Origin of the sequence: Enterococcus sp. HMSC076E04 (assembly GCF_001814285.1) — a bacterium.
Lineage (GTDB): Bacteria > Bacillota > Bacilli > Lactobacillales > Enterococcaceae > Enterococcus_B > Enterococcus_B lactis.
Genome location: NZ_KV815628.1, coordinates 2,590 through 60,260, shown reverse-complemented (window position 1 = coordinate 60,260; position 57,671 = coordinate 2,590). Strand labels below are relative to the sequence as shown.

Below are 57,671 nucleotides of genomic sequence, written 5' to 3'. Positions count from 1 at the left end.
ATACCACACCACGAAAAAGTTCGAAAGCCCGAATATACGCAGTTTACAACCGTTTTATCTTTTTTTATGCATTTTTTGCTAGAAAAATTGAACAACCAGGTATTTCACAAAAATAGGAGTGTGACATCGACCTGCCACACTCCTTTCCCGTCATTTTAACGATTCCTCTCTACTCTGTTCAGACTAACATGGCGTTTCCCTAATACCTTCTATAAAGTCTGACTTTTCATATTATGCTTGTTTCCGATCTGACGCACATATTTGCCGATTTCATGAAAATCACTTCCAGTAACTGATCCTTTTGCTAAAACTAAACTGTCTTCTATTAGTTTTGTTTCCAGATCATTGCATAATTCCTGAAGTGAATCGAACCATTGAAGCCGATCATCTATTTTCTGTCCTTCTTCAAAAAGCAATTTAAAATGTTCCCCATAACCATAAATATGCGTGGCAGCCGATTGGTTTAACTCCTCTTGTACAAAGCGGTGGATTTGCTTTGTTGAATCGCCTAAATCAGCGATTTGTCCAAGTATCAAGACTTTATTTCCTTTATAAAATGGTTGTATCCCATCAAAGTAATTGATTGCATTTTTCATGGAAGGCAATGAAGCGTTATGCGTATCATCAATAAAGGTGAAGTCTGTCCCTGTTTCTGATGTATAAATCGTACGTTCCAATATCTTAGGTAGTGGTTTGAATGTCTCAAATTTTTTTATATATGGAGAGATCTCTTTTTTCAGTTCTTTTGCTACAATCAACGCAGCCAATGAATTAGCGATCATCCCTTCTGAAGAAACTGCAAGTTTCAATAAAATATCTTCTCCGAAAAAAGAAACTAGGACTTCGCAATATTCTCTTTTTTGTGAGATTTGTTTCACAAAAACAGCTCTTGAAGCATCATGTAATGAATAGACCACTATTTTGCTGGTTCTTTTCTCAGCAGCGCTTACTAAAATTGAAAATTCTTCTTTTCCTATATCTCCATTGATGATGGCGATTCCATCTTGTTTCAGGCCTTCGAAAATTTTTGCTTTATGCACTGCTACTCCTTTTGTATTTTTTAAAGAACTAAGATGTGCTTCTCCAATTGAAGTCACAATAGCAATATCTGGTTGTATCAAATTAGACATCGACCCTGTATCATATGAATTCAAAGCATTGACAGAAACTTCAAGATTCAAGACATCAGGATTAGAAAGTAATTTACTCATGTATAAAGGAACAGCAAACCGAACGTTGTGGTTTCCCCTGTTTTCCAAAACTTTCTCTTCTTGAAGCAAATGAGTGATCATCATTCGCGTAGAAGTCTTCCCTGCTGACCCGGTAATCGCAACAACCGGATTTACAAAACAGGACCGCAATTTCGCGGATAATTCCAATAAAAATTTCCAACTGTCTTCTACGATGAACTGTGGTGTCGTCACTGACGGATCCATGATTGGTTTTTCAGTAACGATCACACCAAACCAATTTTCTTTTCCGATGATTTGTTCATTTCCATCTCGCCATCTCACGACCTTTCGATTGACGTAACTCCTTCTTTCTGGCGAAACACAAACAAACATCGTATCAGAATAATCCATGTTTCGTTTTAAGTGGCCTGAGAAATATTCAACATCTTGGATATTTCTATCTAAATCTCCATATTTCTTTAAATAATGGCCATCCATATCAACTAATAATGAATGTATAGAAGTCATAACTCTCCTCCTGTTTTTCTTGTTTTTTCTATATGGTTTACCACCTGCCTCTTCTTGGCCTTGCTTGGTTTACATATCTGGAGGCATTCGGTTCGATCCTTTTCGGAGAATCATCTTGATCCACTTCCCAAGGATACAACCCATCTTCATTTTTCTTATATTGACTTAAATCTGATTCTTTCAGATTATTTTTATGATCATTTTTCCGACGTATTTTAAGACCTAAATAGAAAACACCAAATGCAGCTAATGCAGCAAAGCGAATGAATCCAACCATTCTTCTCACTCCTTCTTTTGATCATACATTCGATAGTTAATCAATCCTGATAAAAAGTGCTCTGCATCATCAATCCTCATACGAAAACGATCATGACGTGCAAAAAAGCCATATTTTATTGTTTCTGGTTCTTTGAAGAATTGAGCAAATTCAGGGAACATGACCCCAGTAGTAATCTCATGTCTCACCCTTTTTTTCATTACTGTATTTATTCTTTCTTTTACCTTATAGAAGTCAGTTTCTTCAGCAAAAATCGTTTTTCTCCACGTGCTGAACTCCAATTTTCTCATCATTTTTGAAGCAGCGACAAGCAATTCCAGCATCGTAGGATAAGCAGTATCTCTTTTATCAATAAAGTCGATATTATCTAACGCATTTTTTATACCGAAGCGATAATATTCTTCTGTCTGGCTATGTTTCAGCATTTCATTGGTCGCATAACTTAACCAATGATCATGATACTTTTGATAGTCGTTCGCTACGAACTGGTCCATCAAACCTTGACATATAGCAAAAACTTCTTTATTGCCTAAAATCTCATATGCTCGAAGCAAAGAGAATAAAATTTCACCATCATAATAAATGATCCGAAATTTTTCTTTCGTTTCTAGTTGTGCATTAAGTACATGAATCGTTCGATGCTCATTTGTTAAAAATTTAGCGGAAACAGTTTCTATCAGACGATTTAGGATTGGAACGTATTGTTCATCACCTGTTTGTTGGATGTATTTTGAAAAAGCTAAGATTGCTGTAGCCTGTGCTCCTAGCTTATATTCAATCTCTGTGTTTAAATAATCCTTGATTAAAAAATAACCGTCAGTCTCCGAAGTCAGATTTTCAATCCCCCAAGATAAACCTTTTTCAACATCTAAGAGCATTTTTTCATCTGAAAAGTATTCTGCTGCTTCGGCTAACGCATATAAAGACGAAAAGTGTCTCACGGAATTGTAACCTTTAAGCAGTTGATTATAACAAGGATAATATCCGTAAATAAATTTCCCTGTAGCAGTTAGCTGGTTTTGTAGATACATACTTCCTTTTTCGATCACTAAATCTGTTATTTCTGATAAATTTTCATATGAAACTTCCCGTAAGTAATTTCCATTACCGTAATCTTTCAAAGGATAAATATGACCGTCTTCAAAATAAAAAGATTTTGTTTTAAAATAATAGAACGCAGAACGCTCCAAGTAGCTGAGATCTGTCTCTTCACGACCATACTTGCGTTTCACATAACTGCGGTAATTTTGAGCGTCGATTCTTAAATCAGGAAGATTCTTCCCAACTTTATGTGTTTTACTAGGTTTGATGATCGCATTTGCTACCAGTTCTTCTTTTAAAAAACTTCTTTTTCTCAACCCATCGATTCTCACATTGAAATCAATGTAATTATTTCTTCTGATTTTTTTTAAGCGCTGTATAAACTGTTCATAGTTGGTTTTTTCTTCTTCAATAGCAATATCAATTCTTAAATAAGTCGTCTGATCCAGCTTATTGACATGGTAAGCTGTCAAAAAATTCCGCCAAATCATATCAAAATTACTGCCGTAGAATTCAAAGATCTTTCCTCTATTCGTAAAATCTCCTGTAGAGACGATCAACAATTGTTTTGATACATTTGTTTCAATTGTTTCTATCATTTCTTTGATTGCTGGCAAATAGCTTTCTTTTGTCTTAACTAGCACTCAATCACCTCATATTAAAAAGAAGTTGCGGCAAACAAAATCTGAACATCCGTTTTTATCAAAAAATCATAGATACGGAACTGCTTGCCGCAACGGCTTCTTTCTTAATTATTCATTGTTATCTGTTTTTTTATTTTTTTTTGATTTTCCAAATTCCTAAACCAGATAGTGTAGACAGAGCTGCTCCTAACCAAGAAAGTGAACTATGAAGTGTCTCAGCAGTTTTTGGCAAGGATTTCGGTGTAGAACCACCTGTAGTACTTGGTTTTGGTGTATTTGAATGACCATGTCTTATTGGCATCTGGCCTGGATCTCGATCATGAGAATGTATGTCTCCCATTGGATGATTAACATCAGCGTCAGCATCGGCGTCAGCATCAGCATCGGCGTCAGCGTCGGCGTCAGCATCGGCATCCGCGTCAGCATCTGCATCTGCATCCGCGTCAGCATCCGCATCCGCGTCAGCATCCGCATCAGCATCCGCGTCAGCGTCAGCGTCAGCATCCGCATCCGCGTCAGCATCCGCGTCAGCATCGGCATCTGCGTCAGCATCGGCATCCGCATCAGCGTCCGCATCAGCATCGGCATCGGCATCGGCATCCGCGTCAGCATCAGCATCGGCATCGGCATCGGCATCCGCATCGGCATCAGCATCAGCGTCCGCATCAGCATCCGCGTCAGCATCGGCATCGGCATCGGCATCGGCATCCGCGTCAGCATCCGCGTCGGCATCAGCATCGGCGTCCGCATCCGCGTCCGCATCCGCATCAGCATCGGCATCGGCATCGGCATCTGCGTCAGCGTCGGCATCCGCGTCAGCGTCAGCGTCGGCATCGGCATCGGCATCCGCGTCGGCGTCAGCATCAGCATCCGCATCAGCGTCAGCATCCGCATCAGCGTCAGCATCGGCATCCGCGTCGGCATCGGCATCCGCGTCGGCATCAGCATCAGCATCCGCGTCAGCATCTCCTTCATCATCATCTGGAATAATTGCTGCTGTTGGCGCACTTGCTACACCATTTTCATCATAAGCAATCAATTGGATCTGTTCTAAGGGCACAACATCTTCTGCCGAGACTGGAATAGCAAAATTACCATTTTCATCTGCTTGTCCCTCTGCAATCATATTTCCTTCGTCATCATAAATACGAACTGTGGCATTGGGATCTGCCATCCCAGTCACCTCATAACCATCAGTAGAATTACCTGTAACTTCTACGTTATAAGGAGCAGTGACTTCTTCAGCTGCATAAAACACTGGAGAATAGCCATCAACATTCGAAGCAATAGAGATCGATAGAATGTCTGATTTAAGAATGGTACCGATAAATCCTGCTTCATAAGGAACAGTCATGTCGACACCTGCATTTGTTAAGTCTGCATAAGTAGGATCTTGGATCGTTGTCGGTATAGTAACAGTCGTTTCACCCAAAATACTTGCATCAGCAAGATTACCAAGGAAAGAAGAACCGACATTCACCAATGCCAAAGCGGTATTAAACGTAAGATTGAACGCTGGCTTGACTGTAACTGCTAAAGCAGTATTGATTGTTCCGGCCGCTGCATCTCCAAGAAGCCCTCCAATTGAAGTTGCCTCGATTGCTTGAACTGCATTATTGATTCCGTTCAATATATTACTTAAATTTTCTCGTATCACGGTTTCCAAGGCACCGTCTAGCTCTCCGTAGATGTATTCATCCCCTTGCATTTGAAGCTGCAATTCTACTTCAGCAGAAGTCAGTGTACTTAGATTATTCAATAAAGCAAGTTGTTCATAAACTTCCGAAAGGTTCACTGTAGCTAAAGGATTCAAATTAATCAAATCTTCTACTGCTCCTACCAAAGTAGTCACCGCTCCATCTACAATATTTAATAGAGGTGCTAAACTATTTACTGGAAGCAAAATATCTGTGTAGAAAGTACCAGTTCCATTCGGAGTGACCAATCCTTGCATTTCTTCTGGAATAGCTAAGACAGCACGACGCGTTCCATTAATCACGCTAACATCAATACCACTATTCGCTGATATAACAAAATCAACATCCCGACTCGCCCCCTGAAGAAGAAATGGGGCAGCAGCTGTAGTCCCACTAGTATTCGTTGTACTTAAATTGTTAAACAGTTGCCCACTGATTACATCTGCATGTACTTGTTGAGAACCAATAGTAAATAATGGCGTAGCCATTGAGATTGGTGTGATCCCTAACATCACACCAGCTGCAATGGATGTACCGGCAAGCAAGATTTTTTTCGATCTACTTTTTGCCCGTGCCTTCTGGTTCATACTTTTTTTATAATCCTTTTTCATTTTTTCCTCCTGTCACCCTTCTATCGTTCATCCCCAAATTTTTGATCGTTATAAAAAAGAAAAGATTACAACACCCCTTAGCTATCATTTTTTAATCAAAAAGATATCTTTTTGTGCAGATTTTGTTTTCAACTTAAGTCAGAGGAAGTTTAACAACATCTCAATGATAAATCTATTATTAAGTTTTAATCTTTTTTTAAATAACTATCCGGTTTTCACGAAAATAAAGTACAAAATAATCGATTTTATATTTTTAGTATAAAATTATGCTTTTTTTATGAGATGAATTATAATGAAATTAAGTATAAAAGAATAAAAAATATTTTTATCTTTTTTGAAGTAAATTTATTCAAAAATAAATAAAATAACACAAAAATCAATATTTCGTTTATCAAACTAAAGGTATAGCTTTTCATATAACAAACTTTTTTTATTATAAATTGTTTTTTCTGCATACATTTTTTGTTAAAAATAACATTATTTTTTAATATCAAGATAACTTAAGTACTAATTATTGATTGGAGGAACTAAAATTCATGGATTTTTATTCATTATTGGAAAAGACCACACGTTTACAGATTACTATTCTTGATACCATCTATCATTCCAATAAAATTTGGTCTATCGAACAATTAGCTGAATTCACTGCTTGTGACAAACGTTCTGTACAAAATTATTGTGAACAAGTACGCACCCTCTCCATTAGCGATCAGTTCAGAAAGGAAGGACGTAATTATTTATTTTTAGGTACCAATTCGGATTTTCAAGAATTGATTCTTTCCATTTTGAAGCGCTCGCCTATTTTTCATCTATTGAAAAATTTATGCCTTGACTCGAAAGTAACGATTGCGGAATTCTCTGAAGATAATAATATCAGTGAATCCATCCTTCGGCGGCACATTACTCGCATCAATCAGATACTAAAAAAATATCAACTGCAGATCAAAACAAAAAAAGGCGAGATGTATTTCAAAGGAAGTGAGATGCAAATTCGTTATTTGATTTATTTGATACTATGGCCATCCTATCGCAGTGTTGAATGGCCTTTTGCTTCAATAGAGTTTCATCAATTATTTTCAGAAGTGGAGGATTCTTTTGCTATCGTTCATCAAAAACCAAATAAGATAAAAATGATCGAATGGTCCTTTATACTAGCTGTTACTTATCTTCGTTCTCAACAAGGACACGTTATTCCAGCAAAAGAGTTACCTAATTTTTCACTCGACCTTTGGAATGGCTTTGAAAAAATGGCTGAAGAGTTAACAACGAATTATAAACGTATGCGTTTCAGTCTGACAGATAGCATGTTCTTGTTTCTTTAGATGCAATCTCGGGCTGCTTTTTATTTGAAAGAGGACTATCTGCAAACTGCTTTGCGTATCCATACAAAAATTGCGACTCCTGTAAAACAACTGCAGACTAGTTTTTATTCTTATATTCACTCCAATCGATTCAAGTCTGCCCAAATCCATTCAAAAAAGTCGCTGTTGAACAGCACACTGCTCGCAAATGGGATGCATGGATTGCTATTTCCTCAATTTTCGATCGTCAAACATGAAATTACCTCTTTTATCGAGATGAGTTATCCGGCATTCCACCGAGAAATCAACCGATTGACGGAACAATTTAAAAACGAATCTGAGGAACTTGATTGGTTGCATTCTTGGAATTTAGCAGAAGCGTTCATGTTGATCATTTCTCCTACTTACTTTAATAAAGAAATCAAAATCAAATTTGAGAGTGACCTTCCGATTGGTTTGGAGTTAGCATATATGGAAATTCTTCAAGAACAGCTGAGTATGTATTTAAATGTTGTGTTTACTAACGACCTTTTATTTAAGCCGGAATTGATCATCCGAACAACTGATACTTCTTTAAAAACCGTTACTTATGAAGAAGATGTACCTTGCTTGACAATTAGTTATGAAATGTCTAGTGAACAAATCTATTTACTTAGTCAAGAAATCAAAAAACTTCTTGAATAGACAAAAAGACACGACTCCCTAAGAAGTCGTGTCTTTATCCAACAAATTATTATAATTTAGTCACTTCAGCAGCTTGAGGACCGCGCGCACCTTCAACAATCGTAAATTCTACTTCTTGGCCTTCTTCTAGGCTCTTGAAGCCGTCTCCTTGAATTGCTGAGAAATGAACAAATACGTCATCTCCGCCATCTACTGTAATAAACCCAAATCCTTTTTCATTGTTGAACCATTTAACTGTTCCGTGTTCCATAAATGTATAGCCTCCAAAAAAGTTCTTGCAAGTAACCTTGCAAGAACATTATACCCAATTTAGAAAACGCTCGCAAGCTTTCGCTCGTTTATTTTCCAAATTATTTTTAAGACTGATATGATGGAGAAAATAGTTATTTTGCTGCTTCGAAACGTTTGTTTACTTCGTCCCAATTAATAACATTCCAAAATGCTGCAATGTAGTCTGGACGTACATTTTTATATTTCAAATAGTAAGCATGTTCCCAAACATCTAAACCTAGAATTGGTGTCTTACCTTCCATCAATGGAGAATCTTGATTTGCAGTAGAGGTAATAGCTAATTTCCCATTTTCCAGTACAAGCCAAGCCCAACCAGAACCAAAACGTCCAGCTGCTGCTTTTTTGAATTCTTCTTTAAAAGAAGAAAAATCGCCAAAAGCTTCATTAATTGCTTCTTTTATTGCCCCAGTAGGTTCACCACCCGCATTCGGTGCCATGATTTCCCAGAAAAATGAATGGTTAGCATGTCCACCACCATTGTTGCGTACAGCTGTTTTGATATCTGTTGGAACAGCATCCATATCAGATAATAATTCTTCTATTGTTTTTTCGCCTAATTCTGGATATTTTTCGATTGCTGCATTTAAATTCGTTACGTAAGTATTGTGATGCTTGTCATGATGCAGGTGCATCGTTTCTTCATCAATATAAGGTTCCAATGCGTCATATGCATAAGGTAAATCTGGTAATGTGTAAGTCATAAAAATTCCTCCTCAATGTTTTCTTTATAATGTCTACATTACAAAGAATAACAAAGAGAAGGAAATTCTTCAATAGTTATGCCTAGTCGTCTTTTTCTCCTTGGCCTACTTCTTCTTCAAAAACCTCAGTTTCTTTGAAAATGAACAACTTGCTGAAAATGTAATTAGCTAGGATAACAATAATTTGAGTGATAATTTTTGCCACATATTCATTGCTGTTCATGACATTGATTAATAACACCATTGCTCCCATGTCCAACCCGTAAGAAAGGATGCGGTAAAAGAAGAACTTACCACATTCAATAAGTGCATGTGTAAAATTCGGTGATTTTGAATGGAATACCCAAAGTTTGTTCGTCACAAAAGCAAACAATACAGAACAAAACCATGAAATAGAATTGGACAGAGCCATACTTAAATCAAAATATTGGCGTGCGAGGGCAAAACTAACAAAGTTCACAATCGTAGCCAAACCACCAAAAAAGAGATAAACCAGTATCTCCCAATATCCCTTTGCTTCTAAATATCCTTTTATTTGTCGATACTGCTTCATGAGCCAACCTACCTTATTAGAAATTCTTATTTATCATACTCTATTTTTCAGTAACTTTCATCTTTATTTAAAAAAATTAATTTTTTTGGTCTTTTACATGTGTCTCTGCTTGGATCGTTACATGTGTAATCCCATACTTTAATTTTAATAAAGAAGTTATACGCGGATAAGCCTTTTCAATCTCGCTTAGCAGCTGATCTTCAAAATCAATATGTCCGTCGAAAATAATAATCTTTTCGCTATACTGCCAAATATGGACATGATGAACATCTTTTACCCCTTCGATTGCTTTGATTTCTTGCTCCATTTTTTCATAGTCGATTGTAGGTGCACTTTGTATCAAAATAGCCGCAGCTTTTTTAATCACTATTATTGCTTCTAACAATATATATATCGAAATGATCAATGTAATAACTGGATCAATCCAATAGATACCGAAAAATCGAATCAAAACTGCTCCGATAATCACACTTATCGAGGACAGTGTATCGCTTAACAAATGCAGATAACTAGATTTTATATTCAAACTTTCGTCTGCTTCTTGTCTCAACAATAACGTCGAAAACAAATTCGCGAGCAATCCGATAACTGCTACTATCAGCATCAAATGACTATTTATCTTTTCAGGGGAATTGAACCGTTTGAATGCTTCAGCAGCTAAAAACAAGGATAATATGATCAGTATGAATGAGTTGATGAACGCACTCAATATTTCTAAACGTTGGTAGCCATACGTATGCTTTTCATTTGCTTCTTTTTGGGCCATTTTTTGTGCTCCATAAGAAAAAATGATTGCTAATGTATCACTAAGGTTATGAAAAGCATCTGAAACAAGAGATAAACTTCCCGACGCAATCCCTCCAATAAATTCTGATAAAGTGATCACCGCATTCAGCACCACTACCCCAAATAGCTTTTTTGATGATCTCTGTGGCTGTGTATGCACGATTCGTTCCTCCATTTTATTTGTATTGGTTAATCTTAAATCAAGAATAACATTTTTTTGATATTTCACCAATCATTCAGATGTTTCCTTAAAGCACTTGTATTTCACTTGATACTTCGCTAGAATTGCAAGTGATGACACTACTAGATGAGGAGTACTTATGACAACAAAACAATTAATTATCAGTTCCTTTATACGATTCAAAGACCTTAAGGAGGCGAGAAACGTTCCATTTTGGAAAGCTATTGTCTATCTTCTGGTTTTGAGTGTAATTATGGCTCTGCCAATCTCTTTCCAAGTTTTTCAAGTCTTAAATAACATTCAATTGGATGGACAAAAGATTGCTACCCGCATTCCTGATTTTACAGTCCAAAGCGGACAGCTTCAAACAAAAGAAAAAGAAGGTTTCATTTACCAAACAAACTCCATTATCTTTACATTTGATCCAGAGGGAAAACGTACAGAACAAGACATCTCTACTGATTTGATGGGAAATTTCGTTAGTGTCGGGATGTTAAAAGACAAACTTATCATTGCTCTTCCCAATACAGTCACTACCTCTGCTTTATTGAATAATAATCAGTTAGAACTTCCCTACACCAATGAATCTTTAAAAAATTTAACAGGTAAGCAGCTTCGATCCTTCTTAAGTGAAGCATCTATACCGATTTGGGTAAAAGCCCTGACCTTTCTATTTTCGATTTATCCTAGTTTCTTGAATCTGCTGATCACTTTACTATTTGCCAATGTCGCTGCTTTTCTCTATGCACGCTTTCGACTAACAAAAGCTACTTTCCTTGATTGCTTGAAGACATTGATTTATTCAATCTCGTTACCGACTATCATTGCAACACTCTTGATGATCTTTCTCCCTTCTTTTGACACTAGTGCATTTATTGCTTTTGCAGGTATCTTTATTTTTGCTCAAGCTGTCAAAGGATGGTCAAAAATATCGATCAGTTAGAAATACAGACAACTTATTATTTCAACTTCAATAAACTCTTTTAGAGGTTGTGGCAGAAGCTACTTCTGGAACACCGTTTATTCGGAAAAAGAGTTGTGACACATCTTTTGTCACAACTCTTTTTTATTTATACAATATTAATTTCTAAAAAAGCATGGCACTTCAAAGTTCTTCTTATATGCGCTACACTTAAAGTAAAGAAAGGCGGGTAATTAACTATGTCAGAAAGAATCATTTACGCAGATCGTCCATTTCGTGACGAATTTATCGAAGAAATCCATACTATAGCGCCTGGTTATGTCTTCAAGACAGAATTACAACCAGAAGATCTACCAAATGTAGAAATCAGTTTGGGTTGGAACTCAAACTATCAAGAAAAACTATTAGCCTCTTCTAACTTGAAATGGGTACAGTCTATCTCAGCGGGAGTTGATCAACTCCCACTTGAAGCATTTTCAAAAAAACATATCTTACTTTCAAATGGAAGTGGTATCCACAGTGAATCGATCACCGAGCACGTATTAGGAATCATTCTAGGTTATTCTCGCGGTCTTTTCCAAGCACAAAGGGCACAGAGTGAAATGAAATGGTTAGGTTCCTCAATCCATTACCAACCTATCCAAGGGAAAAAAATATTAATCATTGGAACTGGCCATATTGGAAAAATGATTGCAAAGAAAGTCAAAGCATTGGATATGATTTGCTATGGAATCAATACATCCGGTCATCCAGCAGAAGGAATGGAAAAAACTTTTTCTTTAAAGCAACTTCAGGAAGTTCTTCCTGAAGTAGATTTCGTCGTCAATATCTTACCTCTAACGGAGGAAACAACTGGACTCTTTGATCAACACATATTTGAACACTTTGATTCAAAAGCTGTATTTATCAATGTCGGTCGTGGCGCTTCTGTTAAAACGCAAGATTTGATACAAGCATTAAACAAGCAGCAACTTTCCTTTGCAGCATTAGACGTTTTTGAGGAGGAGCCTCTACCACAAAATCATCCTCTTTGGAAAATGGACAATGTACTGATCACGTCCCATATTGCAGGTTTGACACCTGATTTTCAAAAGAAATTAATGTCTATTTTTTTAACTAATCTAAAAAGCTACCTTGCTACTCATGACCTTCAAACCAATCAAGTCAAATTGTCTGCAGGATATTGATAGCTGAATCAGCCTATTTTAAGCAAGAGGGTGTGACAACTTGTCACACCCTCTTGCTTCTATTGTTTTTTAAAGTGATAGGTTGGTTCTTCTAGTTTTGGATCATAATCTACAAGTAAATCATATCCTTTAAAAAACCATTCATCTGCATCCTCAATAAAAAACAGTGTCCCATCTATTTCCACTTTCTTGACAGGATGTTCAGGCTGTTCCACTGACATCCCAATCGAAAAACCATCATGAACTTCTGTTTTGCCGTAGACTTTTCCAAAAAAACGTATTCCGTAAGTTTCTGGCAGATCGATTTCTGATTCAAACCATTTTTGTGCTTTTGGCGTTACTGTTAATTCCATCCTAACAACCTGCTTTCTATTGATTCATCTTATCGTCTAAAATATCCACATCGCCTGTCTCACCAATCACTAGCAGATTATCGTTTTCACGAACGTATTCATCTGCTGCAGGTGAAGCGATCACCGTTTGATCTACTCTGCGAATTGCAACTACTGTTAAGTCAAAACGTTGTCTAAAATTTAATTCAGATAATGTTTTATTGAAAAATCTAGGATTGGATACTCGGATTTCTGCTAAAGAATATTTATCTGATAACTCTAGGTAATCTAAAATATTCTTTGATACTAAATTATGCGCAATCCGTATTCCCATGTCTCGCTCGGGATGGACGACGCGATCAGCTCCGATCTTTTCAAGTACTCTGGCATGATACTCATTTTGGGCTTTTGCTAAAATATTTGGTACGCCCATTTCCTTTACCATCAGAGTAACTAAGATACTGGCTTGAATATCTTCTCCAATAGCGACAATTACATGATCGAAATTTCTTATGCCTAATGATCGAAGTGTCATTTCATCCTGTGCATTTGCCACAACAGCATGAGTGGCTATATTCATATATTCATTGACCCGATCTTCATTACTATCAATAGCCAGTACTTCTTGACCAGCTTCGATCAGTGTTCGGCAGATACTTCCGCCAAATCGTCCAAGACCTACAATTGCAAAATTTTGTTTCACCGTTTTCCTCCTTTAGTATCTTCTTTTCTCAGTATAACAAAGCCTTTACAAAAACAAAAGCAAGCATTCTTTTGCGGAAAAAGAGGTTGTAAAAGAGACGTTCAACCTTGAGCGACGACAAAATCGCGCCTTATTACCGATAGCAGTCTCTTGAATACCGTTTATTCGGAAAAAGGGACTGCGACACGACTTTTGTCACAGTCCCAAACTTTCCCCACTATCTTTCTTGTATAGTTTGTTTCACTATAATTTTTCGCCAGTCACACTCTCTACAATTCCTTTGGCAATCATGTCGATATTATTTCGGATATTTGCTACATCATTTGTATTCGTTATGAAGCCTGACTCAGCTAAACGGTAAGGTATCCCTCTTGATTGCAATACATTCATGTTTAGTAAGTCGGCTCGCAGATTGATCCCTCCTGTGTTTTGTACCGATCCCCAAAGACCTACATAATTTCGTATGACATTGGCGATTGCATAATTTTGTGCAGTCAATGAGTTCCCATTACGATGAGCGATTACATGACCGCCCGTGCTAACCCCAATGACGCCACTGTCTAAATGAAATTCTGATACAGAAGAAAATGAACTGCTAATCGTATATGCACCTTGCATACGTTGAGAATCTTGATACATATCTGCAACTGTATTATAAAAAGTGATCCGATTCCTCGTTAAACGAGCAGCCCATCTTTGTAAATGAGGCATCAATTCTCCTCTAGTAAAATCACGCTCATTGACACCATTATAAGAAGCTCCAGGATCATTGACTCCATGTCCCATCACAAATAGATGATTAATAGATGTCTGATAAGGATTCGTCGTTGGTCCAGGGGCTGCTGCACCTTTTTTGACAATTACGACTTGGATTGCTTCCATTTGTAAACTTAAGCCAGTTGTTCCAGCATATTGATCATTTTTTGCCCAATCTAACCAGCCAAGACTTGCCGAGTGAACACGATAATAAATATCATAAATATGATTTAATTGACCAGTTAAGCGAATACGGATTGCTTCCATTCTCAATTTTTGATTTGTTGTTCCCGAAATATTGTTGTTACTAACGTAATTTTGCCAGCCAATTGAACGAACATGGCTACTATATTCTATATTTCCTGAAAATGATGTATTCGAAATATTTAAACGAATTGCTTCCATTCTAAGTCCTTTGCCAACTGTACCTGCGGTTAATCCATTCGTTTGGCTATTTTGCCAGCCAATTGATTGATTGTGTGTTTGATAATTTAAAGTCGGAATTGTAATTTTTCCTTGATCATAATAGGCAATACCAATTGGAGGAGCTGTTTGTCCTTTAGGTACTAACTTAACTTGCATTGCTTCCATCGCAAAACCAAATCCTGAACTACCTGCCTCTTCGCCATTTTTGGTCCACCCTAACCAACCAAAATAAGCAGAATGAACGCGATAATAAATATCATAAAACCTACTTAGTTCTCCTGTTAAGCGAATACGTATAACCTCTGTTCTTAGCTTCTGATTAGTAGTTCCTGATATTTCACCGCTCTTAACATACCCCTGCCATCCAACACTTTGAATATGACTATTATACTCAATAGAACCAGGTATCTTATTACCAGAGATGCTTATTCTTATTGCTTCTATTCTTAAACCTTGGCCAACAGTACCTGCTGTTGCACCATTTGTTTGATAGGACTGCCATCCAATGGATTGACTATGTGTTTGATAATTTACATTTGGCAAATCTAAGGTATTTTTATCATAATAAGCTGTGCTAATTACTGGACCATCCATATTTTTACCCATTAATTGTATTTGAATTGCTTCCATGGCATAAGAAAAATCAGTACTACCTGCCTCACCACCATTTTTTGTCCATCCTAACCAGCCAAAATTTGCTGAATGAACACGATAATAAACATCATAATATTGACTTAACTGACCTGTTAAACGAATACGTATAGCTTCCATACGAAGTGAATTTCCCGTTGTACCAGAGTTACCACCATTTCTAATATATGATTGCCATCCTTGTCCTTGAATATGACTGCTATATTCAATGTCACCATTTAATGAACTGTTGTTCACTTGAATTCTAATAGCCTCTATCCTTTTTTTCTGTCCAGTTGTTCCAGCAACTTCTCCATTAGCAGTTGGTGTTTGCCAACCAATATCTTGTACATGTGTTTGATAGGTGATCGTAGGAGTCGCAGCTAACGCACTTCGTCTATAAATTGGTGAACGACCTGTGGTTTCGTCAGAAGTTTGTGCTGTTTCTTTTGTCTGAGATTCATTTTTTTCAGCTTCTACAATGACCGTGAATTCACCGAGGACTTTTTCAGCGTTCTTCAACTCTACCTTAGCTTCCCAGCTTCTTTTGCTGTTACTTTACCGTTCTCATCTACTTCTATTACTGATGGGTCAGAAGATTCCCATAACGGATCCGATATGATACTTCCATCGGGGACACTCGTGTACTCAAGTTGTTTTGTTTCTCCTTTCTTCAATACTATAGATGATGAATCAGGTACGATAGAATCAGCCTCTTTTTGTTCTGGTTCCATATATTCGACCATCACTTTTACTGTCAATGTTTTTTCTGCTGCCTCTTCTAATACTGCGTCGTCTGAAAAATCTACTTCATAGATATAGCTTAATGGAGTCTGTTCGCTTGAATAAAAGTGACTCCCATCATACTGCCATTTTTCTGTTTCTAAAGTCGTTTGTTCTTTCTCTGGTTTCAGCGTCTCATCATTTATTTCCCATTTATTATCCATTTTGTTTGCAATACTTGTAACCGTTTGATTTTCTCCCTTAAAATACGTTAATTCGCTATTTTGGGAAAGATCAATTTTTGAAAGTTGGTTAGATGAAACATCTAAATACGCTAATTTCTTTAATTCGTGTACATCTAATTCTTTCAGCTCATTGTTTTGTACTTCGATCTTCGTTAAATTTTTAAAGAAATTGACTCCCTCTAGTGTCTGTATCTGTAACCCTTCCAAGTTTAACTGTGTTACTTCCAATAATTCATTTGATAAGTAACCATCTTTATCTGTATCAACCATTTCCAACAACCAATTTCGAAAATGATTATCAGGAAAATTACTTTTATTGATTTCTATTTTTTCTGTTATTTCATTATTTTCTGAATATTCTCCCGAGTCTTCTTCCTTAGCTGAGTCCTGTGGCAAGGAGTCGTTTGTGCTTTCATGGGGCGTCGACTCACTCATTGGTTGTGTGGAAGTCTCTGTTGTATGTTCCATTTTTAGCTCATCAGAAGTGCTGCTTTGAGTAACAGCATAAGCATTTGGCGCAATTGATCCTGTCAATAACAACAGGCTTAAGAATAGTCCTATCCACTTTTTCTTCATAATTTCCTCCCATGTTCTTTCGCTTTTCGGATAAAAATTTCTCCTATTACTATTAAACTATAAAAAAAGAAAAATGAACAGTTGGTGAACAGAAAAAGAGATTAAAAACAGGATGAATCCTTTATTTTATGTAAAAAAAGAGGGTAGATTAGCTAAATCTTTCCCTCAAAAAATCATTATTTCACCAAACCATGTTTGAATGCATAGATAGCGGCTTGTGTACGGTCTTCCACTTCTAGCTTAGCCAATATATTGGAAACATGTGTTTTTACTGTTTTCAGTGTAATGAACAATTCGTCCGCTATTTCCTGATTACTTTTCCCTTCAGAAATCAGCATTAAAATTTCATTTTCACGATTCGTTAGTTCTTCATGTAATACAGGCTCATTTCGCCGACTCATTTTTTCCATCATTTTTGTTGTCACTTCTGGTTCTAATACTCGCTCGCCGCGTTGCGTTGCCCTTATAGCATCAGCAATTTCATGTGCGGTAGAAGTCTTCAACAAATACCCTGCTGCACCTGCTTCAATGGCAGGATAAACTTTTTCGTCATCAATAAAACTGGTTACGATAATGATTTTAGCTTCTGGCCAATCTTTTAAGATTGCTTTTGTTGATTCGATACCATCCATTTCTTCCATGACTAAGTCCATTAAAATGACGTCCGGTCGAAGTGTCATCGCCTTCTCATAGCCTTGTCGTCCATTTTCAGCTTCTCCAATTACTTCAATGTCTTCTTGAATAGATAAATAAGAAGAGACGCCTAAGCGCACCATTTCATGGTCATCTATTAATAAAACTTTTATCATCCTTATCTATGCCTCCTTCATCAAAGGGACCTTGATTTCTACACTTGTACCTTGCCCTTTAAAACTAATGATTTTTACTGTTCCACCAATACCAGCTACTCGTTCTTTGATATTGTTCAATCCATAACTTCCCGTTTTCGTTTCATTCATATTAAACCCTGTTCCGTCGTCAATAATACGCAATAAAAGATTATTGTCTATTTTATGCAAATATACCTCTAATTCATTGGCTTTGGCATGTCTTAATGTATTTGATAACAATTCTTGAACGATTCGGAACAAGTGATCCTCAATGGAACTAGATAGTTTTACATCTTCTACATCCCATTTCAGCGAAATCTGGATTTTATTTTGCAATTCCTTCAATAACTGCTCGATACCTTGCTTTAAACTTTTCTCTTCTAAATTGACTGGACGCAGATGAAGAAGCAGCGCACGCATCTCAGACTGGGAAGCGTTGATGATCTCTGCTACCATTTTCAACTGCTTGCGGAACATTTCTGGTGTCTCGCTTTTTTCTGCTTGCTCCGTTAATGCCGACATCATCATCATTGCTGCAAATAATTGTTGCGAAACTGAATCATGCAGCTCACGGGCTAATCGATGTCTTTCTAATTCTAAAATTTCTTCTTTGGTTTGTCCATCTACATATTGGGGACGGCTCGTTACAATTTGTAATTCACTAGATACTTCAATCATTTTTTCTTTTATTTTAGTGATTTCCTTATCAATATCTTTGATGTATAAATCGTCCGATGCACTTGGGATCGGAAGAAGCAACAATTTGGATTCATAATTGCCAGAAGAGAGTGCACGCAGCTTTTCTTCGATTTTCCCGTATTTTGTCTTTTGAATAAGTGATAATAATAGAAAGACGATTAATCCTACACCTAAGGAAATAGCTAACAAATGGAAGATAAGCGGAACATATAATAAACGTGCACGCAGTAATTCTCCCCACCAATGACTTTGATTACTGGCATAAAAATAAGTAAAAAGTGAAAATAGAATAATAAGGAAAGCCGCAATCCCCGAATAAACAGCTAGCATCGCTCTGGATATTTTTCCCATCATATTCGTATCACCTCGATATCTCCAATCAAGGTATTAGTAATAATCTTCAGTCTACGAGGATTTTCATCATAATCACTGCTGTAGATTTTGATTTGTTCATTTTTCAAAGAAAATTGCTCTTCTTCAAACAAGACATTTCCTACTAATGTCGCATGCTCTAATCGGATGGCTACGCCCAAAGGTACTAAGATTCGTGTTCTGCCTATCCCTTTTCTTACAATCACAATATTATCATCTTTTGGCAAAAGCGTATTGCCCAAATCTATGATAGTATCACCAGAAATGACGGCGATGTTGATATCGTCCCATTCATAGACGTCGTTTCCAATACGTTGGTTACCGAATAATTGCTGTCTTTTCCGCTCATTATTATGTGTTTTTAATTGCTCTGTTTGGACCATCATGATCTGTTTCTTTCGCCAAAAAGCATTTTTGGTTAAATCTATCCCTGAAATCTCTACACCTTTTAGTCCAATAAATAAAACGGCAAATACAGCCATCATCCATAAAGCAGGACTGTTGACTAAGCTAAAAAAAATGACCAAACTTCCTAATATCAATTGAAAATTTTGAAATTTAGTACGAGGATGTTTGCGCATAGCTAGATATATATTGAAAATACCGAATATCACTAAAAGCAAAAGTCCAGTATTGTTTACGATTTGCCAAACAGCAAATAACAGCAGTAGTGCTTCAACTACCACAAAAAAACGCCAAGAACTATTCATCGCTCTTTCTCCCTCCTGACACATTCTCATTTCATCATACCTATTTTTTTAACTGTTGGCTATAGGACTTTAGATGTAAGATCGTTTGTTGAAATCTAAAATACACAAAGAGAAAAAGATCTAGAGTGTATCATCAGTAAGATGAACTCTCTAGATCTTTCAGTCAGACTACGCTTGTTCTACTTTGACGATTTTAACTAACATATCGCCACCTGGAGTAGCAATAGTTACTTCATCATTTTTACGTTTGCCAATCAATGCTTGCGCAATAGGAGAATCATTGGAAATTTTGCCAGAAAACGGATCTGCTTCAGCACTTCCGACAATCGTGTACTCTTCTTCTTCTCCATCTGGTAGTTCGATGAATGTAACTGTTTTACCAATTGATACCTCATCTGCATCTACACCGTCGTTATCGATGATTTGAGCAAAACGAATCATATTTTCAATTGTTGTGATTCTTCCTTCAACAAATGCTTGTTCATCTTTCGCTGATTCATATTCAGAGTTTTCGGAAAGATCTCCGAAACCGCGGGCAATTTTGATTCGTTCAATGATTTCCCCGCGTTTGACTGTTTTTAGTTCTTCTAATTCTTTTTCTAATTTTTCTTTACCTTCTAGAGTCATTGGATAAACTTTCTCTACCATGTGTAACGTCTCCTTTTTTCGATAAAATACCGCAAAAGGTAATCTTTTGAGGAATATAGTCCAAAAAAGATTACCACGCTTTTCTTCAAATGTAAATGTTTTTCTAAAAATGATCAATGTCTAGAGCCTGTTTTCTAAGAATTATTTACATATTTTTCCACTAATTCCATATGTTCTTCATAAGTTTTAGCGAAATAAACATTTCCAGTGCTCGTATCTGCTACGAAATAATAATAGTCATTTTCTGCTGGTTCTAATACTGCCTTGATTGCCTCTTCGCTTGGATTGTCAAAAGGTCCAGGTCCATAGCCGGTATTGGTATACAAATTATATGGTGAATCTACAGCTGTATCTTCATACGTCACTAATTCTTTGTGTTCACCTAATGCGTATAAAACAGAGAGATCTGACTGAAGTGGCATATTTGCTTTGATTCGGTTAAAGAAGACTTGTGCAATGTTTTTACGATCATTTTCTTTTACGCCTTCTTTTTCAACTAGAGAAGCTAGAGTTAAAACTTCTTGTACAGTCAAATTTTTCTGCTTGATAGCTGAATAATAGTTTTGCATGACCGTATTCGTCTTGTTCACCATTTCAATCACTAGATCCTTAAGCGAAGTACTCGTGTAATAATCATATGTGGCTGGGAATAAGTAACCTTCCAAACGGTATTTTGTGTTCTCAGCTTTAGATGCACTTTCCAACAGTTCTGGGAATTTTTGGTGCAACTCGTTAAAGAAAGTCTCATCATTCACTAAATCTAAAAATTCTTTCTTGTCTTTACCAGTTACCTTCGCTACCCGTTCAGCAATCTGATCGATATCGTACCCTTCTGGAATGGCAATTTTCCCATCTGCAACTTTTGTTGGCTCAGAAGTGCCGCCTTCTTGCAGCTGTTTGCCAATCTCGTCAAGAGTCATATTAGGCGCTAACTGATAATAGCCAGCTTGAAAGCCAGTTAAATTTTTAAATTTTGTATAATAATTGAAAACAATCCCGCTTTTAATAATATTGTCCTTCTCCAAAATCTCACCAATCTGCTTGTTAGAAGAGCCACTCGGGATCTCCACTTGGACTAATTGGTCATCTGATTTATCTAAAGGCTTCAACCCGCTATCTACATAACGATACACAGTAAATCCAAGAAATCCGCCAATAATTAATAATGTAAGAGCAATCACTAAAATGATCTTCCTCACAATCTTATCTTCTTTTTTACGCAGATTTCTCCGCTTGTCGATTATATCTGCTGTAGCTGCCTTACTGGCTTCTTTTTTATCTTTACTTGGGTGTTGTTTGTTTCCTGACAAAACAACTCCTCCTTACTATCATCTTCGTAACTCTGTTTATTATACATGAAATTTCTACTGCCGTGAATTATTTTACCAAATATTATGTCAAAATTGTAAGTGGCAAATACTCTTTTTGAGGATTACAATGAAAAATAGTTAAAAATGGATAGAAAGGAATTAACATGTCAAAAGGAAAACATCGAAAAAAACAAAAAATTTCTATTTCTTTTCTTGTAATTTTATTATTGTCTGTCAGCTTCTTTTCAACAGGCATCATTATAGGAGGTCAATTAACAAAAACACCTCAGTCCCAAACTTATAAAACGGAGCCAGCACAACTTACTTCCAATTTAACGCCCGATGAGCAGAGGCTTGCTAGCAAAATTGATCAATTACTACAAAAATCAGATTATATCGGTTCGATTTATGTTCGCAAAAATAATCGCGTACTATTAGAAAAAGGATATGGATACGCAAATCTGCGCGTAAAAGAATCGAATTCACCTTCTATTTACTATCAAATCGGTTCGATTCAAAAAGCAATGACTGCTTTACTGATACTAAAACAAATCCAAGCTGGTAAGTTAACTTTTGACACAAAGTTAGCAGAATTTTATCCTCAGATTCCTGGAAGTCAGCAAATCACAATCAAAAATATGATTTATATGCGCTCTGGTCTTCATCGAACTGCTTCTCCCGACAAACCTATGTCGGATAGTGAAATCATTCAGTTCGCCCTTCATCATTTGAAACTTACTGATTATGATACGTATCATTATGAACCATTGAATTATACATTGCTTACAGGGATATTGATCAAACTAACGAATCAGCCTTATGAAACTCTTCTAAAAAAAGAAATCATTCGTCCACTCCATCTAGAACATACAGATTTTTATGACAATGTAAAAAATTCGCCTCAACATGCTGTATCTTACCAGATGTCTGCAACTGACGATTATTCAAAAGCATTGATCGAGCCTGAAACCGACATCCGAAATGAATTAGGTACAGGAAACATAAGTATGTCTGTTTATGACTTGAACAAATTCTTTACCAGTGTTCTTTCTGGCGGTATCATACCAAAAGAACTACTTTTTTCATTGTGGCAAAATAATGGTGATAAACATCCTTACAGCGGCGGTGTTTACAGTGGAAACGATTATATCCTTGCTCAGGGGAATATCAATCGATTCCATGCAGTAGTGGCGATGAAAAAAGACACTAAAGATGCCATCGTTATGGAAAGTAATATCCAATCAGATAAAAACATCAAATTGCTGGCCACTGATTTAAGAAATCAGATTTATGAACTGATGGAAGGTGTTAATTTAAAAAGCTAAGTCGAAACAAAAAAACCAGCATCTTGCTGGTTTTTGTTTTAGTTGATTTCTGACTTTAAATACCGTTCCATTCCGCTCAATATATCAAATTTAGGCTTATAGCCTAAAGAACGAATTTTTGAAATATCCGCTAAGGAATCACGAATATCCCCTGAACGCTCCGCTTCATATTTAAGCGCTAGCTCTGTTCCTAAGATTTGATCAATTGAATGTATCAATTCAAGTAGCGTAGTGCTTTTTCCTGTACCGACATTGAATTGCTGTCCTAAAGCTTTTTCTTCCTTGGCAACAAGTAAAAGTGCTTGTATAACATCTTCTATATAAACAAAGTCTCTAGACTGACTCCCATCGCCAAATAAAGTAAATTCCGCTTTTTCTCCTGCCAATTGTTTTTTGTAACGATCCACTAGAATCGAAATGACTCCGCTATATGGAGAGTTCGGATTTTGATTTGGGCCATAAACGTTAAAAAATCGGACAGCACTAGTCGGAACATCATATAAATGACAGTAATCCAAAACATATTGTTCTGCTGCAAACTTATCGATGGCATATGGTGTTAATGGACGGATGACTGATTCTTCTTTTTTTGGCAATGTTGGTTCATCACCATAAACTGCAGCTGAGGAACTAAATACTAATCGTTTTAAATCAGATTGATATTTTCGTGCTAATTCAAGCAATAAAAGCGCACTGTCAAAATTTACACGATGTGTTTCTAAAGGCCGTTCCACAGAATCTGCCACACTAGCTACAGCAGCTAGATGAAAAATATAGGCAAACTGATATTCTTTCATGATTCTTTCCATCAATTGAGGATCTGATACATCCCCCTCAATGAAAGTCACTTGTTTCTCCATATCCAAGTTTTCTTTTTTTCCCATTGATAAATCGTCGACTACTACGATTTTGTTTTCTTTTCCCAAATAATTCGCTAGCGTTGAACCGATAAAACCAGCTCCGCCAGTAATCAATATAGTGTCCATCAAATTCACTCCAATTGCACATTTTCGTATCAAATAATATTAGTTTACCATTTTTATATTGTAAAAACTATAAAATTTGTTGAAGTTGGGATAACTAGTTTTCTTTTCTACTTTCATATACCTAAAAATAGTTTCAATTAGTTACTCCTTCTTCTTTAGATATAGTTTTTTGGATAGAACCCAGATATCCCCAAAAAATAAATGAACCTATCGTACTAACCAAAATGAGTTCTGTGATAAATAATGCCGAAACTGCTATTGTAAGAATCATTAAAATAGCAAAAAAGTGCTTATCTTTTACTAGATTTGGTTGTGTGAAACAATAACGCAAGGCTTTAAAGCATTGGATAAATAAGAAGGTTAACAATGTCAATAGACCTAATCCTCCTGTAGCAGCCATCACTAAGAAAATAAAATTATGAGCAGTTAAAGTATCTTTTCCCATTAATGTATATGGTAGTTTATCATGTGCATATTCAATATAGTAGCCTGGAGAACCTCCGGATATCGGCTTACTCTTGAATATTTCAATTGCACTTTTCCAAAGTTCAAACCTTAAATTAGAAACATCCCCGCTATCAGTGTCAGGGCGTTTTAAATCAACTTTATTGCTGCTAGTTGTTCCTGATGAATCAGATGTATCTTTTTTTACTTCTGTAATATGCGGAACATGTGCCCATGCATGAGCAGTTATATCTGTTACATAATACATCGCAATTATACTTAGCAATCCTACTACTAATGCAGTTAGCCATCTTTTTAAAGTATTAGTTTTAAGAAAACGACTACTATAACTTGTAAAGAAACTAAAAACAAAAGTTGTTATTAATAAACAAACTAATGTGGTGCGTGAACCCGATAAAGCAATAAACGAGAATTGAATAAAAATATTAATTACAAAAAATATTTTAAATAGAAGATTTAAATGCTTGTAAGTGACCAAATAATATATAGCAATAATGATGACGATTAATGATATAACCGCACCAAAATTTGGATCTGTATATACACCAAATAAACGGTTGCCTAACCACCCTAAACGAACTGGGTAATACTTATATTTTATTGGAATTTTTATGCCATATTGAATGACAAACCAGTATAATGATACTAAATTAGCTAAAAACCATACCAATGAAAGTATCCAGGTAAATACTTTGAAAAAAAAGTTACTACTATAGTCTTTGCCAAACTGATAAATCATAAAGAAAAAGATTAATTGCCACATGATTAACTTAATATTTTCGCTATATCCATATTTTAAATTCATTAAACTGCTTACTAGCATCGCGCCAATAAAAGCAATTAATAGCCAATCATATTTTTTTAGATTTTTTTCTCTAAATGCAATAATTGCATCTATAATGATCAAGACAACTCCCGCTATTCCAGCAGGCCAAAAAAGTAAAGTATCATATCTAGTAGGTAATAGTAAATACGGGCCTATTGCTCGTAACATTAAAATAAAACCAAAATAAATAAAATACCAACCTTTCACATATTTTAAAAATCTTTCATTCAACATTTTTCCTCCATCCACCTATTTCTCATAAATATTTCTTATCCTTTTTAGGATAAACTGTCCTTTCAATTCTAACAAAAAAATGCTAAACTAACAATGTATATTAATGAATTTCGAGAGGTGAAAGATGAAAAGAGTAATTACTTACGGTACCTTTGATTTGCTTCATTACGGGCATATCAATTTACTGAAACGAGCAAAACAATACGGAGACTATCTTATTGTTGCCCTTTCTACAGATGAATTCAATTGGAATGCGAAACAAAAAAAAATGTTATTTTAGTTATGAAAAAAGAAAACAGTTACTTGAAGCTATTCGCTACGTTGATTTAGTTATTCCTGAAGAAAATTGGGAACAAAAAGTAAAAGATATAAAAGAATACCATGCAGATTATTTCGTGATGGGCGATGATTGGGCTGGACATTTTGATGAACTTGAACAACTAACAGATGCACAAGTGATTTATTTACCAAGAACACCTGAGATCTCTACAACTCAAATAAAGAACGAACTTAATTCTTTAAATAGTGATAAATAATATTTTTTAAACAATAAAAGAACAATATATCTGGATAAGACGTAAAAAAATGGCTCTATAATTTCTAGGACTGATAGAATTTTCTGTCGGTCCTAGATTTTTTGTAAAAAAAAACAGACATAAAAAAATTCCGATAGAATAGAGTCGTCTAAAACATCAATCTGAAAGGAAGTTTTTGATATCCATTTCTCATTCTATCAAAGAGCTCTTCACTATTAAAGATAAAAATATTGAAATTAATTCTTTTCATGAAACTTTTTATAAGGACAAGAAAGCCATCGTAATCGAAGGTCCATTAGTTCGCACTTTTAGACATTGTCTATTTTGTAAAGAATCTGCAAAGCAGATCGAGAAAAACGGCAAGAAGATTTCAATGATTATCTTAAATCGCAGTGGGAATAAACAAACCTATTTGCGTCTTAGAAAACAACATTACCACTGCCAATCATGCGGGAAATATTTTACTGCTCATACGTATCTTGTCGCTCCTTCATGTTTTATTTCGAAACAAGTTCATTACACGATATTAGAAGAGTTGACCGATCGTCAAGCATTAAAGACAATTGCGAAACGTTGTGATTTTCAGTAACGACAGTTCAACGGACATTATCTGCTCTATCGGCAACGCTGCGACAGAAGCTAGACTATTTACCTCATTGTTTACTATTCGACGAGTTTCGCTCTCTTTCAATTTTCCATGGGAAGTTCTCCTTTTCTTGTATGAATTGAGAGACAGGGAAGCTCTTTGACATTTTGTCCAGCCGGAGAAAAAAAAAGATTTGATTGCTTATTTCATGCGTTTTACAAGAAAAGCTCATATGGGGGTTCGATACATTGTCACAGATATGAATGCCCCTTATTTTTCATTAGTCAAAGAACCCTTCCCAAATGCACAAATCATCATTGATTGCTTTCACATTGGGCAACACTTGAACAAGTTTTTCGATCGTGTTCGAAAACGTGTGATGAAGCAGTTGAATCAAAAAGACACTTCACAAGCTAAGTGCTATCGACAATTGAAACCTTTGTATAAATTACTTCTATAATCAGATGACGAGTTGGATTATACAACATTCAAGAAATGGCAGAATTTTTAATGGCGCTATTTAACAGAAAGTGAAGTAGTTGATTGTCTACCCTCAATCTCTTATGAACTTAAAATGGCTTAGCAGTATTATCAAAAGCTGCTTAGCAATTATCACAAGAAACAGCTAGCTACTTCGAGAAATGACCAAAGAAGTTCCCTCGATACTTCACTATCTTAAAAAGCCTTTTTCATATCTGAAAAAGGCTTTTAACTAGCATTTTCGAAAAAGTATTTTAATACAAAATTAGAGAATCTTCGCACACATATCAAAACATTGAAACGATTTGCTTATGGATTTTGCAGTTTTACCAATATGCGCTTGTGGATTTTTCTAATCAACGGGTTAATAAGCTATGCATTAAAAGCTAGTAAATCTTACTAACTTTGTTGATCATAAATGACCTTATCAGCCCGATTTGACAAAGAACTACTTTTTTACAACATTATTTTATTTTCGAATAATCTTTCTTACTTCATTTCGTATATCTGGAAAAAGAAAATAAACAAACGGAAGATAAATAATGAAAATCATTATTGATTTAATTGCCATATCTAAAAATGAAGAAGAGAATAATTGTGGAAGAAAGTAATAGGCCGAAGTAGTCAAAGTAAGATTGACTATAAAAAATAAGATAACGTTCTTCCCAAAGAAATAGGATATTTTTATTTCTTTTCGTACAAAAAATACTCTAAAGAAAAAGACTAATAATTCTACTACCACGAGTACGATTGTAGCCGCTACAGCGCCATAAGTAGGCACAAAAGCTACATTTCCAATAATACTTACAATCGCACCAATGATCATTGGATAAGCATACTCCTTATCTTTTTCTATAGCAATTGCAAATTGGTTAGCAAAAACTCCACCAATTGGACTAACAACTATAATTAGACAAGAAATAAGCATGTTTATTGTCATCGGTTTGAAATTCTCCCCAAAAAACCATGGAACAAATTCTTTTGTATTGATAAACACCACACTAAAAAGAATTAATGCAATAATAATCGTGTAATCAAAAGATTTTTTTGTGTAAACTAAAATATTTTCTGATTTTCCCTCTGCCTGTGCTTTAGATATTTTAGGCAACATAACAATAGTAATTGATGTTAAGACTGCCAATATAATACGAGCAATTTTTTGAGACTGATCATAATAAGATAATGCTGTTGGATCCACAAAATACCCAACTATCGTTTTGTCTAAAGTTGTGTACACTTGCATAAACAACTGAGGAGTCAAAATAATAAAAGCTGGTTTCCACAACTGTTTAAAAACATTAGAGTTAAAGAGTGGTTTACCTACTTTTCCGTGGATACTCAACCAGAAAACTAAACTTCCTAAAAAGTTAGTAATTGAAGTAATGAACACATAAATCCACAAATCATCTTTAGTTGAAACAAAAAGGATTATTAACAATACCGATGATAATTTGATAACTGTATTTCTAATAACCACTTTCGAAAATTCTTCAATTCCTTGAAAAAACCAAGAAATATCTAATGTTAGCCCTGCAATAAATATCAATTGAATTAAGTATAAATTTTTATACTTTACATCAAAAAAATAAATATAGGCTATATAGAGAAAGGAAACACTCAAGCCTATTAAAAATTGAAGAAAGTAAATATTCCAGAATTGTAAAGATAGTGCTTTTTTATCTTTCCTTGATTTAGCGATATTTCGAATACGAAAAGGATTCATTCCCACAGCAATGACAGTCATTAAAAATTGTGATATTGAGAAAACATACCCATAAATCCCTAAACCAGTTGAACCTATTCTACGACTAAGTATAGGTATAGTAAGTAAGGGCAAAACAATCAAAAAGACTTGATATATCGCATTATAAAATATATCTTTTACTGTTTTTTTCACTTTTTATCCCTCTCTAACAACTCAAGAACCTTTTCTGTACTTGCCCCTGTTTCATAATTTCCAATATAATCAAGTAACTCTTGAGAACTTTTCAAAAGCTTTTCTTGTTGGTTTTTAAAAACATCAACAAGGCCATAACTATCTTGTACGCTTATAATTGGTAACTCACTTAACTGTATATAAAAACCTCTTTCTAAGCTGTATTCTTTTTCATCATAGTTAAAAAGAATAATTGGTTTTTTTGTTAGCGCAAAATCGAAAAAAATAGATGAATAATCTGTGATTAAAACATCTATCTCTTCAAAAAGCATTTCAAGAGGAATCCCATCATTAATTAAAGTAATTTGATGTTTTTTCATATATTCTATACTTTTAGAATCAGTTGCTAATTTACTATGAACATTAGGATGAAATTTAGTCATTAAATTTAATTCTTGTTGTTGCTTTTTAAAAAATTCACGTAAGTTATCCACACCTAACCATTCTAGTTGCGTAATTCCGTTGTCCTCAATATTATTTCGAAAAGTTGGAGCAAATAAGACATTGATTTGTTTCTTTTTCAAGTCAAACACTTGCTCTTTACTAGAGGCTAATTCATCGTTTCTAGGAGTTCCTACTTCTAATATTTTAGAAGGAACGATATTGAATGCTGAAACATACTTCTCAGAACTATAGCGATTACCAGATAATAAATATGTAATTGACTCACTATCTTTTTTCGCATAGCTTAGGTAACGTTTAGGTAACTTATCTTTTGCATCAAATTCAATTTTTTTTAAAGGCGTACCGTGCCATGTTTGAAAATAAAATTGTTTTTTCCTTTTTGCATACTTAATCGTTTTCCGACTATCGTCTATCCAATACTTAGCTGTATACAAATAAAAGGCAGCTAAAAAAGAATCGGAATCAATTCTTTTAATATAATCTGGTAAATCAGTTATAATCGCTTCTTTTTTAATTAACCAAATAATTCTGTAATTCAATTTTTTTTCATGAATTTTCTCTGAAATAACTCTTGGATTTCCAGAATAATTACGCCCGCCAAAACTTGAAAATACAATTAAATTTTTTTGAATAGGTAATATTTTAATAAAAACCGGGAAAATATTCCTTGAAAAAAATTTTTTTATATTCTTCATCTCTTACCTCACAGATTCTATCTTAATCAAAAATTTACTTGCTATCTTACTACTTGACATATAGTAAGGCAAGTTTTTATTTATTAATAAAAACTTTACTAATTTTTTTAATTTTGGTGAAAAGTCGGGATCAATTTTCACTTCTTTTTCAAAGCGTTGTAAAATATTTATAGAACGTAAATAATCTTCTTTATTGGTATAGTTATTTTTAATCATTGTCATCATCATCCTTATTGCTTCATAGACATAGCGAGTTCTAACATTAATTGATAATTCCGGATAAAACTTATCTATGAATACTAGTATATCTTCATGGACTTCAAAAGAATCAAAAATTCTAGGATTGAAGCTTCCTCTCAGTATACTTTTAGGGCTTTGGTAATAGTGATATTTAGCAGATGAATTGACAGCAACTTTTTCGGAATGATCGATCAACAAATAAGTAGTAGCCTTATCTTCCATTAATTTACCCAGTGGGAATCTTATATTATCAAATAAATTTCTATTGAATAATTTATTATTTGCAGAATAGCCAATTTTATTATTTATAAATAAGTTTTTCATTGCTTGTTCTCTATCAAATATTTCCCATTTTCTCTCAGCAATTGTATGTTCTTTTAGTTGTTCTAAACTTGAAATCTTTTTTATTTTTAGCACCGAGATATCTGCTCCATAAGTTTGCGTACCAAAATATAGTAACTCAAGATAGTCTGGTTCTATCCAATCATCGCTGTCAATAAAGCACACAAAATCTCCTGTTGCAGAATCAAGACCAGAATTCCTAGCCGCACTTAAACCACCATTCACTTGATGTATCACTTTTAATCGCATATCTTTCTTTTTATATTCTTCTGCAATTTCCCCACTTCGATCCGGGGAACCATCATCGACTACTATTATTTCAATATTTGAATGTGTCTGATTGGAAATAGATTCTAAGCAGTTTTCTAAATAGTTTTCTACGTTATATGCGGGTACTATAACACTAATTTTATGCACTCTCTTCACTTCCTAAAAATCATCTTTTTTATTTTTACAAATGTATCATTACCAGTAACAATTTTAGTCTTCCGAAGTTAATAAACATAAAAAATAACATATCGAAAAAAACTTTATTTTTTTAGAACTTTTTTATATAAAATAAAATAAGTTTTAGGATTAATTAAGTATAAAAATAAAGCTAATTTTTTAGCAATTGATATCTCATTGTTACTTCTTATTTTTGAATATATACTTTTTATTTCTCTTTTAGACTGATTATAATATTTTTGTTTTTCTTTCTGATTTTGATTTTTGCCAGTAATTTTAAACCCTGTTGAAAGATATCCGTCTACTAACCGAGCATTGGCCAAATTAATAAGTCGAGGATAATCTTTCTTTACTTCATCAACTAATATTTTTCTTTGCAAAATATTATCATACTGTTTTGAATTAAAAGACTGATAAACGATGCTATCGTTATTTTGATAATAAAAAATACCTGAAAATGGCAAAATATCAATTTTACCAGCCGCCCTAAAAGCTTCATACATAGGAACCATATCCTCATATAATTTATTTTCTGGAAAAACTATATGATTGAATAATTCCCTTTTAAAAAATTTATTCCATACGTAAAAGTCCACTGCCTTACTTCTAAACATTTGCTCAATTGCTTCTTCACTTGAACAACCAATCTTCTTTTCGGGAACAAATAAATTTGCATTTTCTATATTTTTTCCTTTACTTAATCCAAAAGCAATGATATCGGGGTGATTCCTATGGTAGTCTTTCAAAACATTATTAAAACAATCAGGTAAAAAATAATCGTCACTATCTAAAAATCCTACCAAATTTCCAGTTGCTTCTTTTATCCCATAGTTCCTAGCAACTGATGGACCAGCGTTTTCCAAGTGATAACATGCTACTTTACTCTCTAGATTGGCAATTTCGTCACCAATGTCACTACTACCATCTGTAGATCCATCATCAATTAACAAGATTTCAATATTGGGATAACCTTGCGTTAAGACGCTGTCTACAGCTCTTATTAAAGTATTCTTTGCATTGTAAAAAGGTATGATTATAGAAAGTTTAGTTTGTTTTTCTAAGTTTTGATTCATATACTTTTCCCCTAATTTTATTCGGTAATAAACTAATTACAAGATGTCCGCAAATAACTATCAGAAAATCTTTTAGTGATCCTAGACCATCTTTCCATACGCGATATCGGCCTTTAATTCCTGGTAAAAGATATTTACTTCCTCCACGTCTAGCATACATGTCAGCACCTGCTCTAGCATGTACTAGAATCTCTTGGATATTATATCCTTTATATCCCGCCTTCAATAGTCTTACCCACAAATAATAATCTTCAAATCCAATTAATGGGCGATAGTTTCCCACTTCTAAAATAGCATTTTTATCAAACATGACTGTCATATGATTAAAAGGGTTTCTTCTTTTCGAAAACACACGGATTTCATCATTATACTCAGGTACAATCCTTCTTCCGATAACATTGCTAAGTGTGCCAGTAAATTCTTCAATATTACTCCCAACAATCGCTATTTCTGGATATTCTTGGAAGATCTCTAATTGTTTTTCCAATCTGTGTGGTTCCATGATGTCATCTGTATCCATTCTGGCCACTAAGCGATTTTTAGTATGTTCTAATCCAGTTGCTAAAGCAATCCCCAATCCTTGATTTTTTTCTAATTTTACAACTGTAAACAAGTGAGGAACTTTTTGCTGGAAATAAGTGACAACTGCCTGAAGCTTCTCATTTATAGGGCCATCATAAACCAATACGATTTCTGCCGGCATCACCGTTTGCTCAAAGATACTAGCTAATGCTTCCTTTAAATATTCCGGCTTTTCTTTATCATACAAAGAAAGCAGTATACTTATATTTTTATTTTCCAATGTTCTCTCCTACTTCTTTGCTCAAAATTTTTCCAATCTAACGATACGTTTTTTCTTTTGGAAATGCACTTTCTGCTAATGAACTGATATTTTCATCTTCATCTAGTCCTTGTGAGGACATCTTATCAAATAAGATTTTGATTGTTTGAAGTAAAATCTTCAAATCTAATAGTAAGGAATACTTTTTGATATACAACAAATCAAAACGTAGTTTACTATTATAATCTGATACATATTTTCCGTATACTTGTGCATATCCGGTAATCCCTGCACGTACATTGTGTCTTAAATAATAATAAGGATTTTCTTCATTGAACTGATCAACGAAAAATGGTCTTTCTGGACGTGGTCCGACAATCGACATATCGCCTTTCAATACATTAAAGATTTGAGGTAATTCGTCAAAACGTACGGCACGGATAAATTTGCCTACTGGTGTCACACGTGCATCATTGCTCTTTGCCAAGACTGGTCCTGATTTTGCTTCAGCTGTTGCACTCATGGAACGAAATTTATAGATTGAAAATTCCTTTTGATTTTTCGTAATACGTACTTGTTTATAAATAATTGGTCCAGGTGAAGTTGTTTTTACCAAAATCGCTGTGATTAGCATAAAAGGTGAAGCGAGGATCAATAAAATAAGCGAAACGATGATATCAAAGAGACGTTTGAATAATTCATATTCCGGCTGAATTTTGAAACCGGAAGCTTCAATGATACTTTCATCTTCGAAATTCATGATGTTCGGATTGATCATCGTTAAATTTTCAAAAGTTGTATTTAAAAACAGCTTCTTCTCTTTTTTAGTCACTAATTGATAAATATTGATTTTTTCATCTTCTGGGATTTTTGAAGCTAGGTAGACAATATCGATGTCATCAATCAATTTTTTTGTGTTTTCATAATAATTGTCGATCACTACTGCTTCAACCTTATGTTTGTTGTTTTTCTTAGATTGAAAGTTTTGGATCGCTGGTGCGACATCTTTCTCCAAACCTACGATAAGTACTTTCTTATCACGACTGACTCTTAAGTATAGTTTATAAACGACTATCCGATAAACGCTAAGTAATATCGTGCCAAGTATAAACGAGAGCACGATGACGCCACGCGGAAATGCAAACCAACGTCCAGCAAAAGTAACCACCATGATCCCCAATGCTATCAGCACCTGTCCAATAACAGTAATGAAGACGATATCACTGATCATTCGGTTATAGAATACATAAGCTCCTAACAAAATATTCAACGCAATAAAGATAATGGAAATAAAAACTGCTGAATGCTGAAAGGTCTCTAAGTTTCTTGCTGGGACTTCTCCTTGGAACTTCAGCAAAAAGCTAAGATAGATCGACACATTCAATACAAGTACATCCATGATGATAATGAATATCCTGCGTGCCGCATTCCACTCCCCATTTTTATTCATATATACACTCCTAACCATAAAATAATGCCTCTATCATCTTACCATAGCAAAGTTTAAAAACCTAGTGAATAACCAAATTGTAAAATAAATTAAAAGAAAAATTCTTGTCTTTTAATAAGAATTGTTGTAGATACCTATACAATATTGCATAAGTAAAAAACTATTTCACCATCTATTTAGATGACGAAACAGTTTTTTATTTTTAGTCAGGTCTCAACGAAAAATCGCCGATTCCTTCTTTAGTTAGATTATCGTTATAAAATGGGTCATGAGCAATATAAGAAGGCCACTTATCTTGCATTTTTTTGATTTCCCCAGCAAAACGTCTTTGTTTTTCTGGTGTATCTTCATAACCTCTTGATTTAGATTCGAAATGGTACAATTCTGCTTGATGTGCATAGACATTGTAACGACCCAGTTCATAAACTTTCAAGCACAAGTCAACATCGTTGAATGCTACTTCTAATGTTTCATCAAATCCATTGACAGCATTGAAGTCAGCTGCCTTGACCATCATACAAGCTGCAGTGACAGCTAAGTAATTGACATCAATGACCAATCGGCCGAAATAACCACAATGTGTTCGATCATAGTTATTCAATGCATGCCCTGCAACACCACCGATTCCTAATAATACTCCTGCATGCTGCGTTGTATCATCTGGATAAAACAGTTTTGCTCCTACACAGCCGATTCGATCAAACTGTGCATAAGAAACCATCGCCGTCATCCAATCTGGCTCAATCACTTCTGTATCGTTATTCAAGAATAAAAAGTATTTGCCGTTTGCTTTTTCTGCTGCTAAATTGTTGATTCGAGAATAATTGAATGGAATGTCAATCAATTCTACGATAAAGCGGTCTTTCAGCTGATGCTTGTATTCTGCAAATAATTCTTGCATTTTTGGATCTGTACTTCCATTATCCGCAATAATGATTTCATAATTTGAATAAGATGTTTTTTCGATGATCGAATCTACACAAGTTTTTAGATCTTCATAGCCATTCTTCGTTGGAATGATCACACTGACCAAATCCTCTTGCAAGACGTCATAAGTAATCTCATAAAATCCAGAAATTCTGCCAGGACGTACGCTTCCTTTGATGTTCCTTCTAGACAGGGCATCTGTCAATGCTTTCACTCCGGAATCATAGATATAACTTTTGGCTTCACCATTACTTGCCGTTGATCCTGGGATCGTCCGCCAATGATACAAGACTCGGTCAATGTGGTAAATATGATCTGCAGGGATTTGTTCTGTCACACGAAGGACCAAATCATAATCTTGAGAACCTTCATAGCCTTTACGGAAACCGCCAAGTTCTTTAACAATGCTTGTTCGATATACGCCTAAGTGAGAGATATAATTATTTCCCATCAATGTATCAGGAGACCAGTCTGCTTTGAAGTGCGGATCAAAGCGATTGCCGTCTGCATCGATTTTATCTTCGTCACTGTAGATCAAATCCAGTTCTGGATGTACGTTTAGCACTTTTGCCACTTCATATAATGCAAATGGCGGTAATTCATCATCATTATCTAAGAGTGCTATAAACTCTCCTTCTGCCATTTCCAATGCAGAATTAGTTGCCAGACTGATGTGTCCATTTTCTTGTCGGAAAACGACTTTGATTCTATCATCTTTTGCTTGATAGGATTCCAGACACTTTCGGATAGCTGGATCAGTAGAAGCATCATCACTGATACATAGTTCCCAATGATCATACGTTTGATCCAGTACCGAATCAATGCATTTTTCGAGCCATTTGATTTCAACGTTATAGACAGGCATAAGTATGGAAATCAATGGGCGGTAGGCAAATCCTTGTACTTCTTTCCTTTGCTCTTTCAGATCAGGTTTCTCATGACGACTGATCCATTCTGCATAGTCGATCGATCCTGGCTTCAATTCCAATTTGACTCGGCGGATTGCTTTTTTTACGCCATGAGTCCTTGCATAATTTATCCCTTTTTTCAGTAATCTTTTTTTTCTTTCCCATGAAGATTCAATGCCGTCATCATAAGGGTATTTACCGTTTAATTTCACAGCTATGCCATTTTGATGTCTCGCTGTTTGGAAGTCTAAGATTGCTTTTCCTCTCATTTTCCCCGATAAACGTACCTTAAAACCGCTTTGGGTCTTAACATCAAGATTATATAAATGATTGATATCCAATCTTACGACATGTGTCGCTTCAGCAATCACATTTTCTTTTTCTACCTTTATCGTAGGGATTTCTTTGATCACTTCATCAATTGCCCAGCCCACAATAAGCAAATCGCCAGTGGCCCGTTCACGAGTGATTTGATCGATAAATACGGCAATTTCTTTTTTTTGCACGATTCGTTTACTCCTTATCTTTATAAGTTAATCATTATTTACATTTCAATGATCCATGATTGGCCATTTTGAGCTACTGCTTCCACTAAGAATGAACGTTCTTGCTCGCAAAGGATTCGTAACTCAAATCCCGCTTCTGTTCCTTTTGCGAGCTGTTCTGCTTGATTGACTTCTTCTCGTGAAACAGGAATTGCTTCGAAAAATGGCGATTGGTCAGCTGATAACTTATAGGACAATGGCTGGCGATCCGAATTAGCGATCCCCCATCCGATGATTTTTAATATTTTTGTTTCTGCATCCCAGATTTTCTCGTCAATACATATAGAAAGCTCTTTTTCTTGGATTTTTTTCGATGTTTCTTTCTTACGTTGTCCTAGTCTATGTTTGATTGTCCATTCATCACTTTCCAACAATGTGCAATAGCGATTTGTGGTTGTTTTTAACGTATGGACTAGTCTTGTATTTTCCTCAAGAAGATGATGATTTTCTCTTTCTAATTCATCATTTTTCTCAGAAAGCTGCTTTGTGACTTCAGCCATGGGACGAATCGTTTCCAACAATTCTTTCATTGTTGGTGTCAATTCCCCGATAAAGCGATAGTGACAATGGATAGTCACTTCTTTCCCAGAAATATCCGTTAGAACGAACTCTGGTAATTCTTTCCCATCAAACAAATAACAATCATTTACTGTTTTGACTACGGCATTCGAATCGATAAATGTGAGTTTTTCTCCAGCAGCTTCTGCGCTGAATTCGATAAAGCTAGGTTGTTGCGCGAAGCGAAACACCATTCTTTCCGTTGTTTCTGATACGGGGAAACTTAGTGTCTCATTTTCCCCTGTGAAATTATTGAATGGTATTTGTTGGATTGTTTCATCTTGTTTCGTTTGCTGGGTTACTTCTAACACTTTTACATAATTAGAATTTTGTGGCTGTGCAATGGAACTTTGTGCTACTGGATGTTTCATCAATGAGAAAAAGTATTGGTAGACTTCACCAAATGGTCGCATTTTGAAATCATAGCGTACAGCTTCCGGCAATTCTTCATAAGTTGATTTTAATTCTGTATCACCTACAGCTAAGTACAAATAATCTTCAATATTAATGAATAATCCCGCTTTTTCAAAAACTTTTTGGAAGCCATCATGAGTATAAAAAGAATTATGGGTTTCATCTAGGAGACCATAAGAAGCCCACGGCAATTGGTTATTGAACAAATCGATCATGACAGAATTATGCGCCAAGTTAGGGAATGTAATCAGGATCTCTCCTTCTTCATTCAAAAATTCTCTGACTTTCTTCAATGTTTTTCCAGGATCTACCAAATGTTCTAAAACATCGGCAAACAAGACGTAATCAAATGTCTGTCCAGCATAATAGTTTGCCCACTCAAAACTTTCGATATCACCATAAAATCCATCTTGAGCAAATTCGCTGACAAAATCGAACAATTCCTTATCTAACTCAACAATGCTCACTTCACATTGTTTTGCACCGATTAAATGTTTCGTTAATCGGCCGTTTCCGGGACCAAACTCTAAAACTTTACTTCCTGGTTTGATCTGTGCGGCAATTTTTCCCACACTGCTTTGTTCATCTAGGTCCATTTCAAAATCATATTTCATTGCTATGAGTCCCTTCTTCCCATTTATGGTCTAAGACCACGATGCCTTCTCCGATATAAGAACCGCTGACAAACAAATTCATGTACTTTGTCTTATATACCAAAGGAACCGTTGCATTTTCTTCAAAGACCGCAACGTCAAAATAATATTCACCAGCTAACAAACCTAACTTTTCATACTCCAGATAAAAGATATTCTCTCCTTTTTTCCAAGGAATCTTGATACCATCTAGTAGAGTATTGAGTCCGCACACATAAAAATTGTCGACTGTTCGTAGCGCAATTCCTAAAACCGGATTTTTGATTGTATCATCTTTTACTTCATAAGTTACTTTAACGTATAGTTTTTCTCCTTGTTCCAGCATATCCACCGGATTTTTGTCTTTATCCAACAATTCCGCTTTCGTCACGTCGACGATATCTGGAGCGGCGAACCGTTCTACTTGGTTTTTATTCCGATCCACTGTTTTAACTGATTTTTTCTTTAAAAAGTTTTCATAATTCGTCGTTACTTCCATCGTATCGCCATATTCGACGACTTCTCCGTTTTTCAACCAATAGGAACGATCACAAAAACGGCGAATCGAACTGATATCATGAGAAACGAATAAAATCGTCTTTCCCGAGTTCTTGATTTCTGTAAATTTTTCCATACATTTTAGTTGAAATTCAAGGTCTCCTACTGCCAATGCTTCATCTACAATCAAAATATCAGGATTCACATTGATTGCTACAGCAAAAGCTAGACGAACGAACATCCCACTTGAATAAGTTTTTACAGGTTGATAAATATGGTCGCCGATGTCAGCAAATTCAATGATATCATCGACCATTTCATCGACTTCTTCTCTTGAAAAGCCTAGTACCATCCCATTTAAATAGATATTTTCATAGCCAGAATACTCAGGATTAAATCCTGAACCTAGTTCTAGCAAAGCAGAGATTTTCCCTTCGATTTCCATCGTACCGGATGTTGGTGTCAGTACCCCTGTAATGATTTTCAACATCGTAGATTTTCCGGATCCGTTTTCTCCAACGAAACCGATCATCTCACCTTTTTTTATTTCTACATTCACGTTTTTCAACGCATAAAACACATCATGATAGGATTTCTTAAAAGGATTAAGAGCTTCACGAAATCGATCCGACGGTTTTGCGTACATATTATAAGATTTTGTGATATCTTTTAGTCTAATTGCATATTCTGTCATAGCTATTCTCCTTACAGCACATCTGAAAAATGTGGTTTCAATCTACGGAACACTGCAGAGCCGATTACGAACATTACTAATGTGAACACCCAGAAATACAAAGTATATGTTCCATGCTCCCAGAACCAAGCTTCACTTAAAAACGACTCACGATAGCCTTGAACAACATAGTACAGCGGATTTAATTTCAATATGCTTACAAGACCTGAGTCAAACTGGTTCGGGCTCCATAATATCGGCAACGTCCACATGATCAACTGCAAGACGATCGTAATCAATTGCATGATGTCTGGTAAAAATGGTTGGATGGATGCTGTCAGCCAAGTCAATCCTGTCAAGAAAGCACACATGCAAAATAGATAGTAAATCAGCTGTAAAGACATGGCTGAAGGATATATACCATTTATAAGCGCAACAGCTATGCCAATCAGAATGAAAAATAAATGGGTGTACAAATTGGATAGGATTTTCGTCGTGGGCAAGATACGAATATTGAATACGACTTTCTTTACTAAATAAGTATATTCCCGAAAAACAACCGTAGTTGATGCAAAGGCATCAGAGAAGAAGAACCAAGGAATCATCCCGGTAACTAAATATACGATAAATGGGTATTTTGCATCGATCATTTGTGCTTTCAATCCAACGCCAAATACCAGCCAATAAATCAATACAGTAAATAACGGATTGATAAACGCCCATAAGATCCCTAAAAACGATCCTGCATATCTTGATTTGAAGTCATTGATCGAAAACTGTAGCAGTAATTTTCTATTCTGATAAATGTCCTTCATAAATAAATACAAATCTTTAAACATTTGTGTTCCTCCAAGCGATTTCAGTGAATTACAGTCAAGTGCCATTTTACCATATTTTTGGTACCTAGCTGCGTTCTTATTTATTTCTTAATTTTCTATGATACAAGATTTTCTCTAACGTTTCTATTTTACAGAAGATGCTAGACAATTGCAATAAACCAAAAAAGGCTGCGACGGTTGTCACAGCCTCTCTCGTATTTTGCGCCTATCAATGATAGCGTTGGATCCTAGAAGAATGAGCGCTATCTGGTTGTTCCTCATAACTTGGATCTCCAGCATTCATGTCGTCATATGGCTCTTCTATGTCATAGTATTCTTCCATAACTTTCGTTTCGTCATAGCGATGAACGGACATAGCCAATAGGATATAAATAATCGGAACCCATGGGTATGAAGTCAATGTATCTTCCATAAATGACTGCATCATCACCGCAAAAAAGGCCCAGATAAAAGTCATCTGCCCGTTGGATAAATCTGCTTTCAACGTTAAGCGACCAATAAAAAGGATAAGCAGCAAAGCAGCAATTCCAAACCCTATTAACCCATAGATATTCAAAATAGAATTATAACTATTGTGGTTTCCTAAAAATTGGTTTCCTCGTTGGAAGATGAATGTTTTCATCCCTAGTAAAACTTGCTCAGATTTTTCTCCTAGCGTCTGATAGAATTTATGCCAAATATCTTCTCGACCGGTAAACAAATTGACTTTTTCGGAAACAGCGGCTAGATAAGAAATCGGTAAAGCCAAAAGAATCGTAGCCGTATAGGCAATAAACGGTGCACGAATGACACGCATCAATGATTTAGGTAAAAGATCCAATATCGCAAAAACAATCAATGCAACTAATGCGCCTCTTGATTGGCAGACCCAAATACCTAAAAAGGCTGCAACGACTGCTATCCCACCGATGATACGAACATACCACCGTTCAAAAGAACTGGCAAATCCGCTGATCAATAAAGCAAGAGTCATCAAAGAACTTCCGATTGTATTCGTATTGATCCAAATATCAGAAAGCGAATTTCCTGGAGCCCAGATGCTTTGTCCTTCTGGTACTTGGATCTCTGTAAATACACGATATAACGTGATTCCGAGGAAGACCGTAAAGACAAGCAGATAAATCCCGCGATCCCATTTTGTCCACTCAATCCATTTAATTACTAAACAAAATAAAATAATCAAAGGAAACAGTAAATCTCCAAATAAAGACTCATTTCTTATTTCCCGAAAGTAAGAAAAGAAAATGAAAAGTGCAAGCGCAACACCTAGATAAAGAAAATCGACGCCTTTTGCTTTATAAACATTTAAAATGAGCAAAATAGCCACACTAAAAGTGATAAGTAGCGAACTGTTGTTATATATAAACAAAGTGGCTGGGAAGCTTAATCCTGCTGTCCAAACAGAAAAGACCAGCGTCAGCAGCAAAAGCAAGAAACCAGCACTCATTTTGTTGACAAATTTTTGTACGATTGCTTGAATTATCTCCACTCTCCTTTCTAATAATACTTCAGGGTTATTCTCAGCTAGCCCATTACTGTAAGACTAGCTGATTTTCCTGAGTTTGTGTTTGTGGTACATCTGGATAATCCGGATATTCTACTTTAAAAATCATATAACCATCTTTATCCGGTCCATATAGTTGTGTGAATTGAGCTTCATATAACTGATTGTAATCAGTTAACGGTCGCTTACTGATTACATAGTTGATCCCTAACTTTTCTGCGTCTTCAAAATTCAACGTGACCGAGAACATATCTGGACGATCTAAAATGAACTTTGTATCTTCCTTAGCGATAAAAGCTCTTGTGTGAGCATACCGATTATAATACTTCTCATATTCTTCTTTTGGATCGATTTTCTTCCATGCAGCCATATCTGGATAAAAGCGGACTGTATTGAAAGATTTCACACCCAAAGTTGGGGTGAAATTATACAGTTCATCTTCAGTCAACCAGACTTTGCCAGGGTCTTGTTGATCGATTTTTCGGATTTCTTTTGCCAGTGTTTTTTCAAAAATCGCTCCAGTACCTTCTACGACTGGATTGACAAAGAAACCAGATGCGATGATCACGGCGGCAAAAGCAAGATAAAACAAGCGTCTCCAGCCAAATAATGCAAAAGCTAAAATCACTGTTCCCAACACAACGACTGCGATGGTTTCGAAATCTGAAAAATAATTATCCATCTTCGAATGAGTAATTGCATAGAAATAAGACCATGCGTTTACTGCCATTAAAATGAATTTATACCAAATAGGAATAACATCTTCTCTCCAAATATAAGCGATGAACCAAATTGATAATAGGCAAGCCGCAAAACTAAAAGTAAGGATGGCTCTTAAAGGAGGAACATAAGACAGCAGAGTAATTTCTGCTAGCCATTTTGGCAATCCAACGGTAATCCAAAAGATAGAAAACAGACAAAAAATCATCAAAATACGTCCCAATAACTTTTGTTCACTATCTTTTTTGCCAAATAACACAAATGGACTGGCTAGGAATACAGTTGGAAAGAAGTGATAGAACAAAGCCACTTCAGAGTTATTCGAATAGTTGATGTCTTCAAAAGGAATTTTCCAGTTTGTCAGGAAAGAAAAAAATTCGCCAATCGTCCACTTTCCACCGGTACTGACTCGTTTTCCTGGATATAAGGTATTCAAAGAAGCTAACAATGCGTCTTTTGACGTCAGCCAGAAATGAACCATGACTCCGCCAATAAATAAAACTGCCCCTCCAATCAACACTACATCCAACAGATCCCAAGAAATTTTCTTGCTGTAGTAAATAAGCAAGCCAACAAAATAAAAAATCAGCAAGTACGCCAGCATCACTTGATGGGCTGGGTAAATCACTAAAATAAACCCAATACCGAAAATAACCACCAAAAGCATCATCAACGTTCGCAGCCATTTTTTATCATGATTGTAGAAATAATGATAAAAAGCAGTCATCAGTCCCAAAGTAAAGAAAATCAAATCGCCCACATGCTGCATGAACCACCACTGGACTGCGGGAGAAAATGTCAGCGCAAATGCGCCAATCAGCGATAATGCTTTTTTTCTCTTCGTTAATATCATCAGTACTTCGAATCCAAGCAAGACCATGACGACTAATTTCATCGCCCAATAAAAGGAAAGGCCTCGATCTCTTCCGAGGAAAAAGAATCCCCAGTTGAATGGTTTTCCGATAACCGTAATATCCTTTACAGGAGAATTATACGCAATGATCATGTTTTGTCCGTTCAATGAATAATCTTCGTTCACCAACGGAAAGTCCTCTTCAGCTTGTGAGAGGTAAAAAGGTGTCTGCACCAGCCATTCATCTGACCGCACTTCCCGATTCTGTCCAAAAATCACATCAGTTTTTTTCCCATCGTCTCTTTGCGACACATATTTATCCCAAACACCAAGTGAACTTCCGTTTAAATTAAAAGTAACAATGACCACGATGACTAAAACACCAATAAGGTATCGGAGTTTTAGAAACAGGTCAAGCACCAAATTCGAATCTGCCTGATTCGCTTTTGGTTTTTCTTTTCGTCGTGCACTTCTTGTTTGTTTTTCCATATCATGCTCCAAATTCTATTTGATAAAAAGGAAATTACTTATTCATTTTTTTGGCAGCTTCCAGCATTTGCGCAAGTGCTTCTTGCCAAGTTGGTATGGCAAATCCTAACGCTTCTGTCTTTTTCAGGCTCATGACTGAATACTGCGGACGCGTTGCTTTTTGTGGAAATTCTTCCGATGTAACAGGCGCTACTTCCACATCTGTATCTTTCAATATTTCTTTGGCAAATTCATACCAAGAACAGCTATTTTCGTTCGACAAATGATAAATACCGAATGGTGCTTTTTCTTCGATAACATATACCATAAATTCTGCCAAAGTACGTGTCCAAGTTGGCCGCCCGAACTGGTCATTTACTACAGTCAGTTTGTCGCGGGTTTCCGCTAGGCGTTGCATCGTGAAGACGAAATTGTGTCCATAAATCCCGAAAACCCAAGAAGTTCGTATGATATAATAGTCTTCTAAAATCTCTTCTACTGCTTTTTCGCCTAATAATTTCGTACGACCATATTCATTTAGTGGATTTGTTTGGTCATCTACTTCGTACTCTACATTTTTGTTTTTTCCATCGAAGACATAGTCTGTACTGATATAGACGAATTGAGCATTCACAGCTTTTGCTGCAAGCGCTACATTTCTTGTGCCATCGACATTGATTTTCTCATCTAATTCTTTTGCTTCTTCTTCTGCTTTATCTACTGCTGTGTAAGCTGCGCAATGGAAAATAACATCCGGTTTTAATTCTGTAATATAAGCCATTGTTTTCTCAGCATCTGTGATATCCAAGTCTTTTGCATCTGTTGAAACATATGGCAGATTTTTTTCATCTAATAAATGGCGCAATTCTGTACCTAATTGTCCATTTCCTCCAGTTAATAAAAACATATGGTTATCCGCTCCTTGATTTTTATTTTAAAAAAGAGACAGGCGAGCGCCTGCCTCACATGTGTTTTTCCATTAATACAGTGAAATTTTCTCTGTATTATTGTCCATTTTTGGCATATGCTGCTTCAACGGCCTCTTTTTCTTTTTTCCACCAGTCTTCATGTTCTTCGTACCATTTGATCGTGTCAGCCAACCCATCACGGAAGTTCGTAAACTCAGGCTGCCAACCTAGCTCTTCTCGCAATTTTGTCGAATCGATTGCATAACGCAAATCGTGCCCTGCACGGTCGTTTACATGGTCGTATGCGTCTTTTGGTTGACCCATCATTTCTAAGATCAATTCCATCACGGTCTTATTATCTTCTTCGCCGTCCGCACCGATCAGGTAGGTTTCGCCAATTCTGCCTTTTGTCAAAATCAACCACACTGCTGAAGAATGATCATTTGTATGGATCCAGTCACGAACATTTTTCCCTTCACCATATAATTTTGGACGAATACCGCTTAAAATGTTCGTTACTTGGCGAGGTATAAATTTTTCAATATGCTGGTAAGGACCATAGTTGTTTGAACAATTTGAAATAGTTGCACGTAAGCCAAAAGAGCGTACCCACGCTTTTACTAACAGATCTGAACCAGCTTTTGTAGAAGAATATGGGCTTGAAGGATTATATGGTGTTTCGGCAGTGAATTTTTCTCCTTCGCCTTCTCCATGTCCCGGTAGGTCTTCACGTAATGGAAGATCTCCGTAAACCTCGTCAGTAGATACGTGATGATAGCGTACATCATACTTGCGGCAAGCTTCTAAAAGTGTATACGTACCAATGATATTCGTTTGTACAAATGGGAAAGGATCTTTTAATGAATTATCGTTATGGGATTCTGCCGCGTAATGAACAACTGCGTCCGCTTCTTTTACTAGACGGTCCACTAATTCTGCATCTGCAACATCTCCTACGACCAATTCTACGCGATCGCTAGGAAGTCCAGCCAAGTTCTCTTTGTTTCCTGCATAAGTCAGTTTATCCAAAACAGTGACATGCACTTCTGGATGATTGTTTACCACGTAATGAACGAAATTAGAGCCGATGAATCCGGCACCTCCGGTAACAATGATGTTTTTCATAAGAAAATTTCTCCTTAATTCTTAGATTTCTCCGTAAACAAATGGATTTTCTGCTTCAAATTCTTTTAATGTCGGATGACGGTGATCTTTTTCCGACATAATCGCTCTTGATGGATCAATTGGCCAATCAATCGCTAAATCTGGATCATCAAATGCGATGCCTCCATCTGCTTCTGCATTATAGTAATTATCACACTTGTAAAGGAAGTTCACGTTTGGTGTCAAAGTAACGAATCCATGTGCATATCCTTTAGGTACAAGCAACTGACGATGATTATGTTCAGATAAGATAAATCCGTCCCATTGACCATAAGTCGGGCTGCCTTTGCGGATGTCCACTACTACGTCTAAAACTGCTCCAGTAACCACACGAATCAATTTTGTCTGTGCAGCTTCTCCCTTTTGGAAATGAAGCCCGCGAAGAACACCAGCTTCAGCAGATAACGAATGATTGTCTTGAACAAAGTCATAATCTAATCCATGTTCTGCAAATTTTGCTTTTGAATAGCTTTCTGTAAAAAAACCGCGATGGTCGCCAAAGACATCCATTTCCACGATTTTTACATCTGTTAATTTTGTATCTGTTACTTTCATCTGTAGGAACTCCTTATTCAGCGGCCAAATTCAATAAATATTGACCGTATTGATTTTTTTTCAAAGGCTGTGCAAGGGCTAGCAGTTGTTCTTTATCAATGTAGCCCATACGGTAAGCAATTTCTTCCAAACAAGCCACTTTTAAGTTCTGACGTTTTTCAATCGTTTCGATAAAGGTAGATGCTTCAAGCAATGATTCATGTGTTCCTGTATCAAGCCAAGCAAATCCGCGTCCCATAAGTTCTACAGATAATTTTCCTTTATCCAAATATGCTTTATTGACATCTGTGATTTCTAGTTCTCCACGTTCTGACGGTTTGATTCCTTTAGCAATAGAAATCACCTCATTGTCATAAAAATAAAGGCCAGTTACTGCGTAATTTGATTTTGGCTGAGCAGGCTTTTCTTCAATCGACAAAGCTTGCATGTTCTCATCAAATTCTACTACACCAAAGCGTTCTGGATCATTGACATGATAGCCAAATACTGTCGCGCCTGTATCTTTTGAAGCTGCTCGTTGCAACATTTTAGACAGACCGCCACCATAGTAAATATTGTCTCCTAATACCAAGCAGACACTATCATCTCCAATAAATTCTTCTCCAATGATAAACGCTTGTGCCAATCCATCTGGACTTTCTTGTATTGCATATTCGATCTGCAGTCCTAAATCATTTCCGTTTCCAAATAATTCCTTGAAACGTGGTGTATCTTGTGGCGTTGAAATAATCAGAATTTCTTTGATTCCCGCCAACATCAGAGTAGACATTGGATAATAAATCATTGGTTTGTCATAAATCGGCATCAATTGTTTCGATGTTGCCTTTGTTAAAGGGTACAGACGTGTTCCGCTGCCCCCAGCAAGAATGATTCCCTTCATGGATATATGCTCTCCTTTTTGATTTCAAATTTCACTTTGCTATTATCTCATCAATCGTTATATTTGTCATGGAAATATTAAGGATTTAAACATCTTTTATCAACGTTTAAACCATTTTCGTTTGATCAACGCCGTAATCAGATGAACACGCCAGGAAATTTTTTGGCGTAATTTAGAATGCGTTTCAATCTCACTCGCATTTAAATCATGTCTTCGATACAGTGTCAAAGGTTCTCTCAGAAACCCAGTCTTCCTTCCTCCCAACAAACCGATCCACATGTCATGCATAGGCACTTCTGACGGAATCGGCAAAATATCGGATTTCAACGAAGAGCGAAAAGCCATACCTGCACCAATATAATGACTTCGTATTACATTATTGACCCATCCTTCTTTGGAATTTCGGAATGAAAAATAGGAAGCATGGATCTCTTGCAGCTTACTGTTCACAATGATCAAATCTGAAACGACTACTAATTGATCCGGATGCTGTTCAAAATAGTCAGTGATTTTTTTCACTTTTGTCTCTAACCAAACATCATCTTGATCTGCCAAAAAGATTAGCTCTCCTTTCGTCTGCTGGATCGCATAGCCAAAATTAGCGATCAACCCTTGACGAGGTCCTGAAAAAAGCTTTATCCGTCTATCTTTTTCTGCGTATTCAGTCAATATATCCCATGTATCATCTACTGACCCATCATCAGAAATGATCACTTCATCTTCTGCTGAAAGCTGAGATAAAATACTATCCAACTGCTCTCTTAAATATCTGCCCCCATTAAAGGTAGCTATACAAACCGAACGCACGAATTCACACCTTCCAATTCTTAACATATGAGCGCAAAGTCATCCGCCAGATATGCCGGTTTTTGACGGTCAAAAACTGTTTAACTGTTCTTAACAATAATTGTTGTCGGTGACTGGATAAATGTCTTTGATCATATTCATGATAAAATCGATTTTCTGCTTGTAAAATAGAACGGTATCTATTGCTTGAAACTTTTTCATAGTCTAATACCGAAAGATCATGTTCCAGTCGTACTGGTAGTATCTCCACCGTTTTTTCCAACTGATTCACTTTCCAAAACAGCCAATGGTCCAAAAAATCTAAAGAAAAAGCAGGATTAAACCCGCCAATCTTTTTTAGAAATTTGACAGACCATGCCACACCTGAATTGATTGCCATGATTCTTTCAGCTGTCGTACCGTCTACTTCTACTGCATGTGCTGTACGATTGATATAATGATTCGAATAGACGGGAGAAACTTGCCGTCCCCCAGAAAAAATCATCGGAACTGCAGCAACACATTCATCTGTAAAAGCTACTTTACGCAAGATTTCAAAATAGTCGTCGACTAGCCTCGTATCCTGATCCAATGTAACGATACAACGTGTTCTTTCATTTGCTTGAGACAACGCATAATTATAAGCCGCCGCTAATCCAGGGTTTTGCGGATCATGATAGTAAATGGTGTTTTCTTTTTCAAACAGCTCATTTTGCTGTCTTTGAGGACTATTATCGTAAATAATAAGCTGAATATGCTTTTCGCTAAGTGCTTTGCTTAATGGTCCATAAGTTGGAGATTGGCTGAATAGTTGCTGATAGAGCACTACTACTACTACTATTTCTGGTTTCATCAGAAAAAACGCCACCCCCACTTATTGAAAAATTTCATCATAGAAGTCAAAAACACACGAAAAAGTTTTGCATTTCGATGTGCACCCTTTCCATAAAAATGGACGACTGCATAAAAGGGTGTGTACAATAATTTGTAACCTGCTTTTTCAAAACTCAAACACAAGTCATTATCTTCAAAGTACATGAAGAAACGCTCATCAAATCCCCTTATCTCTTTAAATTTGTCAATATCAGCTACCATAAAACTGCCCGAGATCATTCGCACATAACTATCAACATCAGTGGGCAAGCCACGGCATTCAAAGACAGCCAGCCGTTTATCAAACCTTTTTTTGACCCATTTGAAAGGCACAAAGCGCAAAACATAATCAAAAACAGCCAGCCGCTCACGGATGAGGTGCTGAGTGGTCCCATCTTCATTAAGAATCTTAGGTGCTAACATCGCGCATTCGGGATGTTCTTTCAGTAACAACACCAATGCTGTAACTGTTTCTTCATCCACTAAAATATCTGGATTACAAATAATGCCATAGTGGCAATCGCTGTTCAGCAGATTGTGATTATGTCCATAACCAAATCCGGAATTTTCATCATGAAAATAGATTTCGATATACGGATATGTCACATATTCTTTTAGTCTGCTTTTATATTCCGGAAGGGAGTTGTTGTCAAAAATCCGAATTTTTATCGCTGTTTCATCTTTTACAGTTGAAATAAAATTATCTAGTGTCCGAAAAATCTTATCACTGTTCGCCGTTACAATACTAATAAGAATTGGCTGGTTTAATTTGTTATTCATCTATATGACGGTTCCATTTCTTCAAATATTTCTGTTTTACTTGCGTACGATACTCTTTATTCCCTAAAAATCGCAATGTTTTTAAAATAAACTGATGTTTTTCGTTAATCAGACCAATCAATTCAAATAATAAAATTGCAGCAAATAGCATAGCAATAATCAATACAATCGTTCCGATTCTTCCAGTATAATTCATGACCATAGCTGTGAAAGAAAACATCAAAGCCATCGCATAAATCGTCAGGACGGCACCTTTATGAGTAAATCCTAAACTGATTAGTCGGTGATGAAGATGTTTTTTATCTGCTGTAGAAAAAGAAACACGGTTTGCTTTTCTTCTAATGATAGCAAAAAACGTATCTGTTACCGGAACGCCCATGACGATCAGTAGAGAAATTGACGAAACAAAAGTTACGTTCTTCAGCCCTTGTAGTGAAAGGACGGCCATCATGAACCCTAAGAATAACGCTCCTGTATCGCCTAAATAAATCTTTGCCGGATAAAAATTGTACGGGAAAAATCCGATAATGCTTGCTACAAGACAGAAAATAACGACCGGGATGTACACTGTGGAAGCATGAAGGAAAAAATACCCAATGATGCCTATCGTGATTAAACCAATCAATGAAATCCCTGCCGCTAGCCCATCTAAACCGTCAATCAGATTGATTGCGTTCGTGATACCGAAGATCCAAAAAATCGTTACAGGGAAACTAAGCCATCCTAATTGGATATAGCCAATAAAAGGAAGCGTAAAGGAATCAATACGTATATCTGCTACAAAATAAATAATAAGAGAGGCAAGCAAGATCCCTACACTCTTTTGTTTAGGCGTCAGCTCAAATTTGTCATCGAGTACTCCTGTAACGATGATCACCAAAGAAGCGAGCAAGATGGGCACAATATACGATTGTGGAATGATTTTACGAAATAAGAATAAAGTCGATATAACAAATGAAATAAAAATGGGCAGTCCGCCTGCGGAAGGCATTGGAACTTTGTTTATCCTTCTTTCATTTGGTTTGTCGACCATACCCGTTTGTACTGAAATGATTTTAAATACAGGTGTTAATATCAGTGATAATAAAATTGTCAGAAAAAATCTTATAACCATACTAAAAGAAACAAGCATATGGGCACCTACTTTAATTAAGAGTCACAATTATTATAAATTACTGATATAAATTTACAATAAGAACTCTTGTTTCTACTTTTTTTTATGAGAAAATTTAGCTTTCAGTTTATTGAACCATTTTCGGCTTGGATCTCGACGTTTTTTGATTTGATGTCCCGTCACGTATTCTTGAACAACTGCATTGATGATTCCGCCCAAAATGATGATCGTAGCAGCAAAATTAAGCCAAAGCATGAGGACAATAAAACTTCCTATGATCTGATAACCGCTGATCCTCGTTGCAAAATATCTGGCATAGATACTAAACACTTGTGATAACAGCATCCAGCCGACAGTAGCGAAGATCGTACCTGGAATAATCGTCTTCAACTTCAATTGAGCATTAGGGACAATTAAATAAATCAAGAACATGATGACAAATAAAGCCACCAATGTGATTGGCCATTTCAACGTTTGGAACTGATCAATAAAGTTTACAGGTATTTGTACAATCGGTTGAATCGCATCTAAAATCAGCTGTCCTAAACCAAGAACGATAGTTACTCCACTAATGGCAATCATGAACAAGACGATTACGATCAGCGAGAAGAAGCGAACGATCAAAAAATTTTTTCTATTTTCTACGCCATACGCTTTATTCATCGCAATTTGTAAAGCGTTGATACTTTGACTGGCAGACCACAAGGCCGCCAAAGCAGAAACGGATAACAAACCGCCTGAACTTTGTGTCAAAAGGTCCTTGATTGCAGGACCAATAAACTGGTAAACGGTCTCAGGAATCACTTCTCGTAAATAGGTCAGTACAGTCTCTTGATCGATGTGGAGAAACGGCAAAATATTACCAAAAGCAATAATCAATGGAAATAAAGACAAGAGTAAATAATAAGCAACGACAACCGAGGTCGTACTCATTTCTGAATCAGTGATGCGCTTTTGAGTCGTCTCGATAAAGCGCATCAGATTTTCATTTTGTTTTATTTTGTTCCAAACTTTCATGTACCTCTCCCGTACCTATTGATTGGCTGGATCAATAGGTACCTTCTTCTCCTTGTGATGTCAAGATTCTAGGGCCATCTTTAGTAATAGCCAATGTATGTTCATATTGGCAAGATAGTCCGCCGTCTCTTGTATAAGCAGTCCAGCCATTAGGATCCATTTTCATTTTCCAAGTTCCGGTATTGACCATAGGCTCGATCGTGATGACCATACCTTCTTTCAATCGCAAACCTTTTCCAGCTTCTCCGTAATGAGGAACGGCTGGTTCTTCATGGATCGTAGGACCAACGCCATGACCAATAAAATCACGGACGATTGCTAGATTTTCACCTTCTACATACGTTTGGATCGCATGACCGATGTCGCCGATTCGATTTCCTACTTGTGCTTGCTCAATACCGATGTACAATGCTTTCTTCGTTACTTCCATCAATCGGTCGATCTCAGGTGTAGATTCTCCCACTACATAAGCCCAACAAGAATCGGAAATGCCGCCTTTCAAATCGATACACATATCGACTTTTACCAAATCGCCGCTTTTCAAAGGTTTTTTCCGAGGAAATCCATGACAAATTTCGTCATTGATACTGATACAAGTCGCATATTCATACCCTTCGAAGCCAATTTGCGCAGCGATTCCTCCATGACTCTCGATATAGTTTCTGACAAATACCTCAATATCCCAACTTGTTATGCCTGGTTTGATAAAATCACGCAGATTTTTATGTACATCTGCCAATAAAGCGCCAGATTCTGCCATCATTTCAATTTCACGTGCTGATTTTAAAGTAATCATATTTTCGTCTCCTTTTTACAAATCTCTCTCATTTTAACATAGCGGCATACATTTAGCCAAATGACATTTCCCATGTGTCTCTAGGTTTTATTTTCTTTTCAACGATGTTTTGGTATAATTCATAATTGTTAAATAATTTTAAACAAGGAGGCACATCATGGCTTTAGCAAAAATCGTATATGCTAGCATGACAGGAAATACTGAAGAAATCGCCGATATTGTTGCAGAAGCATTTGAAAATATGGATATCGAAGTCGAAATCAACGAATGTACCCAAGTAGATGCAGATGAATTTGAGGAGGCAGATATTTGCGTCGTAGCTACTTATACATACGATGATGGCGATCTTCCTGATGAGATTGTAGATTTTTATGAAGACTTGCAAGAGTTGGATCTATCAGGAAAAATCTACGGCGTCTGCGGATCTGGTGATACTTTTTACGATGAATTCTGTAAATCAGTGGATGACTTCGATGCTGCTTTTGGAAAAACAGGCGCATCAAAAGGCGCAGAAAATGTAAAAGTAGACTTAAATGCTGAGGAAGAAGATATCGAGAATCTAGAAGCTTTCGCTAAAGAATTAGTCGCAAAACTTTAATATGCTTGAGATATAAAAGAGCCGTCCAGATTGAATCAATCTAGACGGCTCTTTTATTGTATTTATGGAAGAGTTCTTCGGGAGTTAAAAATGTATACGCTGTAAGAAAAACGAAATTTTCCTTATGTTGACACATCTCTTGTTATCTACTGATTTGTGAAACTCTTGAGTATATTCAATCGATTTCGATTGGTTCTTTGAGATTCAAGATTGCATCAATGCTGTCTTGGATCATTTTTTCAATCTGCTCATCAGTTGGATGGATAATGCTTGAAGACATCAAAGCTGCAATCCCGGTAGCTATGATCCATGTACCGTTATGCAAGGATTCGATCTGCTCTTCTGAAAGATCCGCATAGGTTGGGTCCCGTTTCACTGTATTCACAAAGTAAGTATAAGAGAAATTTTGCATCTCTTTTCCTCCACCATATTCTTCTAAGTACAGTGAACGATACAACTTCTTCTCTCTTCTTGCAAAATGGATATAATTAAAAGCAAGATCGATAATCGTATTCCCTGTATGCTCAACTGGAAACACTTCGTATTGCAAATAATCATAGATTTGTTCAAAAAGTGCTTGTCTCAAATCATCCATATTTTTGAACTCAAGATAGATCGGCTGCGTGGAACAATTCATTTTGTTCGCGATGTTTCTCGCAGTAAATCGTGTAAATCCCTCGGTGGCAGCTACTTCATAAGCAGCTGCCAAAATCTGTTCTTTAGTAATCGTCTTTTTTCTTGCCATATTTTTTTAATCTCCTCAATTTTTTTATAACGCTTCCACCATTGATTAATTTTATTGTAACATGTTTTTTTTGATATGCAAAATTAGTTTTCGATTTTCTTCACAAGCTAAAATAGCAAGTCGTGTCATAGAATGTGAAACGCAACCATAAAAAAATAACCTCCTTTTTTTATTTAAAGCTACATTGTTTGAATCATGATTAAATGGTATCATGCTAATAGTTACCAGAAAAAATGGTGAGGAGGAATTTTTATTATGTTATCCGATTTTAATGAACTTCTAAAAAAATATGCACGCTTAATTGCAGAAACTGGCGTGGCCACAGAAAAAGGTCACACAGTCGTTTTACAGATCAGTGTGGACCAAGCACCCCTTGCTCGCTTGATCACACAAGAAGCTTACAAATTAGGAGCTGCTGAAGTCATCGTTCAATGGACGGATGATCAGATTCAAAGAGAATTTCTTTTACATGCAGCAACAGATCGTATTGAGAATGTACCACAATCTAAAATCGATCAAGCGGATGAATGGCTTGAAAAAGGAGCAAGCAGGATCAGTGTCGTTTCTGCCGACCCTGATGCGTTTGCCGGTGTAGACAGCCAACGAGTAGCATCTTATCAAGCAGCTGCCGGTAAAGCACTAATGAATTTGCGCAAGGCAACTCAGGCAAATAAAGTCAGTTGGACTGTTGTAGCTGCTGCTGGTAAACAATGGGCAGCAAAAGTTTTTCCAGATCTGCCAGAAGAAGAACAAGTTGATGCATTATGGGATCAAATTTTCAAAACAACTCGTGTCTACGAAGAAGACCCTGTTTTAGCATGGAAAAAACACGATGAGAAATTAGCAAAAAAAGCAGAAGAATTGAATCAAGAACAATTTTCTGCCCTGCACTACACTGCTCCTGGTACGGATATCATCATTGGATTGCCTAAAAACCATCTTTGGGAAGGTGCTGGAAGCTACAATGCTCGAGGGGAAAAATTCATGGCAAATATGCCAACAGAAGAAGTGTTCACCGCACCTGACAGTCATCGAGTAGATGGGTATATTTCAAGCACAAAACCGCTAAGTTATGCTGGTACGATCATCTCTGGTATGAAATTTACTTTCAAAGATGGAAAAGTAGTTGACTTTTCTGCCGAACAAGGCGAAGATGTCTTAGCAAAATTGCTTGATACCGATGAAGGTGCGCGTCGTCTAGGAGAAGTGGCACTTGTTCCCGACCCTTCCCCTATTTCTCAATCTGGTATCATTTTCTTCAATACATTATTTGATGAAAACGCATCGAACCATTTAGCCTTAGGGTCTGCTTATGCCTTCAGTGTGAAAGGCGGTACAGAAATGTCCGACGAGGAATTAGCAGAAGCTGGTTTGAATAGAAGTCAAACCCACGTAGATTTCATGGTAGGATCTGACAAGATGGATATCGATGGAATCCGCGAAGACGGTTCTACAGTACCGATTTTCCGTAATGGAGATTGGGCTTGAGCAAAATCTTGTTAGCACAAATAAAATAAAAAAAAACATATAAAAAAGAGAGTGGGACAATAGTCAGAAAAAAATCTGATTATTGCCCCACTCTCTAGATATAAGTCAAAAAGATTGAACGTATTAGTGTACTTCCATTTTATCTTTTAAACTTCTCCTTCAACTTGCACAATGAATCTTTGCTCACGATTCCAATCAAATGCAGTAGAAAACACCCCCAGATCAGTATGACCTCCTCTGCTCCAATTCAAATAGGTCCCGCTTGACATATTTTCTATAAAATATATATTTCCCAACGAGTTCTGTCCGGCTGAATATAACTTCCACAGAGTCCCTACATTCTCTCTGTTACTCGAGAAGTCCACAAAGCCTCCTCCCCTGCTATCCCTCCAAATATAACTCGGACTAGAATTCACACCTCCCGGAATCTGCTCCCGGATATAATAACCACCGGCATTTGCATTGTACTCCATTACCCAACGTTGGGTTGAGTCAGATTGATTATAATTTTCCATTCCAATTTCAAAATATAGAATAGGATTATAAGGTATGCGTGACACAGTAAGCGTTGTGTCACTAGCAGCTCGAAGCGAAACAACTTTATTATTATATGCACTGGCATCCACCGTCCCACTCCCTAAAAACCCACTACTTAAAGATGTCAAGACGATTGTGCTAAGTATCAATTTTGCTTTTTTCATTTTCTACTTCCTCCTTTTTTATCAAAGATTGAGAAAACCTTTGATTTCTCTTTTAAATGTTTTTTATATTTTTTATTAAGTGCTAAATAAGAAGATTCTTTATGTACTTATTCAAACTAACTAGGTATTTCAAATCGAACAAAAAACTTCTGACTTTCCAATTATTCTAGCTGTGAAGTGCTGTTTGTATCAACTATACTTAGTACTATCCCACTTTCGTGATTCTCTATGTAGTGCGCCTGTACATTATGTGTCAAGATTAGCATAAGAAGTTAAACATACTTATGCCCACTAGAAAGGCTCTAGCTCCATAGCATTGGAAAAGCTACGCGCCTACCAGTAAAACCACTTTGTTCTATTACCCTTGCATCTGCGAAAGCCCTAAGTAAAATAATCAATGTAGCGCTAAGAATCCATTTTTTTAATTTTTCTCCCTCTTTCATTTTTATTTTTATTTTTATTTTTTACTTTCCGTTTTAATGAAAATGTTTTTTTATCACCTTCCTTCAATAAAAATTGTACTCTTATATCAATAAAAAATGAAGTTTTTTTAATTATAAAATATTTAATTTTCGTTGTTTTAAAATAAAAAAACCTGTATCACAAAGGATACAGGGGTTATTTGTACGTTCCTGACTAACTATTACACGTCTTCTATTGTGTTTGTTATTATAAGAAATGTTATCATAATAGGATTCCTTTTTGTTTGTGTTTTATTAAATTCGATTTTTTTTGGCACTTAATTTGGCACAAGTACTTGTTCACCTATTTATTTAGTATAATAAATTCCACCTTTACAAAAAGAACATTAGTTCGTATACTATTTTTGAGGTGAACATTATGTTGATGGAAGGAAAAACACAATTATGGTTTAAATTTGATCCTTCGAATAGATTTGTCAAAGATTTTTATAAGGTGTGGGATTCAGAAGTTTTCTTTTTAGCAATCGAAGATAGCTTATTAATCAATCTCTACTATTCTAATAAGAACTATTTCAAAATTTCTGCTGCGAAAACGAGAATGAAGAAGGACGTATATTTTTTGTTTGATATCGTGACTGACGTGCCAGACGCACGGAGCGATCATCGGCGTTATGACTATATAAAGTATACTTTCGTTGATCCAGAAAGGTATAAAGATTAAAGTAGGCTACCTAAAAAGGTAGCCCGGAACGGATTTTATCACCATACTTATAAAAGGAGATATTTTTAAGTTAGTATTAAGATTGTGTAATATGATGATATCTATATTTTATAGTATCAGTGCTATAAAATCAAAAATAAATCACTAATTAACTACCACTCCAATTGTAAGCCTTTTTCCCATTATTTTTTACAGTTATATGGTATACTTTTTAATGGCTTCAAATATAAAAGAGTTTAAA

53 protein-coding genes and 2 pseudogenes are annotated in these 57,671 nt (G+C 36.0%); 12 read left to right on the top strand and 43 right to left on the bottom strand.

Annotated elements, in window-relative coordinates; translation table 11 throughout:
• Nucleotides 1-209 precede the first annotated feature (209 nt).
• The 4 genes from HMPREF2961_RS11550 to HMPREF2961_RS11535 all read right to left on the bottom strand — a co-directional run bounded on the left by HMPREF2961_RS11550 (nt 210) and on the right by HMPREF2961_RS11535 (nt 5,970).
• Nucleotides 210-1,700, bottom strand: a complete 1,491-nt coding sequence (locus HMPREF2961_RS11550) for a Mur ligase family protein (RefSeq protein ID WP_002315305.1) — start codon at nt 1,698-1,700, stop codon at nt 210-212.
• A gap of 37 nt (nt 1,701-1,737) precedes the next feature.
• On the bottom strand, nt 1,738-1,977 hold the full coding sequence (locus tag HMPREF2961_RS11545; RefSeq protein WP_024635873.1) for a hypothetical protein: 240 nt from the start codon (nt 1,975-1,977) through the stop codon (nt 1,738-1,740).
• A gap of 5 nt (nt 1,978-1,982) precedes the next feature.
• Nucleotides 1,983-3,662 (bottom strand): hypothetical protein, encoded by a 1,680-nt coding sequence (locus HMPREF2961_RS11540; protein WP_024635872.1) that lies wholly within the window; start codon nt 3,660-3,662, stop codon nt 1,983-1,985.
• 130 nt (nt 3,663-3,792) lie between these two features.
• The gene (locus tag HMPREF2961_RS11535; protein ID WP_070704817.1) at nt 3,793-5,970 is read right to left on the bottom strand and encodes an adhesive domain-containing protein; all 2,178 of its coding nucleotides are present in this window, start codon (nt 5,968-5,970) and stop codon (nt 3,793-3,795) included.
• 536 nt (nt 5,971-6,506) lie between these two features.
• On the opposite strand from HMPREF2961_RS11535, the gene HMPREF2961_RS11530 reads away from it, so the two are divergent.
• Nucleotides 6,507-7,292 carry an AcpB/EbpR/MafR family transcriptional regulator gene (locus tag HMPREF2961_RS11530; protein ID WP_002315310.1) on the top strand — a complete coding sequence of 262 codons (786 nt, stop codon included), beginning with the start codon at nt 6,507-6,509 and terminating at the stop codon, nt 7,290-7,292.
• Nucleotides 7,293-7,955: a hypothetical protein gene (locus HMPREF2961_RS11525; RefSeq protein WP_002314195.1), complete on the top strand. Its 663-nt coding sequence runs from the start codon at nt 7,293-7,295 to the stop codon at nt 7,953-7,955.
• Between the two features lie 49 nt (nt 7,956-8,004).
• On the opposite strand, the gene HMPREF2961_RS11520 is transcribed toward HMPREF2961_RS11525, so the two are convergent.
• The 4 genes and pseudogenes from HMPREF2961_RS11520 to HMPREF2961_RS11505 all read right to left on the bottom strand — a co-directional run bounded on the left by HMPREF2961_RS11520 (nt 8,005) and on the right by HMPREF2961_RS11505 (nt 10,461).
• Complete coding sequence (locus HMPREF2961_RS11520; protein ID WP_002292860.1) at nt 8,005-8,205, bottom strand: cold-shock protein; 201 nt, start codon at nt 8,203-8,205, stop codon at nt 8,005-8,007.
• Between the two features lie 133 nt (nt 8,206-8,338).
• The gene (locus tag HMPREF2961_RS11515) at nt 8,339-8,947 is read right to left on the bottom strand and encodes a superoxide dismutase (protein WP_002315311.1); all 609 of its coding nucleotides are present in this window, start codon (nt 8,945-8,947) and stop codon (nt 8,339-8,341) included.
• An 82-nt stretch (nt 8,948-9,029) separates the two neighbouring features.
• Nucleotides 9,030-9,500, bottom strand: coding sequence for a GtrA family protein (locus HMPREF2961_RS11510; protein WP_002310319.1), 471 nt, complete (start codon nt 9,498-9,500; stop codon nt 9,030-9,032).
• Nucleotides 9,501-9,547: 47 nt separating this feature from the next.
• Nucleotides 9,548-10,461 (bottom strand): annotated as a pseudogene (locus tag HMPREF2961_RS11505) (cation diffusion facilitator family transporter).
• Nucleotides 10,462-10,606: 145 nt separating this feature from the next.
• Between HMPREF2961_RS11505 and HMPREF2961_RS11500 the strand changes: the two are divergent.
• Together HMPREF2961_RS11500 and HMPREF2961_RS11495 are read left to right on the top strand one after the other, a co-directional pair.
• Nucleotides 10,607-11,410 carry a DUF1189 domain-containing protein gene (locus HMPREF2961_RS11500; RefSeq protein WP_002315313.1) on the top strand — a complete coding sequence of 268 codons (804 nt, stop codon included), beginning with the start codon at nt 10,607-10,609 and terminating at the stop codon, nt 11,408-11,410.
• A 218-nt stretch (nt 11,411-11,628) separates the two neighbouring features.
• Nucleotides 11,629-12,576, top strand: a complete 948-nt coding sequence (locus tag HMPREF2961_RS11495) for a phosphoglycerate dehydrogenase (protein ID WP_002315314.1) — start codon at nt 11,629-11,631, stop codon at nt 12,574-12,576.
• 59 nt (nt 12,577-12,635) lie between these two features.
• Here the strand turns inward: HMPREF2961_RS11495 and HMPREF2961_RS11490 are convergent, their stop codons facing one another.
• From HMPREF2961_RS11490 to mltG, 9 genes are all read right to left on the bottom strand, one after another.
• On the bottom strand, nt 12,636-12,929 hold the full coding sequence (locus HMPREF2961_RS11490) for a HesB/YadR/YfhF family protein (RefSeq protein WP_002292868.1): 294 nt from the start codon (nt 12,927-12,929) through the stop codon (nt 12,636-12,638).
• A gap of 16 nt (nt 12,930-12,945) precedes the next feature.
• Complete coding sequence (locus HMPREF2961_RS11485) at nt 12,946-13,611, bottom strand: potassium channel family protein (RefSeq protein ID WP_002315315.1); 666 nt, start codon at nt 13,609-13,611, stop codon at nt 12,946-12,948.
• 243 nt (nt 13,612-13,854) lie between these two features.
• The gene (locus HMPREF2961_RS11480) at nt 13,855-15,945 is read right to left on the bottom strand and encodes an N-acetylmuramoyl-L-alanine amidase (protein ID WP_002315316.1); all 2,091 of its coding nucleotides are present in this window, start codon (nt 15,943-15,945) and stop codon (nt 13,855-13,857) included.
• Nucleotides 15,946-15,947: 2 nt separating this feature from the next.
• Nucleotides 15,948-16,967: an Ig-like domain-containing protein gene (locus HMPREF2961_RS15830; protein WP_237539392.1), complete on the bottom strand. Its 1,020-nt coding sequence runs from the start codon at nt 16,965-16,967 to the stop codon at nt 15,948-15,950.
• Between the two features lie 176 nt (nt 16,968-17,143).
• Nucleotides 17,144-17,776 carry a response regulator transcription factor gene (locus HMPREF2961_RS11475; protein ID WP_002315318.1) on the bottom strand — a complete coding sequence of 211 codons (633 nt, stop codon included), beginning with the start codon at nt 17,774-17,776 and terminating at the stop codon, nt 17,144-17,146.
• 6 nt (nt 17,777-17,782) lie between these two features.
• Entirely contained in the window at nt 17,783-18,850 is a 1,068-nt protein-coding gene (gene liaS / locus HMPREF2961_RS11470) for a two-component system sensor histidine kinase LiaS (protein ID WP_002289154.1), read from the bottom strand.
• Entirely contained in the window at nt 18,847-19,578 is a 732-nt protein-coding gene (gene liaF / locus HMPREF2961_RS11465; RefSeq protein WP_002315319.1) for a cell wall-active antibiotics response protein LiaF, read from the bottom strand. Before liaF ends, liaS begins: the two co-directional genes overlap by 4 nt.
• 168 nt (nt 19,579-19,746) lie before the next feature.
• Nucleotides 19,747-20,226: a transcription elongation factor GreA gene (greA, locus tag HMPREF2961_RS11460; protein WP_002289156.1), complete on the bottom strand. Its 480-nt coding sequence runs from the start codon at nt 20,224-20,226 to the stop codon at nt 19,747-19,749.
• Between the two features lie 134 nt (nt 20,227-20,360).
• The gene (mltG, locus tag HMPREF2961_RS11455) at nt 20,361-21,536 is read right to left on the bottom strand and encodes an endolytic transglycosylase MltG (RefSeq protein ID WP_070704814.1); all 1,176 of its coding nucleotides are present in this window, start codon (nt 21,534-21,536) and stop codon (nt 20,361-20,363) included.
• A 164-nt stretch (nt 21,537-21,700) separates the two neighbouring features.
• On the opposite strand from mltG, the gene HMPREF2961_RS11450 reads away from it, so the two are divergent.
• The gene (locus HMPREF2961_RS11450; protein ID WP_002315320.1) at nt 21,701-22,861 is read left to right on the top strand and encodes a serine hydrolase domain-containing protein; all 1,161 of its coding nucleotides are present in this window, start codon (nt 21,701-21,703) and stop codon (nt 22,859-22,861) included.
• Between the two features lie 38 nt (nt 22,862-22,899).
• Here the strand turns inward: HMPREF2961_RS11450 and HMPREF2961_RS11445 are convergent, their stop codons facing one another.
• Both HMPREF2961_RS11445 and HMPREF2961_RS11440 read right to left on the bottom strand, forming a co-directional pair.
• The gene (locus HMPREF2961_RS11445) at nt 22,900-23,847 is read right to left on the bottom strand and encodes an NAD-dependent epimerase/dehydratase family protein (RefSeq protein WP_024635868.1); all 948 of its coding nucleotides are present in this window, start codon (nt 23,845-23,847) and stop codon (nt 22,900-22,902) included.
• A 133-nt stretch (nt 23,848-23,980) separates the two neighbouring features.
• The gene (locus HMPREF2961_RS11440; protein WP_002325481.1) at nt 23,981-25,372 is read right to left on the bottom strand and encodes an O-antigen ligase family protein; all 1,392 of its coding nucleotides are present in this window, start codon (nt 25,370-25,372) and stop codon (nt 23,981-23,983) included.
• A gap of 124 nt (nt 25,373-25,496) precedes the next feature.
• Between HMPREF2961_RS11440 and tagD the strand changes: the two are divergent.
• The 4 genes and pseudogenes from tagD to HMPREF2961_RS15945 all read left to right on the top strand — a co-directional run bounded on the left by tagD (nt 25,497) and on the right by HMPREF2961_RS15945 (nt 27,377).
• A pseudogene (tagD, locus tag HMPREF2961_RS11435) lies at nt 25,497-25,908 on the top strand (glycerol-3-phosphate cytidylyltransferase).
• A 373-nt stretch (nt 25,909-26,281) separates the two neighbouring features.
• A complete protein-coding gene (locus HMPREF2961_RS15825) occupies nt 26,282-26,497 on the top strand; it encodes a hypothetical protein (protein WP_227326630.1) in 216 nt (71 codons plus the stop codon).
• A gap of 205 nt (nt 26,498-26,702) precedes the next feature.
• Nucleotides 26,703-26,954: a transposase gene (locus tag HMPREF2961_RS15820; RefSeq protein WP_228841162.1), complete on the top strand. Its 252-nt coding sequence runs from the start codon at nt 26,703-26,705 to the stop codon at nt 26,952-26,954.
• Nucleotides 26,955-27,260: 306 nt separating this feature from the next.
• Nucleotides 27,261-27,377 carry a hypothetical protein gene (locus HMPREF2961_RS15945; protein WP_228841166.1) on the top strand — a complete coding sequence of 39 codons (117 nt, stop codon included), beginning with the start codon at nt 27,261-27,263 and terminating at the stop codon, nt 27,375-27,377.
• Between the two features lie 66 nt (nt 27,378-27,443).
• Here HMPREF2961_RS15945 and HMPREF2961_RS11420 read toward each other — a convergent pair whose 3' ends face one another.
• From HMPREF2961_RS11420 to map, 22 genes are all read right to left on the bottom strand, one after another.
• The gene (locus HMPREF2961_RS11420) at nt 27,444-28,871 is read right to left on the bottom strand and encodes a lipopolysaccharide biosynthesis protein (protein ID WP_002315326.1); all 1,428 of its coding nucleotides are present in this window, start codon (nt 28,869-28,871) and stop codon (nt 27,444-27,446) included.
• Nucleotides 28,868-30,010, bottom strand: a complete 1,143-nt coding sequence (locus HMPREF2961_RS11415) for a CDP-glycerol glycerophosphotransferase family protein (protein ID WP_070704811.1) — start codon at nt 30,008-30,010, stop codon at nt 28,868-28,870. The genes HMPREF2961_RS11420 and HMPREF2961_RS11415 overlap by 4 nt, the downstream gene beginning before the upstream one ends.
• Nucleotides 30,011-30,013: 3 nt before the next feature.
• Nucleotides 30,014-31,009: a glycosyltransferase family 2 protein gene (locus tag HMPREF2961_RS11410; RefSeq protein ID WP_002315328.1), complete on the bottom strand. Its 996-nt coding sequence runs from the start codon at nt 31,007-31,009 to the stop codon at nt 30,014-30,016.
• A 113-nt stretch (nt 31,010-31,122) separates the two neighbouring features.
• A complete protein-coding gene (locus HMPREF2961_RS11405) occupies nt 31,123-32,112 on the bottom strand; it encodes a glycosyltransferase family 2 protein (RefSeq protein ID WP_002315329.1) in 990 nt (329 codons plus the stop codon).
• Nucleotides 32,084-32,914 (bottom strand): glycosyltransferase, encoded by an 831-nt coding sequence (locus HMPREF2961_RS11400; RefSeq protein ID WP_002315330.1) that lies wholly within the window; start codon nt 32,912-32,914, stop codon nt 32,084-32,086. Before HMPREF2961_RS11400 ends, HMPREF2961_RS11405 begins: the two co-directional genes overlap by 29 nt.
• Nucleotides 32,915-32,951: 37 nt before the next feature.
• Nucleotides 32,952-34,343 carry a sugar transferase gene (locus HMPREF2961_RS11395; RefSeq protein WP_002315331.1) on the bottom strand — a complete coding sequence of 464 codons (1,392 nt, stop codon included), beginning with the start codon at nt 34,341-34,343 and terminating at the stop codon, nt 32,952-32,954.
• A 202-nt stretch (nt 34,344-34,545) separates the two neighbouring features.
• Nucleotides 34,546-36,684: a glycosyltransferase family 2 protein gene (locus tag HMPREF2961_RS11390; RefSeq protein ID WP_002315332.1), complete on the bottom strand. Its 2,139-nt coding sequence runs from the start codon at nt 36,682-36,684 to the stop codon at nt 34,546-34,548.
• Nucleotides 36,685-36,722: 38 nt separating this feature from the next.
• Complete coding sequence (locus HMPREF2961_RS11385) at nt 36,723-38,309, bottom strand: class I SAM-dependent methyltransferase (RefSeq protein ID WP_002315333.1); 1,587 nt, start codon at nt 38,307-38,309, stop codon at nt 36,723-36,725.
• Entirely contained in the window at nt 38,299-39,519 is a 1,221-nt protein-coding gene (locus HMPREF2961_RS11380; RefSeq protein WP_002289079.1) for an ABC transporter ATP-binding protein, read from the bottom strand. The genes HMPREF2961_RS11385 and HMPREF2961_RS11380 overlap by 11 nt, the downstream gene beginning before the upstream one ends.
• Nucleotides 39,520-39,530: 11 nt before the next feature.
• Nucleotides 39,531-40,337, bottom strand: a complete 807-nt coding sequence (locus HMPREF2961_RS11375; protein WP_002289081.1) for an ABC transporter permease — start codon at nt 40,335-40,337, stop codon at nt 39,531-39,533.
• A gap of 208 nt (nt 40,338-40,545) precedes the next feature.
• On the bottom strand, nt 40,546-41,826 hold the full coding sequence (locus tag HMPREF2961_RS11370) for an EpaQ family protein (protein ID WP_002315334.1): 1,281 nt from the start codon (nt 41,824-41,826) through the stop codon (nt 40,546-40,548).
• 43 nt (nt 41,827-41,869) lie between these two features.
• Nucleotides 41,870-43,903: a DUF7657 domain-containing protein gene (locus tag HMPREF2961_RS11365; protein WP_024635864.1), complete on the bottom strand. Its 2,034-nt coding sequence runs from the start codon at nt 43,901-43,903 to the stop codon at nt 41,870-41,872.
• Nucleotides 43,904-43,937: 34 nt separating this feature from the next.
• A complete protein-coding gene (gene rfbD / locus HMPREF2961_RS11360; RefSeq protein ID WP_002315336.1) occupies nt 43,938-44,789 on the bottom strand; it encodes a dTDP-4-dehydrorhamnose reductase in 852 nt (283 codons plus the stop codon).
• Between the two features lie 97 nt (nt 44,790-44,886).
• Nucleotides 44,887-45,915, bottom strand: a complete 1,029-nt coding sequence (gene rfbB / locus HMPREF2961_RS11355) for a dTDP-glucose 4,6-dehydratase (protein ID WP_002292882.1) — start codon at nt 45,913-45,915, stop codon at nt 44,887-44,889.
• 21 nt (nt 45,916-45,936) lie between these two features.
• On the bottom strand, nt 45,937-46,509 hold the full coding sequence (gene rfbC, locus HMPREF2961_RS11350; RefSeq protein WP_002292883.1) for a dTDP-4-dehydrorhamnose 3,5-epimerase: 573 nt from the start codon (nt 46,507-46,509) through the stop codon (nt 45,937-45,939).
• Nucleotides 46,510-46,522: 13 nt separating this feature from the next.
• Entirely contained in the window at nt 46,523-47,389 is an 867-nt protein-coding gene (gene rfbA, locus HMPREF2961_RS11345; protein WP_002315337.1) for a glucose-1-phosphate thymidylyltransferase RfbA, read from the bottom strand.
• A gap of 99 nt (nt 47,390-47,488) precedes the next feature.
• Nucleotides 47,489-48,196 (bottom strand): glycosyltransferase family 2 protein, encoded by a 708-nt coding sequence (locus HMPREF2961_RS11340; protein WP_002292885.1) that lies wholly within the window; start codon nt 48,194-48,196, stop codon nt 47,489-47,491.
• A 4-nt stretch (nt 48,197-48,200) separates the two neighbouring features.
• Nucleotides 48,201-49,028, bottom strand: coding sequence for a glycosyltransferase (locus tag HMPREF2961_RS11335; protein ID WP_002315338.1), 828 nt, complete (start codon nt 49,026-49,028; stop codon nt 48,201-48,203).
• On the bottom strand, nt 49,028-49,828 hold the full coding sequence (locus tag HMPREF2961_RS11330; protein WP_002315339.1) for a glycosyltransferase: 801 nt from the start codon (nt 49,826-49,828) through the stop codon (nt 49,028-49,030). Before HMPREF2961_RS11330 ends, HMPREF2961_RS11335 begins: the two co-directional genes overlap by 1 nt.
• Nucleotides 49,821-50,960 carry an MraY family glycosyltransferase gene (locus HMPREF2961_RS11325; RefSeq protein WP_002329034.1) on the bottom strand — a complete coding sequence of 380 codons (1,140 nt, stop codon included), beginning with the start codon at nt 50,958-50,960 and terminating at the stop codon, nt 49,821-49,823. Before HMPREF2961_RS11325 ends, HMPREF2961_RS11330 begins: the two co-directional genes overlap by 8 nt.
• Before the next feature lie 75 nt (nt 50,961-51,035).
• Nucleotides 51,036-51,959 (bottom strand): YihY/virulence factor BrkB family protein, encoded by a 924-nt coding sequence (locus tag HMPREF2961_RS11320; RefSeq protein ID WP_002292890.1) that lies wholly within the window; start codon nt 51,957-51,959, stop codon nt 51,036-51,038.
• 31 nt (nt 51,960-51,990) lie between these two features.
• A complete protein-coding gene (gene map, locus HMPREF2961_RS11315; RefSeq protein WP_002292891.1) occupies nt 51,991-52,755 on the bottom strand; it encodes a type I methionyl aminopeptidase in 765 nt (254 codons plus the stop codon).
• A 157-nt stretch (nt 52,756-52,912) separates the two neighbouring features.
• On the opposite strand from map, the gene HMPREF2961_RS11310 reads away from it, so the two are divergent.
• Nucleotides 52,913-53,353, top strand: coding sequence for a flavodoxin (locus HMPREF2961_RS11310; protein ID WP_002292892.1), 441 nt, complete (start codon nt 52,913-52,915; stop codon nt 53,351-53,353).
• A 175-nt stretch (nt 53,354-53,528) separates the two neighbouring features.
• Here HMPREF2961_RS11310 and HMPREF2961_RS11305 read toward each other — a convergent pair whose 3' ends face one another.
• Nucleotides 53,529-54,098 (bottom strand): TetR/AcrR family transcriptional regulator, encoded by a 570-nt coding sequence (locus HMPREF2961_RS11305; protein ID WP_002315341.1) that lies wholly within the window; start codon nt 54,096-54,098, stop codon nt 53,529-53,531.
• A 255-nt stretch (nt 54,099-54,353) separates the two neighbouring features.
• On the opposite strand from HMPREF2961_RS11305, the gene HMPREF2961_RS11300 reads away from it, so the two are divergent.
• Nucleotides 54,354-55,586 carry an aminopeptidase gene (locus tag HMPREF2961_RS11300; RefSeq protein WP_002315342.1) on the top strand — a complete coding sequence of 411 codons (1,233 nt, stop codon included), beginning with the start codon at nt 54,354-54,356 and terminating at the stop codon, nt 55,584-55,586.
• A gap of 146 nt (nt 55,587-55,732) precedes the next feature.
• Here the strand turns inward: HMPREF2961_RS11300 and HMPREF2961_RS11295 are convergent, their stop codons facing one another.
• Entirely contained in the window at nt 55,733-56,287 is a 555-nt protein-coding gene (locus tag HMPREF2961_RS11295; RefSeq protein ID WP_070704808.1) for a hypothetical protein, read from the bottom strand.
• Nucleotides 56,288-57,127: 840 nt separating this feature from the next.
• Between HMPREF2961_RS11295 and HMPREF2961_RS11290 the strand changes: the two genes are divergently transcribed.
• A complete protein-coding gene (locus HMPREF2961_RS11290; protein WP_070704805.1) occupies nt 57,128-57,430 on the top strand; it encodes a DUF5960 family protein in 303 nt (100 codons plus the stop codon).
• The last annotated feature ends 241 nt before the right edge of the window (nt 57,431-57,671 follow it).

Bases quoted from the DNA above. Each gene is read 5' to 3' on its own strand.
- HMPREF2961_RS11320 (WP_002292890.1), bottom strand. From the start codon at position 51,959: ATGAAAGTTTGGAACAAAATAAAACAAAATGAAAATCTGATGCGCTTT.
- rfbD (WP_002315336.1), bottom strand. From the start codon at position 44,789: ATGTTTTTATTAACTGGAGGAAATGGACAATTAGGTACAGAATTGCGC.
- HMPREF2961_RS11310 (WP_002292892.1), top strand. From the start codon at position 52,913: ATGGCTTTAGCAAAAATCGTATATGCTAGCATGACAGGAAATACTGAA.
- HMPREF2961_RS11335 (WP_002315338.1), bottom strand. From the start codon at position 49,028: ATGAAACCAGAAATAGTAGTAGTAGTAGTGCTCTATCAGCAACTATTC.
- HMPREF2961_RS11380 (WP_002289079.1), bottom strand. From the start codon at position 39,519: ATGACAGAATATGCAATTAGACTAAAAGATATCACAAAATCTTATAAT.
- HMPREF2961_RS11290 (WP_070704805.1), top strand. From the start codon at position 57,128: ATGTTGATGGAAGGAAAAACACAATTATGGTTTAAATTTGATCCTTCG.
- HMPREF2961_RS11295 (WP_070704808.1), bottom strand. From the start codon at position 56,287: ATGAAAAAAGCAAAATTGATACTTAGCACAATCGTCTTGACATCTTTA.
- HMPREF2961_RS11520 (WP_002292860.1), bottom strand. From the start codon at position 8,205: ATGGAACACGGAACAGTTAAATGGTTCAACAATGAAAAAGGATTTGGG.
- HMPREF2961_RS11440 (WP_002325481.1), bottom strand. From the start codon at position 25,372: ATGTTGAATGAAAGATTTTTAAAATATGTGAAAGGTTGGTATTTTATT.
- HMPREF2961_RS11475 (WP_002315318.1), bottom strand. From the start codon at position 17,776: ATGATAAAAGTTTTATTAATAGATGACCATGAAATGGTGCGCTTAGGC.
- HMPREF2961_RS11415 (WP_070704811.1), bottom strand. From the start codon at position 30,010: ATGAAGAATATAAAAAAATTTTTTTCAAGGAATATTTTCCCGGTTTTT.
- HMPREF2961_RS11515 (WP_002315311.1), bottom strand. From the start codon at position 8,947: ATGACTTACACATTACCAGATTTACCTTATGCATATGACGCATTGGAA.
- HMPREF2961_RS15825 (WP_227326630.1), top strand. From the start codon at position 26,282: ATGATTATCTTAAATCGCAGTGGGAATAAACAAACCTATTTGCGTCTT.
- HMPREF2961_RS11395 (WP_002315331.1), bottom strand. From the start codon at position 34,343: ATGAATAAAAATGGGGAGTGGAATGCGGCACGCAGGATATTCATTATC.
- rfbA (WP_002315337.1), bottom strand. From the start codon at position 47,389: ATGAAGGGAATCATTCTTGCTGGGGGCAGCGGAACACGTCTGTACCCT.
- HMPREF2961_RS11510 (WP_002310319.1), bottom strand. From the start codon at position 9,500: ATGAAGCAGTATCGACAAATAAAAGGATATTTAGAAGCAAAGGGATAT.
- HMPREF2961_RS11530 (WP_002315310.1), top strand. From the start codon at position 6,507: ATGGATTTTTATTCATTATTGGAAAAGACCACACGTTTACAGATTACT.
- HMPREF2961_RS11525 (WP_002314195.1), top strand. From the start codon at position 7,293: ATGCAATCTCGGGCTGCTTTTTATTTGAAAGAGGACTATCTGCAAACT.
- HMPREF2961_RS11325 (WP_002329034.1), bottom strand. From the start codon at position 50,960: ATGCTTGTTTCTTTTAGTATGGTTATAAGATTTTTTCTGACAATTTTA.
- HMPREF2961_RS11385 (WP_002315333.1), bottom strand. From the start codon at position 38,309: ATGAAATATGATTTTGAAATGGACCTAGATGAACAAAGCAGTGTGGGA.
- rfbB (WP_002292882.1), bottom strand. From the start codon at position 45,915: ATGAAAAACATCATTGTTACCGGAGGTGCCGGATTCATCGGCTCTAAT.
- rfbC (WP_002292883.1), bottom strand. From the start codon at position 46,509: ATGAAAGTAACAGATACAAAATTAACAGATGTAAAAATCGTGGAAATG.
- HMPREF2961_RS11535 (WP_070704817.1), bottom strand. From the start codon at position 5,970: ATGAAAAAGGATTATAAAAAAAGTATGAACCAGAAGGCACGGGCAAAA.
- HMPREF2961_RS11305 (WP_002315341.1), bottom strand. From the start codon at position 54,098: ATGGCAAGAAAAAAGACGATTACTAAAGAACAGATTTTGGCAGCTGCT.
- map (WP_002292891.1), bottom strand. From the start codon at position 52,755: ATGATTACTTTAAAATCAGCACGTGAAATTGAAATGATGGCAGAATCT.
- HMPREF2961_RS11495 (WP_002315314.1), top strand. From the start codon at position 11,629: ATGTCAGAAAGAATCATTTACGCAGATCGTCCATTTCGTGACGAATTT.
- HMPREF2961_RS11545 (WP_024635873.1), bottom strand. From the start codon at position 1,977: ATGGTTGGATTCATTCGCTTTGCTGCATTAGCTGCATTTGGTGTTTTC.
- liaF (WP_002315319.1), bottom strand. From the start codon at position 19,578: ATGAATAGTTCTTGGCGTTTTTTTGTGGTAGTTGAAGCACTACTGCTG.
- HMPREF2961_RS11500 (WP_002315313.1), top strand. From the start codon at position 10,607: ATGACAACAAAACAATTAATTATCAGTTCCTTTATACGATTCAAAGAC.
- HMPREF2961_RS15820 (WP_228841162.1), top strand. From the start codon at position 26,703: ATGCGTTTTACAAGAAAAGCTCATATGGGGGTTCGATACATTGTCACA.
- HMPREF2961_RS11490 (WP_002292868.1), bottom strand. From the start codon at position 12,929: ATGGAATTAACAGTAACGCCAAAAGCACAAAAATGGTTTGAATCAGAA.
- HMPREF2961_RS11450 (WP_002315320.1), top strand. From the start codon at position 21,701: ATGTCAAAAGGAAAACATCGAAAAAAACAAAAAATTTCTATTTCTTTT.
- HMPREF2961_RS11300 (WP_002315342.1), top strand. From the start codon at position 54,354: ATGTTATCCGATTTTAATGAACTTCTAAAAAAATATGCACGCTTAATT.
- HMPREF2961_RS15830 (WP_237539392.1), bottom strand. From the start codon at position 16,967: ATGAAGAAAAAGTGGATAGGACTATTCTTAAGCCTGTTGTTATTGACA.
- HMPREF2961_RS11445 (WP_024635868.1), bottom strand. From the start codon at position 23,847: ATGGACACTATATTGATTACTGGCGGAGCTGGTTTTATCGGTTCAACG.
- HMPREF2961_RS11375 (WP_002289081.1), bottom strand. From the start codon at position 40,337: ATGTTTAAAGATTTGTATTTATTTATGAAGGACATTTATCAGAATAGA.
- HMPREF2961_RS11365 (WP_024635864.1), bottom strand. From the start codon at position 43,903: ATGGAAAAACAAACAAGAAGTGCACGACGAAAAGAAAAACCAAAAGCG.
- HMPREF2961_RS11405 (WP_002315329.1), bottom strand. From the start codon at position 32,112: ATGAATCAAAACTTAGAAAAACAAACTAAACTTTCTATAATCATACCT.
- HMPREF2961_RS11550 (WP_002315305.1), bottom strand. From the start codon at position 1,700: ATGACTTCTATACATTCATTATTAGTTGATATGGATGGCCATTATTTA.
- HMPREF2961_RS11330 (WP_002315339.1), bottom strand. From the start codon at position 49,828: ATGAATAACAAATTAAACCAGCCAATTCTTATTAGTATTGTAACGGCG.
- liaS (WP_002289154.1), bottom strand. From the start codon at position 18,850: ATGATGGGAAAAATATCCAGAGCGATGCTAGCTGTTTATTCGGGGATT.
- greA (WP_002289156.1), bottom strand. From the start codon at position 20,226: ATGGTAGAGAAAGTTTATCCAATGACTCTAGAAGGTAAAGAAAAATTA.